Raw genomic sequence first — 57671 nt, forward strand, 5'->3', positions numbered from 1 at the left:
ATGCTCGGCGCACAATAAAAGATGCCCAATCAACTGATTGGGCATCTTTGTATCAATTACTTAAGCTTAAAGACGCTCTTCTAGCCAAGTACGCACAGATTTAAGCGCTTCTGGCAGTGCTGCAACGTCTGTACCGCCCGCTTGAGCCATATCTGGACGACCGCCGCCTTTACCGCCAACTTGCTCAGCAACCATCTTGACGAGATCACCCGCTTTTACTTTGCCGATTAGGTCTTTGGTTACACCAGCAATCAAGCCAACTTTACCGTCTGCTACGTTCGCGATCAGGATGATGCCGCTACCTACTTGGTTTTTAGCGTTATCAACCATAGTACGTAGGTTCTTGTTGTCTGCGCCTTCAATTGCAGCAACCAAAAATTTAGTACCAGAGATGTCTTCTACTTTGCCCATGATGTTTGCGCTTTCTGCAGCAGCCATCTTTTCTTTAAGCAGTTGGATTTCTTTCTCTAGCGATTTCGCTTTCTTAGCTGATTCAGCAAGTTTCTCTTCGTAAGCGTTAGCCTGAGCTTCTACTGCATCTAGTGCAGCTTCACCTGTTACCGCTTCAATACGACGAATACCCGCAGCAATACCACCTTCAGAAGTGATCTTGAATAGGCCGATATCACCCGTGTTGCTTGCGTGGATACCACCACAAAGTTCAGTAGAGAAATCGCCCATAGATAGAACGCGAACTTCATCATCGTACTTCTCGCCAAACAGTGCCATTGCACCTTTTTCTTTCGCTGACTCGATGTCCATGATGTTCGTTTCAATCACATGGTTCTTACGAACTTGTGCGTTAACTAGACGCTCTACTTCTTTAATCTGTGCTGGTGTTACCGCTTCAAGGTTAGAGAAGTCAAAACGTAGGTTGTCTGGCTTAACTAAAGAACCTTTCTGAGCAACGTGCTCACCTAGCACTTCGCGCAATGCAGAGTGAAGTAAGTGAGTGGCAGAGTGGTTTAGTGAGATAGCAGCTCGACGCTCAGCGTCAACCGTTGCTTCTACTTTATCGCCCTTAGCAAATACACCTTCAACTAGCTCACCGTGGTGCGCAAATGCGTTACCTAGCTTCTGAGTGTCTTGTACTTTGAAAAGACCCGACGCTGTTTTTAGTGTACCAGCATCACCACATTGACCGCCTGACTCAGCGTAGAATGGTGTCTCTTCAAGGATGATGATTGCTTTGTCGCCAGCCGATAGTGAAGATACTTCTTCGCCGTCAACGAATAGCGCAGAGATTTCACCAGCACCTTCAGTTGCTGTGTAACCACAGAACTCAGTGTTGGTGTCTACTTTGATTGTCGCGTTGTAATCCGTGCCGAATTGGCCTGCTTCACGTGCACGCTTACGCTGTGCTTCCATCGCCTTCTCAAAGCCTTCTTCATCGATAGTAAAATCGCGTTCGCGAGCTACATCGTTAGTAAGGTCAGCTGGGAAGCCGTATGTATCGTAAAGTTTGAAAACTGTTTCGCCGTCAAGCTCTTTGCCTTCAAGTGCATCTAGTGCGTCATTAAGAATAACCATGCCGCGCTCTAGCGTACGACCAAAGTTCTCTTCCTCAATGCGAAGTACTTTTTCAACCAGCTCTTGCTGTTTCTTAAGTTCATCTGCCGCAGAGCCCATCACTTCAGCCAGTACGCCCACAAGTTTGTGGAAGAACACGCCTTGTGCGCCAAGCTTGTTACCGTGACGAACTGCACGACGGATGATACGACGTAGAACGTAGCCACGACCTTCGTTTGAAGGCATAACACCGTCAGCAATTAGGAATGAACAAGAACGGATGTGGTCAGCAATAACGCGTAGCGATTGGTTAGATAGATCGTCATGACCAACAACTTCCGCAGTCGCTTTGATTAGCTTTTGGAATACATCAATTTCGTAGTTAGAGTGAACGCCCTGCATGATTGCAGAAATACGCTCAATACCCATACCTGTATCTACAGCAGGCTTAGGTAGCGGTTCCATTGTGCCGTCAGCGTGACGGTTGAACTGCATGAATACGTTGTTCCAGATCTCGATGAAACGGTCACCATCTTCTTCAGGTGTACCAGGACGGCCGCCCCAGATGTGCTCACCGTGATCGTAGAAGATTTCAGTACATGGACCACAAGGACCTGTGTCACCCATCGTCCAGAAGTTATCAGACTCGAACTGTTTACCGCCTTCTTTGTCGCCAATGCGAACGATACGGTCAGCAGGAACACCTACTTTCTTGTTCCAGATATCGAATGCTTCATCATCTGTCTCGTATACCGTTACCAGTAGACGATCTTTTGGCAGTTGAAGAGTTTCAGTCAGGAATTCCCAAGCAAATCCAATCGCTTCTTCTTTGAAGTAGTCGCCAAAGCTGAAGTTGCCTAGCATTTCGAAGAACGTGTGGTGACGAGCCGTGAAACCTACGTTTTCAAGGTCATTGTGTTTACCACCCGCACGTACACAACGCTGAGCCGTAGTTGCTCGAGTGTAGGCACGCTTTTCGGCGCCTAAGAAGCAATCTTTGAATTGGTTCATACCTGCGTTAGTGAATAGCAGGGTTGGATCGTTATGTGGAACTAACGATGAACTGTCTACGATTTGGTGTTCTTTGCTCTCAAAGAACTTAAGGAACGCGTTGCGAACCTCATCAGTGCTCATGTACATGCAGCTCTTCCTGAAAATAGTCGAGTTAGAATTTTGCCGTATTGTAGATCATGGTTAAGGCTTCGACTAGTTTTCTTGTAGAAAAGACACCCTTGGGCAGGATTTTAGTGGGAATTCGATAAAATGAAGAATATTCCACTATATCTTGCCGTGGAAAAGCAGAACTAAATTGACAACCTAGTACCGAAGAAACTCAGTCAACGAGAGAGATTTGACCAAAGACATGCTCGACGGAGCAGATCCAATAAAAAAGCCCCGCATAAAATATGCGAGGCTTTAAATTCTTTCAAAGCGGATGCTTCTTTCAAACATCCACTCTATAAAACGTGAGCTTATAGCTCTTCGTTTTCTTCTTCTTTCTCTACGTCTTTCTCTTCAAGAACAGCAGGAGTCAGTAGTAACTCACGAAGTTTAGTATCGATCTCTAGAGCAACTTCTGGGTTTTCACGTAGGTATTTACCAGCGTTAGCTTTACCTTGGCCGATCTTATCGCCTTTGTAGCTGTACCAAGCGCCTGCTTTTTCTACTAGCTTATTCTTAACACCTAAGTCGATAAGCTCACCTTCGCGGTTGAAGCCTTTACCGTAAAGGATTTGAGTCTCAGCTTGTTTGAATGGTGCAGCAATCTTGTTCTTAACGACCTTGATACGAGTTTCGTTACCAACAACTTCATCACCATCTTTAATCGCACCAGTACGGCGAATATCAAGACGAACAGATGCGTAGAACTTAAGTGCGTTACCACCTGTTGTTGTTTCTGGGTTACCGAACATCACACCAATTTTCATACGAATTTGGTTAATGAAGATAGCCATACAGTTAGACTGCTTAAGGTTACCCGTCAGCTTACGCATTGCTTGAGAAAGCATACGAGCCTGAAGACCCATGTGGCTGTCGCCCATTTCGCCTTCGATTTCTGCTTTTGGTGTTAGGGCTGCTACTGAGTCAATAACAAGAACGTCGATTGCACCTGAACGAGCCAGTGCATCACAGATTTCCAGCGCTTGCTCACCAGTATCTGGTTGAGAAACAAGAAGTGCATCGATATCAACACCAAGCTTTTGAGCGTAGATAGGGTCTAGTGCGTGCTCCGCATCAACGAATGCACACGTCTTTCCCACTTTCTGTGCTGCAGCAATAAGCTCAAGCGTTAGCGTTGTTTTACCTGATGATTCTGGACCGTAAACTTCTACGATACGTCCCATCGGTAGGCCACCAGCACCTAGTGCGATATCTAGAGATAGAGAACCTGTAGAAATAGTTTCTACGTCCATTGTGCGGTTATCACCAAGACGCATGATAGAACCTTTACCAAATTGCTTTTCAATCTGACCAAGGGCTGCGGCTAACGCTTTTTGTTTATTCTCGTCCATTTCTATCTCCACATAATCGGTTGTCTCAACAAGCGATCTAGAATCTATTTCTAACCCACATAGGGGTGACTAATTGGCTTTCATTATACTGTTGATTCATACAGTGTCTATACCTGTGTGAAAATAATTTGTACAAATGTTACTTACCTTCCATTGATAGGTAATCATAAATAACTTGCAGGGCATGGTGCGTGGCTTGTTGGCGTACTTGTGATCTGTCGCCTGTAAATACATGCGTTTCTACTTTATCCCAGCCATTTAGCGCTTTCCACGCGAAGCATACTGTACCAACAGGCTTATCTTCGGTCGCGCCACCTGGGCCAGCGATGCCACTGATTGATACAGAGATCGTCCCGTTTGAATGTTGCAATGCCCCGCTCGCCATTTCTATTACGACAGGCTCACTCACGGCGCCGAACTCCATTAAGGTTTTAAGCTGTACACCGATCATCTCTTGTTTGGCTTCATTGCTGTACGTAACAAAAGCGCGATCAAACCATCCAGAGCTGCCCGCAATATCGGTGACTGCACTCGCGACACCTCCGCCAGTGCAAGATTCAGCCGTCACTAACACGTGTTTGTGTTTAGCGAGTAAATGTCCAAGCTGCTCACTAAGGTCTTGAGTCATCTGCATCATCTGCTTCCCTTTATTTACTGTCATATCATTTGGATTCGCATCTTTTCGCATCAGCCGCTTTTCGCACGAAACGCTTTCACGTATCCTAAGCCGCAATAGAAATAAACGAAAGAAGTTAACTGTGAAAGCCGATCAAAAACATACTCCCATGATGCAGCAGTATCTAAAACTGAAAGCAGAAAACCCAGAAATTCTGCTGTTCTACCGCATGGGCGATTTCTACGAGCTTTTCTACGATGACGCTAAAAAAGCCTCTCAACTCCTCGATATTTCACTGACTAAGCGTGGCTCATCAAATGGTGAACCGATTCCGATGGCAGGTGTTCCATACCATGCGGTTGAAGGATACCTTGCAAAGTTAGTGCAACTTGGTGAGTCCGTAGCAATTTGTGAACAGATTGGTAATCCAGCACTTTCAAAAGGCCCTGTTGAGCGCGCAGTAGTGCGTATCGTGACACCGGGTACCGTAACCGACGAAGCCTTGCTTTCTGAACGCGTTGATAACCTAATTGCAGCCATTTATCACCACAACGGTAAATTCGGTTATGCGACACTTGATATTACCTCTGGCCGATTCCAACTTTGCGAGCCAGAAACAGAAGAAGCGATGGCCGCTGAGCTACAAAGAACCTCTCCGCGTGAGCTGCTGTTCCCTGAAGATTTCGAACCCGTCGATTTAATGGCAAGCCGTAATGGCAACCGCCGCCGCCCTGTATGGGAATTTGAATTAGACACCGCTAAGCAGCAATTGAATAAGCAGTTTGGTACTCGCGATCTGGTTGGCTTTGGCGTAGAAAGCGCGAAACTGGGTCTATGTGCGGCTGGTTGTTTGATCCAATACGTGAAAGATACCCAACGTACTGCCCTCCCTCATATCCGTTCACTCACGATGGATAAACAAGATCACTCGGTGATCCTTGATGCTGCAACTCGTCGTAATTTGGAGATCACGCAAAATCTTGGGGGTGGTACTGATAACACCCTTGCCGAAGTACTTGATCACACTGCGACAGCAATGGGTAGCCGTATGCTTAAGCGTTGGTTACATCAACCAATGCGCAATATATCTGCACTCGATCAGCGCTTAGATGCAATTGGTGAAATGAAAGATTTGGCTCTATTCACAGAACTACAGCCAACCTTAAAACAGATTGGTGATATCGAACGTATTCTCGCTCGATTAGCACTTCGCTCTGCTCGCCCTCGCGATATGGCGCGTCTTCGCCAAGCAATGGAATATTTGCCAGAGCTTGCTGAAACACTGACGCAACTGAAGCACCCATACCTAACTCAACTTGCTCAATATGCTTCTCCTGTGGATGAGGTTTCTGAGCTGCTTGAACGTGCAATCAAAGAGAACCCACCGGTGGTTATCCGTGACGGTGGTGTGATTGCAGAAGGCTACAATACCGAGTTAGACGAATGGCGCGACCTTGCAGCAGGCGCAACTGAATTTCTTGATAAGCTTGAGCAAGAAGAGCGTGAACGTCATGGCATCGACACGCTAAAAGTTGGCTACAACAACGTACATGGTTTCTTCATTCAAGTAAGCCGTGGGCAAAGCCATCTTGTGCCGCCACACTATGTTCGTCGTCAAACGCTGAAAAATGCTGAGCGTTACATCATTCCTGAGCTAAAAGAGCACGAAGACAAAGTACTTAACTCTAAGTCGAAAGCACTCGCTATCGAGAAACAGCTGTGGGAAGAGTTGTTTGACTTACTACTGCCGTATCTAGAGCGCCTACAAAATATCGCCTCTTCAGTATCTCAGCTTGATGTTCTACAGAACTTGGCTGAGCGTGCAGATACCCTTGATTACTGTCGTCCAACCATGACAGAGTCTGCTGGCGTACAAATTCAGGCCGGTCGTCACCCTGTTGTTGAACAAGTGATGGACGAACCTTTCATTGCTAACCCTATCGACCTGAATGATCAACGTAAGATGCTGATCATCACGGGTCCCAACATGGGTGGTAAATCGACCTACATGCGCCAAACTGCACTTATCGCATTGATGGCCCATATCGGTTGTTATGTGCCAGCTGAAAGCGCGACGATTGGCTCTATCGACCGTATCTTTACTCGTATTGGTGCATCGGATGATCTGGCTTCTGGTCGTTCAACCTTCATGGTTGAAATGACAGAGACCGCTAATATTCTGCACAATGCAACACCAAACAGCCTTGTGCTAATGGACGAAATTGGCCGTGGTACCAGTACTTACGATGGTTTGTCATTGGCGTGGGCAAGCGCGGAATGGCTAGCGAATCAGATCAATGCGATGACGCTGTTTGCAACACACTACTTCGAGCTAACCGAGCTACCGAACCAGCTTCCAACGCTGGCTAACGTCCACTTAGACGCAGTAGAACACGGCGATAGCATTGCCTTTATGCATGCGGTTCAAGAAGGCGCTGCGAGTAAGTCTTACGGCCTAGCGGTTGCAGGGTTGGCGGGTGTACCAAAAGCCGTGATCAAAAACGCTCGCGCGAAGCTAACACAGCTCGAGGCATTGAGTATTGAGTCTCCGACATCGAAGCCAAGTGGTGTTGATATCGCGAACCAACTGAGCCTGATCCCTGAACCGAGTGAAGTGGAGCAAGCACTAGCGAATGTTGATCCTGATGATCTAACACCTCGCCAAGCATTAGAAGAACTTTACCGCTTGAAGAAGCTGCTTTAGTTTCTTACCAAGTAGCTTGTTATGGCCGTACTGCTATTTTGATTAGACGGCATGAAATACCAAAGCCACAAACAAAAAAACGCTGACTTAAAGTCAGCGTTTTTATTTGTCTTCTATTTAGAGAAGCATCATCCGTTCAATTAGTCGTTTTCTACGTTGAACAGGTTTTCCATATTCAGACCTTGCTTGATAAGAATCTCACGTAGACGGCGAAGACCTTCAACTTGGATTTGACGAACACGTTCACGAGTCAGGCTGATTTCGCGGCCCACTTCTTCTAATGTTGACGGTTCATAACCCAGTAGTCCAAAGCGACGCGCAAGCACCTCTTTCTGCTTAGGATTCAGCTCATCAAGCCAGAAAATCAACGAGTTCTTGATATCGCTATCTTGAGTTGAAACCTCAGGATCTGAATTATTGATGTCTGGAATAATATCCAACAGCGCTTTCTCACCGTCACCACCAATTGGCGTATCAACAGAGCTCACTCTTTCGTTTAGACGAAGCATCTTGCTCACATCACCAACCGGCTTATCTAGCTTAGAAGCAATTTCTTCTGCCGTTGGTTCATGGTCAAGCTTTTGTGATAGCTCTCTTGCAGTACGTAGGTAGATGTTCAGCTCTTTCACAACATGGATTGGCAAACGGATAGTGCGAGTCTGATTCATTAACGCACGTTCAATGGTTTGACGAATCCACCATGTCGCGTAAGTTGAGAAGCGGAAGCCACGCTCTGGATCAAACTTCTCTACGGCGCGAATCAAACCTAGGTTGCCTTCTTCGATTAGATCGAGAAGTGCAAGGCCGCGGTTGCTATAACGACGTGAAATTTTTACCACTAAACGCAGGTTACTTTCGATCATGCGTTTACGTGCTGCTTCATCACCGCGTAGAGCTCGACGTGCATATAGCACTTCTTCTTCAGCGGTTAGTAGTGGTGAGAAACCAATTTCGCCTAAGTAGAGTTGAGTGGCATCTAAACTTTTAGACGTAACTTCAACTTCTTCTTTCGCTTCGGTTTTCTTAGTGACTGTTCGTTTTGCTTTTCCAAGAGCTTCCGGTTCCGTGGTTGCTTGGTCAAGATCGAACTCTTCTTTGGTTACTGCATTGCTTATACTCATAACGCCTCCCCCTGGCGAAATTAGCATGACATTACAACTTCATATGTCGCTAAATGACTATGTCACTCCATACAATACGTAATTTTTGCATATTGTATTTAAGGTAAATATCGTTTTGGATTAACGGACTTACCTTGGTAACGAATCTCAAAGTGCAGCCTAACACTGCTGGCTCCAGAGCTTCCCATTGTTGCAATCTTCTGCCCTGGTTTCACACTTTGCCCTTCAGATACTAATAGTCGGTCGTTGTGCGCGTATGCACTTAAGTAATTATCATTGTGCTTCACAATCACTAGATTGCCGTAGCCTCGTAGTGCATTACCCGAATAAACAACCGTTCCCCCTGCAGTAGATACTATTGGCTGACCTCGCTGTCCTGCTATGTCTATGCCTTTATTTCCTTGTTCGCCTACAGAGAAACTCTTGATTACTCTCCCTTTAGTTGGCCATAACCATTTGGATACTTTATCACTTGTTGGTTTGGTGGGCGGTGTAACATTCTGTTTACCTTTAGAACCAACATACTCCTTTGATTTGGATTGTTCAACCTTCTTTGGTGGATCTTTTTTCACCACTTTGGTGGTAGTTTGAGCTGGAGCCGGTTTAGAGTTTTTGCTCGGTTGCGATGTGGTTTTAGGTTTACTTGCCGCAGATGACGTTGTCGATGCCGCGACAGGCGCAGCAACTGCTGCTGCCGCTACCGTTGATTTACCATACGCTGGCGCGTTGTAGCTAGGACGCCATAACTTAAGCTTCTGCCCTGGGTGGATAGTGTAAGGAGCAGACAACTTGTTATAACCGATGAGGTCTTTAACGTCTTTATTGGTGACATAAGCAATGAAGTAAAGGGTATCGCCTTTTTTAACTTCATAGTAACTGCCACGATAACTACCACGATCAATCGATGAGTAATTCTTGTTTAGGTTTGAAACGGGCGCAGGCGAATTCGCTGCACACCCAACAAGGGCACAGCTAAGCAGTAAAGTACTTCCTTTTAACAACTTCGAACGCATCGACTCTCTATCCACCTACACCATTAGTCTTTTATTAAGCTAGCTCACCAGGAACAAGAGGTACAAATCTCACCATCTCGATAACACTCGATAAAAACTCATCGCCGTGTCGAACGATCTTCAATAGTTGCTGTTCGTCATCACCGACAGGAATCAGTAAACGACCGCTATCTTTCAGCTGTTGCAGAAGCGCTTGAGGAATCGACTCTGCAGCGGCGGTGACAATAATCGCATCAAAAGGGGCTTTTGAAGACCAACCTTGCCAACCATCACCGTGCTTAGTTGAGATATTGTAGAAATCGAGTTGCTTCAACCTACGCTTGGCATCCCATTGTAGCGACTTTATTCTTTCAACCGAATACACATGATCAACAAGTTGAGCCAATACCGCAGTTTGGTAACCAGAACCCGTTCCGATCTCCAAGACACGGCTATCTTGTTGTAATTCAAGTAGTTCTGTCATTTTAGCAACAATGTATGGCTGTGAGATTGTCTGACCCTGACCGATAGGCAGCGCATTATTATCATAGGCTTGGTGATACATCGCCTGTGATAAAAAGCTCTCTCTCGGCAGTTGGTAAATCGCATCAAGAACCTTTTGATCCTGAATACCATTTTCAATCAGGAAAGTAATTAAACGCTCAGCTTGCGGATTACTCACTTACTTCTCCCCTAACCATGTTGCCATCGCACCCAACGACTCATGCGCCGTCAGATCAACCTGCAACGGTGTTACCGACACAAAGCCATGCTCAATCGCGTAAAAATCGGTACCTTCACCGGCATCTTGCTCTTTACCCGGAGGGCCAAGCCAATAGATATCGTGACCACGCGGGTCTTTTTGCTTGATCATATCTTCAGCGTGATGACGAGCACCTAAGCGCGTCACCTGAGTACCAGACAATTGTTCTAAGGCTAAATCAGGAACGTTTACGTTCAACAAGCGGTTGGTCGGGATTGGGTTTGCTAAATGTTGTTCGACAATACGACGAGCAATCGCTGCCGCTGTCTTAAAATGTTTTTTTCCCACCAGAGAAAACGCTACCGATTGAACGCCTAGAAAATGCCCTTCCATTGCTGCAGCCACCGTGCCGGAATAAAGCACGTCATCACCCAGGTTAGCACCGTGATTAATGCCCGTTAATACCAGATCAGGCATGTCATTCTTTAGCAGTTCGTTTAACGCAAAATGCACACAGTCGGTCGGTGTTCCTTGTACCGAATAGGTATTTTCAGTAATCTCTTGAACACGCAGAGGCTGTTCTAAAGTTAATGAATTTGACGCACCCGAGCGATTACGGTCAGGGGCAACAATGATAACGTCAGCAAGATCACGTAGCTCATTTGCCAGCTCATGAATACCTTGAGCGTGCACACCATCATCATTGCTGAGTAAAATCTTCATCTTGTATCCTTTCTTTTGTTCCCATGCTAAGCCAAGTCACTTAAATTCCAATATCAAGTGACTCAGCTCCAAGCAGAATCGTTATTGCTCGTAGGTTCTCTCTACGTGTACTTCTTCAACCAACTCTCGAACGATAGCGGTTGCGAAACAACCTGCGTCTAGAGAGAACTTAAGAGTGACATTATCTTCGTTCACTTCCCAAGTTAAATCGGTTGGTTTTAACGATGCTTCACGGCGATCATGACGCATACGGTTACCACGAATCAGAGCCATTAGATCCGGTTCAGAATCAAGATGTTTTTGCTCTAACGCTTGAGACTCATCAATCGTTGGTAAGGCATTATCGCCAGCCAAAGCAACAGTTATCAAAGCAGAACCGTTCGCAATGTCTTGGTTTACAGCTTCAATGTTGTCTGCTGTTACTGCCAGTTGAGCGCCGTCTTTCATGACAATATCGCCAACCAATGCCGATGCAAACGCATCTTGCTCAATACGGTCCGACAGGATCAGGTTGTAAATCCACGAGCGAGCCGCAGAAAGGTACAAGCTGCGCTTATTCTGGTTACGAGTACGAACGTTATCACGGCCCCAACGACGAGCTTCAGATAAGTTGTTACCTTCATTACCAAAACGCTGAGCACCGAAGTAATTTGGCACACCGACTTGAGCGACTTTTTCCAAACGTTTTACGACATCATCACAGTCTGTTACTTCAGACAAAGTCAGCTCGAATTGGTTGCCAACTAAATCACCCGGACGTAACTTTTTGTTGTGTCTTGCTGTCGCCAAGATCTCAATGCTTGGGTACTGTGCTAAGAACCCTGAAAAGTCAGGCTCACCTTTTGGTAGGTGTACACTCAACCACTGCTCTGTCACAGCGTGGCGGTCTTTCAAACCCGCCCAGCTCACGTCTTTCGACTTAACACCGCAAGCTTTAGCCAGCTCATTGGCCACGAAGCTCGTGTTCTCACCCGTTTTACGGATGCGAACCATGAGATGCTCGCCTTCGCCGGTAAATTCAAAACCCAAGTCTTCATTAACGACAAAGTGTTCGGCTTTTGCTTTTAGTTTTGCTTTCGCAGTTGGTTTACCGTTTAGATAAGCCAATGAAGATAAAATATCTGACATGCTGTTCTTTTCGTGTTGGTGCTTACGCACTTTTGGTAATTAGGACCACCGCTTCACATGCGATGCCCTCTTTGCGACCTGTAAAACCTAAACGCTCTGTGGTCGTCGCTTTTACATTCACATTACTGATGCTGGTTTCTAAGTCTTGTGCAATAGCTTGGCACATAGAGTCTATATGAGGCGCCATTTTTGGTGCTTGCGCCATGATAGTAATATCGGCATTACCAATCACGTAGCCTTGCTCTTTTACTCGACGATAAACATCTTTCAATAGCTCACGGCTATCCGCACCTTTCCATTCGTCATCAGTGTCTGGGAAATGACGTCCAATATCACCCGCAGCAATCGCACCTAATAGAGCGTCACATAACGCATGTAGGGCAACATCACCGTCTGAGTGTGCAATAAGACCTTGTTCATAAGGGACGCTCACGCCACCAATAATTACCGGGCCTTCACCACCAAACTTATGTACATCAAAGCCATGGCCAATACGAATCATCATTATTCCTTATTCTGACTTAAATAGAACTCAGCGAGCGCTAAATCTTCTGGCTGAGTAATCTTAAAATTATCTGAACGCCCAGCGATTAATGCGGGCGATAAACCTTTCCACTCAAAGGCTGAAGCTTCATCGGTAATTGAAACACCTTGTTGAAGCGCCTCACTTAATGTATTCCAGAGAGGTTCTGCTCTAAACATTTGCGGCGTCAGTGCGTGCCATAGATCAGCTCGTTCAACGGTATGCTCAATCTGCCCTTGGGCACCTCGCTTCATCGTGTCACGAACGGGCGCGGCCAAAATAGCCCCGACATCGTGGTTCATCGCGCCTGAAATTAGCTTGTCGATATCACTTAGCTGAACACACGGCCTTGCCGCATCGTGAACCATTACCCAATCACTAAGCTGCTGCTCAGCGATATAGTTTAGCGCAGAGAGTACAGAGTCCGCTCGCTCGCTTCCGCCTGACACTCTGATCACTTGCGGGTTCAGGTTGAGTGCTAGATCAGGGTAGTATGGGTCATCATCGCTGATCGCAACGACAATTTGAGCGACTTGTGGGTGAGACAGTAATTTCTCAATGGTGTGCTCTAAAATTGTTTTGCCGTGAATCTTGAGATATTGCTTAGGGCGGTCTGCCTTCATTCGGCTACCGACGCCCGCCGCAGGTACAACGGCAATCACGCTTTGAAGTTGAGTCGACATTAATGGGATTCCTCACCAATGATGCGATAAAACGTTTCACCTTCTTTGACCATTCCAAGTTCATGACGTGCGCGTTCTTCTATCGCGTCTAAGCCTTGGCGTAGATCGTCAATTTCAGCAAACATTTCTGCATTTCGAATATGCAGCTTTTCATTTACTTGCTGTTGAACTTGGATTTCGTTGTTCACACCGTAGTAATCAGAGATACCATTTTTACCGAGCCACAGTGTGTGTTGTAGCCAGCCAAACACTATGAGCAGTACTAAAGCAAAAATTCGCATAACACCTTTCGCCGGTTGAAAAAGAAGGAACTAGAATAAGGCACATATATACCATAATGAGCTTATTGGTGCGAGATATGTGGTGTCAGGGAATCAATAAGTCGGGGAGTCATTGTCAGGAAAACAATGAGATTCCCTACTCCTTCCTTCGTCAGTCTAGGGAATGACGAACTTTATATGTGACAAGGAGGAGCTTTAGAGCCTAGAGCTTCTTTCATTCAGTTTTCTACAGACAAAAAAATGCCCCGCATAAGCGAGGCATTCAAAAGTATTAGTGCATAATTCTAACTAGTTGGTGCTGTAGCAAGGCAACAAAGAAGATTCAGCTATGGAGCATAGTTTCCTATGTGACTTAGTGAATCTTCTGCAGTTAACGCAGCTACAGTGCCAAATAGGACGAATTATTGACCTTTAACTTCTTTAAGACCGTTGTAAGGAGCTTTAGAACCTAGAGCTTCTTCGATACGGATAAGTTGGTTGTACTTAGCAACACGGTCAGAACGGCTCATAGAACCAGTTTTGATTTGACCTGCAGCTGTACCTACCGCTAGATCAGCGATAGTTGCATCTTCAGTTTCGCCAGAACGGTGAGAGATTACTGCAGTGTAGCCAGCGTCTTTAGCCATCTTGATAGCAGCTAGAGTCTCTGTTAGAGAACCGATTTGGTTGAACTTGATAAGGATAGAGTTAGCTACGCCTTTCTCGATACCTTCAGCAAGAATCTTAGTGTTTGTAACGAACAGATCGTCACCAACGATTTGAAGCTTGTCGCCTAGAAGTTCAGTTTGGTGCTTGAAGCCATCCCAATCTGACTCGTCAAGACCGTCTTCGATAGAAACGATTGGGAAGTTGTTCGCTAGCTCAGCTAGGTAGTGGTTGAACTCTTCAGAAGTGAAAGTTTTACCTTCGCCCTTCATGTTGTAGATGCCAGCTTCTTTGTCGAAGAACTCAGATGCTGCACAGTCCATAGCAAGAGTAACGTCTTTACCTAGTTCGTAACCAGCAGCTGCAACAGCTTCTGCGATAACTTCTAGAGCTTCAGCGTTAGACTTAAGGTTAGGAGCGAAACCACCTTCATCACCAACTGCAGTGCTGTAGCCTTTAGACTTAAGAACTTTAGCTAGGTTGTGGAATACTTCAGCGCCGATACGTAGACCTTCTTTAAGAGTTTTAGCGCCAACTGGTTGGATCATGAACTCTTGGATGTCAACGTTGTTATCTGCGTGCTCACCACCGTTGATGATGTTCATCATTGGTAGAGGCATAGAGAACTGACCAGCAGTACCGTTTAGCTCAGCGATGTGCTCGTATAGAGGCATGCCTTTCGCAGCAGCAGCAGCTTTTGCGTTAGCTAGAGATACAGCTAGGATAGCGTTCGCGCCGAACTTAGACTTGTTATCAGTACCGTCTAGGTCAAGCATGATTTGGTCAACGTCAGCTTGTGCTTTAGCGTCAGTACCAACTAGAGCTTCAGCGATTGGGCCGTTTACAGCTTCAATAGCTTTAAGAACACCTTTACCTAGGAAACGTGATTTGTCGCCGTCACGTAGCTCAAGAGCTTCGCGAGAACCAGTAGATGCGCCAGATGGAGCAGCAGCCATACCTACGAAACCGCCTTCTAGGTGTACTTCAGCTTCTACAGTTGGGTTACCACGTGAATCGATGATTTCACGACCTAGAACTTTAACGATCTTAGACATTGAATGTTTCCTTCTCGTTGAATATATAAATGTCAAATTTAAAGGTAGCAGCACAACTTACGCAGCTACCTGTATTCCTTTTTACTTCTCTAACTCGCCGCGCTGGAACTCACCAGCCGCTTTAACGAAACCTGCAAACAATGGGTGACCATCGCGAGGTGTTGAAGTGAACTCTGGGTGGAATTGAGCAGCAACGAACCATGGGTGGTTCGGGTTCTCAATAACTTCAACCAGTTTCTTGTCCGCAGATAGACCCGATACTTTTAGGCCCGCTTTTTCGATTTGTGGACGAAGATTGTTGTTCACTTCGTAACGGTGACGGTGACGTTCATGGATCGTCGCGCTACCGTATAATTCGTAAGCTTTCGTCCCTTTCGCTAGGTGACAAAGCTGTGAACCAAGACGCATTGTGCCGCCAAGGTCAGATGTTTCTGTACGCTCTTCAACTTTACCTTCGCCATCAGTCCACTCAGTGATAAGACCAACAACTGGGTACTTAGTTTCAGTACAGAATTCAGAAGAGTGTGCCCCTTCCATTTTCGCAACGTTACGAGCGTACTCGATAAGTGCTACTTGCATACCTAGACAGATACCTAAGTACGGTACTTTGTTTTCACGAGCGTATTGAGCAGCAAGAATCTTACCTTCAACACCACGGTCACCAAAGCCACCAGGAACTAGGATTGCATCTAGGCCTTCTAAAACTTCTAAGCCACGAGACTCAACGTCTTGTGAATCTACGTATTTAATATTAACGCTTAGGCGATTTTTCAAGCCCGCGTGTTTTAGCGCTTCATTTACTGATTTGTATGCGTCTGGTAGTTCAATGTACTTACCAACCATACCAATCGTCACTTCACCCGTTGGGTTAGCTTCTTCGTAAATTACTTGTTCCCATTCAGACAGGTCTGCTTCTGGAGCTGTGATGCCGAAACGCTTACATACAAGTTCATCAGTACCTTGAGCTTTAATAAGCTGAGGGATCTTGTAGATAGAGTCAACATCGCGCATAGAAATAACTGCATTTTCTTGCACATTACAGAACAGAGCAATTTTCTTACGCTCGTTCGAAGGAATGTTGCGGTCTGAACGACAAACTAGGATGTCTGGCTGAATACCAATAGACAGTAGCTCTTTTACAGAGTGTTGCGTTGGCTTAGTTTTCACTTCGCCCGCAGCTGCTAGGTATGGCACTAGAGTAAGGTGCATGAACATTGCGCGTTCACGGCCTAGTTCTACTGCTAGCTGACGAATCGCTTCCATGAATGGTAGAGATTCGATATCACCAACCGTACCACCAACTTCAACGATCGCGATATCGTGGCCAGCTGCGCCAGCAATTACACGCTCTTTGATAGAGTTAGTGATGTGTGGGATAACCTGAATTGTTGCACCTAGGTAATCACCGCGACGCTCTTTTGCTAGTACGTCTGAGTAAACACGACCTGCAGTGAAGTTGTTACGCTTAGTCATCTTGGTGCGAATGAATCGCTCATAGTGACCAAGGTCAAGGTCTGTTTCAGCGCCATCTTCCGTAACGAACACTTCACCGTGCTGAGTCGGGCTCATAGTGCCTGGATCAACGTTGATGTAAGGGTCAAGCTTCATCATGGTCACTTTAAGACCACGAGCTTCTAAAATAGCTGCAAGAGATGCTGCAGCAATACCTTTACCTAGAGAGGATACAACCCCGCCAGTAACAAAAATGTAATTTGTCGTCATGTTTAACCTGAAATTGGTTGAATGAGGGAAATGGACTACTTCTGGACGGGATGAAAATATACCAGAAGCCCCTTATCGCCACAACGTGAAATCTATCACACTGCTATTTTTTATTTTTTGCTTCAAATCAATTCATGATAAAAGCTTTGGTTATCTTTTCTCCGCCACTTTGACTTCATCCCACATGGAATCAAGCTGTTGTAGTGAAAAGTCAGTCAAATTTTTATCTTGCTGACGAACTTTTTGTTCCACCCCTTTAAAGCGACGCGAAAACTTGAGATTGGCTTTATTGAGTGCCGATTCTGGGTTTTTACCTAAATGTCGTACCAAATTGACCGTCGCAAACAGCAAGTCTCCCAACTCTTCTTCAACCAAATCTTCATTTGGCGTCACTTGAAGTGCCTCTTCCAGCACCTCATCGACTTCCTCTAAAACCTTATTAGCCACTGGGCCAATAGAGTCCCAATCAAAGCCATATTTCGCTACCTGTTTTTGAATCTTTGTAGCACGTGAAAGCGCAGGTAGAGAGTTTGGTATTGAGTCTAGAATACTTTCTTGAGTTTTGCCTGCCTGAGCTTTTTCTTTGGCTTTTTCAGCTTCCCAGTTGGCATTAATTTCTTCATCGCTCGCAAACTCGGTATCAGAAAACACATGCGGATGGCGGCGTGTTAGCTTTTCGTTAATGCCATCAACCACATCAGAGAACTCAAACAACCCCTGTTCTTTCGCTAACTGGCTATAGAAGATCACCTGAAACAACAAGTCACCCAACTCTTCTTGTAGGTTCGGCCAATCTTTGTTGTGAATCGCGTCCACCACCTCGTAGGTTTCTTCGATAGTATGCGGCACAATTGTTTCAAAATTTTGTTTCAAATCCCAAGGACAGCCACCTTCTGGATCGCGCAGCTTAGTCATAATCTGTTCAAGTTGTTCAATCGGGTGATTCATCGTTTTCTTCCTATTCACTGTCTTTGATTTTTAAATTTATAACGTCTTCTAAAACTAAAAAAGGCGAGCAGCCAAAACCACTCACCTTTCTATTCTTTCCGTCATCCCCAAGAGCGAAGAATGAGCGAGTTGGGGATCTCAAATCGCTTTACGAGATTCCCTATCACGTTCGTCCCTCACTGTAGGGAATGACGTGGATAGTATTTTGGCCTACCCCAACCTTTTGACTGACATAACATCTTTGATTTGTTCTACTCGGCTGGTAACGCGACTCAGAATTTCAATATTGGTCACTTCCAAATCGAAATCCATTACCGATAGCTGACGCTTGTAGTCGATGCGGCTCTTCATTGTGGTCACGCTGATCTTTTCATTCGAGAACAGTGAGGTGATATCTTTCAACAAGCCATTACGTTCTAGCGCTTCAACACGCAGCGTTAGGATGTATGAACCGACAAAGCCATTACCCCAAACGGTATCAATGATACGTTCTGGCGCATGCACGCTTAGCTCGCCTAGCTGTTCACAGTCAGCGCGGTGCACTGAGATACCACGACCTTGAGTGATGTAACCTTTAATCACATCACCTGGGATTGGCTGACAGCAACGCGCTAGGTGCGTCATTAGGTTATCAACGCCCTCAACCACTACCGCATCTTTCTTCGGACGACTCTGTTGTGCCGGCTTGTTTTCCGACTCAAGCAGTTTCTCTAGCGCTTTCTTGTCTTCTTCTTCCGCCGTTGGCTTATTCACTAGCGCATTGATGTGATTAACCACTTGGTTAATACGCAAGTCGCCACTACCAATACCTGCATAGAGTTCGTCTGGCGTATTCACGTTAAAGCGTTTTAGTGCGTATTGATCAGCATCTTTTAGGGTTGCGCCTACTTTCGCTAGCTCAACTTCCAGGATATCACGACCCGCTTCTAGGTTTTTCTCACGGCTTTGTGCGCGGAACCAAGCGTTGATTTTCGCTCGAGCTCGACCAGAATGAACAAAACCTGTGGTTGGATTTAACCAGTCACGAGATGGGTTCGGCTCTTTCTGCGTGATGATCTCAACTTGATCGCCCATCGATAGTTTATGAGTGAACGGTACGATACGCCCCGCTACTTTGGCACCGATACAGCGGTGTCCGACCATCGAGTGGATGTGGTAGGCGAAATCCAACGGGGTTGCGCCCATTGGTAAGTCGACCACGTCACCACGTGGAGTAAATGCGTATACACGGTCATCGAAGACTTGGCTACGTACCTCATCCAGCATCTCGCCAGAGTCCGACATCTCTTCTTGCCAGTCGATAAGTTTACGCAACCAAGTGATTTTCTCATCGTAGCCACTACGGCCGCTTGAAGCTCCTTCTTTGTACTTCCAGTGCGCCGCCACACCAAGCTCAGAGTCTTCGTGCATTTGCTTAGTACGGATCTGAATCTCAATGGTCTTGCCTTCAGGGCCAAGTACTACGGTATGAATCGACTGGTAACCATTTGGCTTAGGGTTCGCCACATAGTCATCAAATTCGCTCGGGAGGTGCTTGTATTTAGTGTGTACCACCCCAAGGCCGGCGTAACAGTCTTGCAGCTGGTCAGCGATAATACGTACTGCTCGTACGTCAAAAAGCTCATCGAAGGCTAAGCCTTTCTTCTGCATTTTGCGCCAGATACTGTAGATGTGTTTTGGTCGGCCACTCACTTCAGCATTGATGTTTGAACGCTGCATTTCTGCGGTTAAATCATCAACGAAATCTGTGATGTATTGTTCACGAACGATACGACGCTCAGACAGCTGTTTTGCAATCTGCTTGTAGGTATCTGGTTGTTGGTAGCGGAATGCGTAATCTTCGATTTCCCACTTAAGTTGGCCGATACCTAAACGGTTTGCCAGTGGGGCATAGATGTTAGAACACTCTTTTGCGGCCGCGCGACGCACAGCATCAGGCGCTTTTTTTACCTCGATAAGGTTACAGATTCGTTCAGCGAGTTTGATGACTACGCAGCGGAAATCATCGACCATAGCCAGTAGCATGCGTCGAACGTTATCAACTTGACCCGAGGCAGCACTGCCTTCAAGGGTCACGTTTAACTGGCCTAAGGCCGCCATTTCTTCAACGCCATCGATCAACTTTACGGTTTCTTTACCGTAGCTTTCTTCAAACGCTTCGCGCTCAAAAACGCCGCTTGAGACGACGGGGAAAAGTTGTGCAGCAATTAAAGTGGCACGGTCCATGGACAAGGTGACCAAGATTTCGATCATCTCACGGCCACGCCAAAGCAAGAGCGATGCTTGCTCGTGATCTTTTAAAAGTTCTTCACAGTGACGATAAACTTTAATCAGTTTATTCGAGGTTTTTGCGTCTTGATTCAATGACGCAATCCAACTTTCTAGCTCAAACTGTTCGCTTGGGTTTAAATGTGCGCTTCGTACCGCAACCATCATGCCTTCCTAGTTATTATGTTTTATACCCAATTCAATATGACTAACTGGTTCCAAGTTAGTTCGACCATATTGATATCAGCGCAGGCTTCCCTGCGCCTTTGTGATTCATTTGAAGCCTTGTTTAAGGGCCTCTAAGCCTTGATAAAGAGAGCCATCGATTCTAGATGACTGGTGTGTGGGAACATGTCCAACATACCCAGTTTGGCTAATTGATAGCCTTGTTTTTCTAAGCTCTCAGAATCTCTAGCTAGAGTAGCAGGATTACACGAAACATAAACCACACGCTTCGCTCCTAACGCTGAAATTTGATCAACGATCCCACTCGCTCCCGCACGTGCCGGGTCAAGCAATACTTTATCGAATTTCTCTTTTGCCCAAGGCTGTGAAGATAAGTCTTCTTCAAGGTTAGCTTGGTAAAATTCCGTATTGCTTAACTGGTTTAACGCTGCATTAGATGCGGCTTGCTGAACCATTTCATCAACGCCTTCTACACCAACCACAAACGCCGATTGTTGCGCGATAGGCAGACTAAAGTTACCGAGACCACAAAACAGGTCTAGCACTCGCTCATCCGCTTGAGGTTCTAGCCACTCAATCGCTTGAGCCACCATCTGCTGATTCACTTTCTGGTTTACTTGGATAAAGTGGTTTGGCTCAAACGGTAACGTCACGCCAGTTTCGCTGTAGCTAGGCGCATCACCAACCAGACGGGCCAACTTATCGGTTTCAGGCATCGAGTACAGCGTAGCGCCTTCTTCTTTTGCTAACGCAATCAGCGCTTGCTCATCTTTTTCAACTAAAGGCTTAAGGTGACGTAGAACCATAACAGGGCCAGTATCGCCCAACACCAATTCAACGTGTCCTAAAGACGTAAGGCTGTTGAAAGTGTTCAGTAAATTTTTCAGTTTTGGCAGCAACACATTAAGGCGAGGATCAAGCACGGCACAGTCGGTGATGTTTTCAATCTGCTTACTCTGCTTCTTACGGAAACCGAATTGAAGCTGTTGTGTCTTCTTATCAACAAATAGGCTGATACGTGCGCGACGTCGATAACCGGTTTCATCACCGACAATAGGTTGTGCAACTTCAGTGTTCGCCGTTTGGTATTGGCTCATCAGGTGCGTCAGAGATTGCGATTTATGCTCAACCTGAGAAGAGTAACCTAGGTGTTGAAGGTGACAGCCACCACACTGATTAAAGTGCTTACAAAACGGCTTTAAACGCTGCTCGCTCGGCTTCAATAACTTGATGAGTTTAGCTCGCGAAAACTTACTTTTGCTCTCAGTAAGTTGAATAACCACCTGCTCACCGGGCAATGCGCCATCAATGAAAACCGGTTTATTCTTTTGATAAGCGATGCCAGCGCCATTGTGATCCATTCGTTCAACCAAAACCGATTGATGCTTGGTCTCGAGTTGAGTTTTCTTTTTTGGTTGGAAAAAACGTGCCATTGCTTGTGCCTAATGTATCTTTTAATAAGTAATTGGTATCCAGGACTCACTATTATGTCTTGGAATCATTGTCGAACGTCACGGCTTTGATTAAGCTTACCGTTCACTTAACCGCCATTGTGTGCGTTATTTTCCCATATCCAGACCTCGATGTAATTAAAGAACATGACCAGATATGGCTTAAGAGCCCGTGTAATTACCTTAACTCTAGCTCCAACCCTGATTATTGGGTTGCTATTGAGTGCATTTTTCTCATTTAACCGCTATCAAGACCTTGAAGGTCAAGTGGTTAACACTGGTACTAGCATCATTGAGCCACTTGCGATTACGAGTGAATCAGGCATGAAGCTCGAAAGTCGAGAGTCTGTTCGTCAGCTTATTAGCTATGCGCATCGAAAGAATTCTAAGCTAGTGCGCAGTATCGCGGTGTTTGATGAGCGTCATGAGTTGTTTGTAACCTCAAACTTCCACCCCGATTTTGAAAGCCTGACCTACCCCAAAGATAAACCGATCCCGCATTTAAGCTCATCGAACCTTCTCGATAATACGCTGATTCTGCGGACACCTATCATCGCCGAAGGCCAGTACATCAATTCAGCCAACGGTCAGTCTCAAGCTAATCAAGCGATCGGCTACATTGCGATTGAATTAGATCTTTCATCACTTCGATTGCAGCAATATCAAGAAGTGTTCTCTGCATTCTTAGTGTTGATTCTCGGGCTTGGTTTATCGGGCGTGTTTGCGTTCCGCTTAATGCACGATGTCACTCAACCGATCACACACATGAAAAACATGGTCGACCGAATTCGTCGAGGTCACCTAGATGTGCGTATCGAAGGTAAGATGCATGGTGAGCTAGACTCGCTGAAAAACGGTATCAATGCGATGGCGGTATCGCTATCAGAGTATCACGTCGAGATGCAGCACAGTATCGACCAGGCCACATCAGATTTGCGTGAAACTCTTGAACAACTAGAGATTCAAAACGTTGAGTTAGACATCGCGAAGAAACGCGCTCAAGAAGCGGCTCGTGTTAAGTCTGAGTTCTTAGCGAATATGTCTCACGAATTGAGAACGCCGCTGAACGGTGTGATTGGCTTTACTCGTCAAATGCTCAAGACTCACCTATCGAACAGTCAAACCGATTACCTGCAAACCATTGAACGCTCGGCAAACAACCTGCTTAGCATCATCAACGATATCTTGGACTTCTCGAAACTTGAAGCCGGTAAATTAGCCCTAGAGAACATCCCATTTGAATTCCAAGCCAGCCTTGAAGAGGTAGTAAACCTTCAAGCAACCAACGCTCATGAGAAAGGCCTAGAACTGACACTGAAGATCGACCCTAAAGTACCGCCAGGTGTGGTGGGCGATCCACTGCGTATTCAGCAGATCCTAACCAACCTTGTTGGTAACTCAATCAAGTTTACCGAACGCGGCAACATTGATATCAGCGTTGAGCTTCGCTCACAAAGTGAAGACAACATCGAGCTGCAATTCATGGTTCGCGATACGGGTATTGGTATTTCTGAGCGTCAACAAGCTCAGCTTTTCCAAGCTTTCAGCCAAGCCGATGCAAGTATCTCTCGTCGTTACGGCGGTACAGGCTTAGGTCTGGTTATCACCCAAAAACTGGTCAGCCAAATGGGCGGAGAGATCAGCCTAACCAGTCGTCTTCACCAAGGCTCTACCTTCTGGTTCACCTTGAGACTATCAACGACTGATATGCCGATGACAGAGCTGATTGAGACGCAGTGTCTGCAAGACAAACAACTGCTGCTTATCGAGCCAAACATGCAAGCGGCATCGATTACTCAGCAAATCCTAACCCAAGAAGGCTTAGTGGTAACGTATCGTTCGGTGATGCCAGATGAGACGACCTCGTATGACTACGTTCTGCTTAACCTAGCCGCCAACCAAGAGTATCAATTTGATACTGTGAGTGGTTGGGCGATCGGTGCGAAGAAGATTGCTCAAAACGTGATTATTGGTACACCAAGTACCGAGCTAGCGTTGGGTGAGCAACTAATGAAAGAGGTCGATGTTCAGTGCATCACCAAGCCTCTTTCTCGTAAGAAGTTGCTGCAAACTCTGGTATCGAATCAGGCACCTACCTTGATTGCACCAGCGATTGAAACGCATTCTGAAGAGAAGTTACCGCTTACTGTGATGGCAGTAGACGACAACCCAGCCAACCTTAAGTTGATTACCGCGCTGCTTAAAGAGCGTGTAGAAACCGTCATCAGTTGTACCAGTGGTCAGCAGGCGATAGACAAAGCGACAGAGACGCCATTTGATATCATCTTCATGGATATTCAAATGCCACAGATGGACGGTGTAACCGCTTGTCAGAACATCAAAAAACTGGCGAACAATGCGAATACACCTGTAATTGCCGTGACCGCACATGCAATGATTGGCGAACGAGATCGACTGCTTGAAGCGGGCATGGATGACTACCTAACCAAACCTATTGAAGAGCATGTTTTACAGCAGGTTCTGATTCATTGGAGCTCGACCTCTGAGGTTGAGCTCATCGAAAAAATAGATCCAGACCACCCAGCGGTCTCTGCTGAAGTCGACAACGGTCCGGTGTCAGAAACTGAAGCCAGCGTGCACACAAACATCATCATTGATTGGCAAGCTGCGATGAAACAAGCCGCCAATAAAGAAGACCTCGCACGCGATATGCTGCAAATGCTCGTCGACTTTATTCCAGAGGTGTATGAGGCAGCAGACAAAGCGATAGAAGACAGTGACTATCCAGTTGAAGAGCTGATACACATCATTCACAAGATGCATGGCAGCAGCTCGTACAGCGGCGTACCAAGGCTAAAATCGGTATGTGCGACAATAGAGAAAGAGCTGCGTTCAGGTACTTCTGTTGAAGACATTGAACCTGAGCTTTTCGAGCTTCAGGATGAATTAGATAAGGTTCAAGCAACCGCGATTCACTACTTGAAACAGGCGAAGGCCTAGCGGGTACTTGTTACTCACTAGTATTCTTTAGAGGGTTTACCCGCCAATAAAAAAGCAGAGCTCATGAGCTCTGCTTTTTTCTGTCTAGAGCCAAGAGCACTAGATATAAAGTCGCGATAATCTGTTTACGATTCGAGTAACACCGTTGCCACAGCGTAGTGACGCTCATCCGAGATAGTCAGATGAATCGATGTTGTGCCATTCGCCTCTGCGATTTCACGCGCTTTCTTGTGTAAGCTCAATACTGGCTTACCATGCTCATCGTTTGAAATCTCAAAGTCGTGGAAGGTAACACCCAGCGCAATCCCCGTACCTAACGCCTTAGATGCAGCTTCTTTAGCAGCAAAACGTTTTGCAAGGTAACGGCCTTTTTGCTTCAACTGTTGGAATACTTCAAACTCAGAATCCGTCAAAATACGCTGAGCAAAAGCGTCGCCACTTCGCGACAGCGCCTTCTCGACACGTTCGATTTCTGCGATATCTGTACCTAATCCAACAACTGCCATGTTTCCTCTACTACTTAACTTCTGTCTAATGATTAACTGTACATCGCTTAGTGCCGACGACTTGCCGAACTAAGCGTTGTTACGTGCTGTTTCCATGATTGCTTTCATGTCTGCAACGGCTTTGTTTAAGCCATCAAACACTGCACGTCCCATGATCGAGTGACCGATGTTCAGCTCGTAGATCTCTGGAAGTGCCGCAATCGGTGCTACGTTGTGGTAAGTCAGACCATGACCCGCATTAACTGTGATACCAAGATCGTCCGCGTAGCTTGCGCCTGCAGCAATCTTTTTCAGCTCGTCTTGTTGGTCTTCTTCTGTTTTAGCATCCGCATAATGGCCAGTGTGCAGTTCAATGAACGGTGCGCCACACTCTTTTGCTGCGTCGATTTGCTCACGGTCAGCATCGATAAACAGAGACACCTTAATGCCAGCAGCAGACAGTTTTTCCGTCGCAGCTTTGATCTTTTCAAGTTGACCAACCACGTCCAAGCCACCTTCAGTGGTTAGCTCTTCACGTTTTTCAGGAACCAGACAAACAAACTCAGGATTAGTATCGAGTGCAATTTGAACCATCTCGTCCGTTACGGCCATCTCCAAGTTCATGCGAGTTTGAAGTGTTTCAGCCAGAATACGCACATCGCGATCAACGATGTGACGACGGTCTTCACGCAGGTGAATAGTAATGCCATCTGCACCAGCACGTTCAGCGATTTCAGCTGCGTGTACTGGATCTGGGTATTTAGTACCACGTGCATTACGTAGTGTTGCAATATGGTCGATATTAACGCCTAAAAGGATTGAGCTCATTTTCCAATACTCCGTGCTCTGGAGAGGGCTATTGTTGGCATAAATAGCTCTCTACTTTTTAATGGTTTGCCGCCAAGATACGGCTTTAAGGCTATGCGTGTAAAGCGTTTTGCCGCTTTTAACTGCTCTTTAGTGATAAACCTACGTTCGCTGATTGCAATAAGTTCATCGCCCATAAAAGTCAGGTTATCTCGACGTACTGAAGCGATGAAACCTTTCTGCTCTCGATAGCGATAAGTCATGCTCGGATCAATCGCTTCGCCAGTGCCCGCGCAGTGTAAAAAGTCGACGCCGTAACCCATAGCAGATAATAGAGCCAGCTCAAAGCGACGCAGTGCTGGCTCAGGATTATCATTATGCGCCAGCTCTGTTAAAGCATGAAGATAGTCGTGAAAAAGTGCAGGCATCGGTACTTCCGCCATCAATACCCGACCGATAAGCTCGTTCACGTACATGCCTGAATACAGATTAATACCGGCGAGAGGGAGCCCCAAGCTGATGGGTTCAGCTTGGCGTAAGGTTTTCATCGAACCATTACCAGACCACTTAAGCAATAGCGGCGTAAAAGGTTGTAATGCACCTTTCAAATTGGAACGCTTGCTGCGAGCGCCTTTAGACATCAACGTCACCCGACCGAACTCTTCGCTGAAGACGTCCAAGATCAGGCTCGACTCACTGTATGGTCGACGGTGCAACACAAAGCATCGCTGTAACCCTTCGCTCAATCACTTACCCTTATTACAGATACAAAAAGAGAGAGTTCGCACTCTCTCTTGGATTTATCTTCAGTTCAACTTTCTTAATCTCAGAAAGTGACGTTCAATATATTATAGATCGTCGATGTAGCCTAACGAGCGAAGTGCACGCTCATCATCAGCCCAGCCAGATTTAACCTTGACCCAAGTCTCTAGGTAAACCTTACGGCCGAATAGCTCTTCCATATCGATACGCGCTTCACGACCAATCGTTTTGATCTTCTCGCCCGCTTTACCAATCACCATTTTCTTCTGGCCTGTACGCTCAACAAGAATCAGTGCATTGATGTGGAAGCCATCGTTATCTGGGTTGTAATCGAAACGTTCGATTTCAACCGTTACCGAGTAAGGTAGCTCGTCACCCGTAAAGCGCATCAGCTTTTCACGGATAATTTCAGAGGCCATAAAACGTTGCGAGCGATCAGTCACGTATTCTTCAGGGAAGTGGTGTGTCGCTTTAGGTAAATGTTCACGTACGTGCTTACGCAGTACATCCATATTTTTACCTTGCTTCGCTGAGATTGGCACTACATCAATGAAGTCCATCTTCTTAGAGACTTCCATCATGTGCTGCATCACGTTAGTACGGTCTTGAACGTTATCTACTTTGTTGATGCAAAGTACAACTGGGAAGTCAGTCTTCTTCAGTTTGTTCAGAACCATCTCATCGTCGTCAGTCCAGTGAGTACCATCGACAAGGAAGAATACTAGGTTTACATCACTCAATGAGCTGTTCGCCGCACGGTTCATCAAGCGGTTGATGGCACGCTTTTCTTCAATATGAAGTCCAGGAGTATCAACAAAGATCGCTTGGTAATCACCCTCAGTTTCAACGCCCATAATACGGTGACGTGTCGTCTGTGGTTTACGTGATGTAATAGAAATCTTCTGACCCAGAATATGGTTCAGAAGCGTCGACTTACCTACATTTGGGCGACCGACAATAGCGATGAAGCCACAGTGTTGGTTTTCCGGTAGGCCTGTTTTTTTGCTATCAGATGAAAAGAATGCATCGATATCGAAATCTTGGTTGTTATCAGACATTGCTTAGTTGCTCTAATGCTGTTTCAGCAGCCGCTTGTTCTGCCTTGCGGCGGCTAGTGCCTTTACCGATAACAGGTTTATCCACACCTGCCACTTCACACTCAACCGTAAACTCTTGGTTGTGTGCTTCACCTTTAATATTAGTCACTGTGTAGACAGGTAGAGGATTTCTTCGACCTTGCAAAAACTCTTGTAGGCGAGTTTTCGGATCTTTTTGAGATACTCCAGGCTGAATAGCATCTAGGCGAGATTGGTACCAGCTTAAAATAATGCCGCGAACCGTCTCGGTATCACTATCTAAATAGACAGCGCCGATGACCGCTTCAACCGCATCCGCTAGAATAGAATCACGACGGAAACCGCCACTCTTCAACTCACCTGGACCTAATTTTAAGTAATCTCCTAGTTCGAATTCACGACCTAGTTCTGCCAATGTATGACCACGTACTAATGTTGCGCGCATGCGGCTCATATCACCTTCGTTTACCTTAGGAAAACGGTGGTAAAGATCATCAGCGATAACAAAACTTAAAATTGAATCGCCCAGAAACTCAAGACGTTCGTTATGTTTACCTGCGGCGCTGCGGTGAGTCAGCGCCAAGTGGATAAGATCGGCATCATTAAACTGATAGCCAATCTTTCTCTCTAGTTTATCAATTGGAGAATTCATGCTCTCTCGATGTGTTATGTGATCGATTAATGAATCCCACCGATGCGATTAAAACGCACACCAGTAGGAATCCATGTTGGAAGTACACTGTCTGAACCGCGTTCGAATTCGAAGCTGATCCAAATAGCAACGGCCTTACCAACAAGGTTTGCTTCAGGGACAAAGCCCCAGTAACGGCTATCGGCACTGTTGTCACGGTTATCACCCATCACAAAGTACTGGCCTTCTGGAACGACCCATTCGTTAACACCATTGCGAGGCTGATATGCTTGCACACGATCGCGGCGCAATGGGTTAACTAAAATCTGGTGTTCTACGTCTCCAAGCTGTTCGTTCAGCTGAATCAGAGGCACACCATCTTGAATAAATTGGCTCTCTTCAACATTACTTAGTTTCACTGGTTCACAGCTACTTGTACCCTTCGCCTGAATGCAGATCTCTTTACGACTGCTGTAGCGAATCGTGTCACCTGGCATACCAACAACACGCTTAATGTAGTCGATGTTTGGCTGAGGTGGGTACTTAAATACGATTGAGTCACCGCGTTCTGGCTTGCCTGTTTCTACCAATTGAGTGCGCCATACTGGGTCTTTTAGACCGTACGCGTACTTCTCTACCAAGATGAAATCACCAACCAAAAGGGTTGGCATCATCGAGCCAGAAGGGATTTGAAACGGTTCATAGATGAATGAACGCAAGATCAAAACAAATGCAATTACCGGGAAAATGGACACACTGTTCTCAACCCACCAAGGTTGAGCCGTAACTTTTGCGCTAGTTTCAGCGTCTAGGCCATTCGATTGTGCTTCAACGTCAGCAAGCTTTTGCTGGCGCTTCTTCGCCCACACAAACTTTTCCAACGCCCATACAATGCCGGTCACTAGAGTTACGATCACTAAGATAAGCGAAAATGTATTAGCCATTGATATCCCTTAAATTTCATTTCTTTAAAAATAACGAAAGTGAAAGAGCATAACTCTTTCACTCTGCTTAATATTTCTAATTTGTATCAATCATGCTGACTAAATGCTGGGAAGATTACGCAGGAAAAATCGTTTAGTTCGAGGCGCAAAGTGCAGTGACTAGTGGGCCTAATTGCAATCTTTGCAACAAAGAAATAAACGATTTTAACCAGTAATATTCAGCAGATAGTTAGTGCGATTGATACCTAGTCTTTTCCAACGTGAAGGATTGCAAGGAAAGCTTCTTGAGGCAGTTCAACGTTACCGATCTGCTTCATACGCTTCTTACCTTCTTTTTGTTTCTTAAGAAGTTTCTTCTTACGACTGATATCACCACCGTAACATTTTGCGATTACGTTCTTACGCAGTTGTTTCACTGTAGAACGAGCAATGATGTGGTTACCAATCGCTGCTTGAATCGCGATATCGAACATCTGACGAGGGATGAATTCTTTCATCTTCTCTACCAGTAGACGACCACGAGACTGAGCAATATCTTTGTGCGTAATGATAGCTAGTGCATCAACTGTTTCGCCATTCAGCAGTACGTCTACACGTACCATGTTTGATGGCTCGTAACGTTGGAAGTTGTAATCCAATGATGCATAGCCGCGAGACGTTGACTTCAGACGGTCGAAGAAGTCTAGAACTACTTCTGCCATAGGAAGATCGTACGTCACAGCAACTTGGTTACCGTGGTAGACCATGTCTACTTGTACGCCACGCTTCTCAACACACAGTGTGATTACGTTACCTAGGTAATCCGAAGGTACCAGAATATTACAGCGTGCAATTGGCTCACGAATTTCTTCTAGGTCATTAACCGCTGGCAGTTTAGCCGGGCTATCAACGTAAAGAACCGTTTTATCTGTTTTTACAACTTCATACACTACTGTTGGAGCAGTTGTGATTAGGTCTAGGTCGTATTCACGCTCTAGACGCTCTTGGATGATCTCCATGTGAAGCATTCCTAAGAAGCCACAACGGAAACCAAAACCAAGTGCTGCTGAACTTTCTGGTTCAAAGAACAGTGATGCATCGTTCAGGCTTAATTTGCCTAACGCGTCACGGAAGTTTTCGTAGTCATCAGATGATACAGGGAATAGACCAGCGTATACCTGAGGCTTCACTTTTTGGAAACCAGGTAGACGTTCAGTGCTGCCGCCTTTTGCAAGCGTCAACGTATCACCAACTGGTGCACCTAGGATGTCTTTAATACCACAAACAACCCAACCTACTTCGCCAGTATTTAGCTCTGTAGTATCGATTTGCTTAGGCGTGAAGATACCTAGACGGTCAACACCCCATACTTGGTCTGTCGACATTACTTTGATCTTATCGTTCTTCTTCAGCTTACCGTTTTTGATACGAACCAAAGAAACTACGCCAAGGTAGTTATCGAACCAAGAGTCAATGATCAACGCTTGTAGAGGCGCTTCAGGATCACCTTCCGGTGGCGGGATTGCCGTCACGATGTTTTCTAGAACATCATCAACACCCAAACCTGTTTTCGCAGAACAGCGAGTCGCTTCCATCGCATCGATGCCAACGATCTCTTCGATTTCTTCAGCAACACGTTCTGGTTCAGCAGCTGGTAGGTCAATCTTGTTCAAGATTGGCACTACTTCCAGTTCCATTTCGATTGCTGTGTAACAGTTTGCTAGAGTTTGTGCTTCAACACCTTGGCCAGCATCCACTACAAGTAGTGCGCCTTCACAAGCCGCTAGAGAACGAGATACTTCGTAAGAGAAGTCTACGTGTCCAGGAGTGTCGATAAAGTTAAGTTGGTAAGTTTCACCATCTTTAGCTTTGTAATCTAAAGTCACACTCTGCGCTTTAATTGTAATACCACGCTCGCGTTCTATATCCATAGAATCGAGGACCTGAGCTGCCATCTCACGTTCACTTAATCCTCCACAAACTTGGATTAAGCGGTCAGAAAGGGTCGACTTACCGTGGTCGATGTGGGCGATAATCGAAAAATTACGAATGTGCTTCATAGGCTTGGTGTGACTAAACTCTTTGAATAGGGATAATAAGAAAGCCGCGACGCGTCCAATCTACAGTCAGCATTGGTGGCGGCATTTCAATCAAGTTGGCAGATTCTACCCAATTTAAGGGCAAGAAGCATCATAAATTAGACGAGAGACTCACCTAGGATTCGAATCAAGACGACTTCTTGCTTGGATTTGTCTTCCATGGGTTTGGCTAACCGCTTCGCTAAGGCAATCCCACCAGCAGTAAACAGTGCTGCACTTAAGATAACAATGCCCTCGCCCCCCTGGAGTAAGGGTTGTAACAAGAGTTGCCCAAAACCAGCACCAATCATCAACATGAAAAGTGGGATGAGATAAACAATCGCCGCCGACTGAAGTAGGCTTTTTTCTGGAAAGCCAATTTCTACGATTTGTCCAGCTTTGACTAAGCTTTTGGTTTTAAGCTGCCAAAACAAAGATTTATTGCCAACAGCCTTGGTCACAATACCCGTACCGCAGTTTTTTTGAGAAGAACAGCTGCTACAACTGGTTTGTTGTTCGCAGCTCAATTGAACAAAGTATTGCTTACCTTTTTGTTCAACCGAGCTAACGGTCGCCAGCGCGGTCATCATTGCGCTTGTACCGATTTATTAAATGTAACTGACTGAGCAATACGTTTTGCAGTTGCCGGCGGAATGTCACCAACCACAGAGATCTCTTTATCGCCAATCACTAAGCTGTGCAAGGTTCTACGCCCTTGACGCACCAGCTGCCCTTTCAATGAATGCTCATCTTTTTCCGCGATATAAACCGAAAAGTTAAACAGTCCATCACTGAAAAGCTGACTTTCAACCATTTTATCGGTCGCAGCCATTTGATAGCGGCTAAGCTCTTTTGATTTAAACCCTTCAGGAATCCACGACGCTTGCCAGTTAGTTTCACTCACTAAGCCTTCCGGTAATGATAAAACTTTCGGCAATTGAGCTTGGCTCAAGCCACCCATAGCCTCAGCAATCTTATCGTTCACCACGTAAGAGATAGTGCGGTACTGTTCAAGCACTTCGCCATCACGATCCAAAAGGTCGGCACGCAAAGGAAGATTCGTTTTTTCGTCTACCCAAACCACGTAAGAGTAGCGAAGGCCATCTTTCGGCACGACACGCAGCACTTGAGTGGTGCTACCTGCTTCTCGAGAGCGACCAACTTTCACAAAGTCGTAGTACTGATTCAGAGATTCGATATCTCGATTAATCATCGGAATAACAGGCGCAACCATGCTGCCTGACTGAATCGTAAATGGCTCTGTACCCGGCTCGATGTAGCTAACTTCGTTGCCACGTCGAATGACTTCACGAACAGGGCCGCTTAGATAAACAAGGTGTGCAAGTTGTTGGTCGTCGTTAACCGCATGGCGATAAACAAGAGGCTCAATACTGCTCTTCTTTATCAAAATGTAGGAGAGTTCGTAATTTAGATGCTGACTGGCCTCGTTCATTTGATGCAACAAGGCCTTTGCAGTGGTTTCCTCTGCAAAGGCTGTTGGAGACATCAAGCTGAACAGTGTCAGTGCACTGACCAGGATTTTCTTCATTCAATGTCCGATTCTAGATGTGCATCTTGCATTGGCGATGCATCACTGTTTAATCTTAGCTGCAGCTCATAATCTTCTAACAATGCATGAACGCGTTTGCGCTGCTCTTGCAAGTTAGCTTCAGATGCTGGTTTCTCAACAGAGTCACGCGTTAAACTTACTGGTTCCGCAGAACCGGCAAATGGAATCGTCTGGAGTACAGGCAACTGCTCTGGTGCTGCAGGGTCGCTACCACCATATTGTTGAACACCTAATACAACGGCTAATGAAACACACGCTGCCACGGCAACTTGTCCAAACTGTTGTAACCACGCCGGAAGCTGACGCTTCGCTTGCTGAGGTTTAGGTTGCTCTTCAATTGGAGCAACAGTAGGTTCAACATTCACTTGGTGCAGGTTCGACATTGAACCATGTGCAGGCTCGTTCTCAAGCGCTGCCGCTACACTATTAGCAATGTTCCACTCTGGAGTTTCTGGCGAATCCCCACGCATAACATCACCAATTAAATGGTAACTCTGCCAAGTATCCATGCTTTCTTGATCAGATCCTAGATCTACAATGAGAGCTTTATCGATCGTTTCACCATCCATGAGTGCCGAAAGCTTTTCTTTATCAGCCATTATTTTCACCATAATTATTACAAGTTCTAGCGTTGCAAAAGAGGTTTGATTTTCTTTTCCACCGCTTCACGAGCTCGGAAAATACGCGAACGTACGGTTCCTACAGGGCAATCCATTACTTCTGCAATCTCTTCGTAGCTCAAACCTTCGAGCTCTCGCAACGTCATTGCAGTTTTTAAGTCTTCTGGTAGCGCTTCAATCGCTCCAAAAACAACTTGTTTCAATTCTTTAGACAGCGTTAAGTTCTCAGGGTTCGATATTTCTTTTAACGCGCTGCCTGTTTCGTAATATTCTGCATCTTCTGCATCTACATCGGTTGCTGGCGGCCTACGGCTTTGGGCAACGATATGATTTTTAGCGGTGTTCACGGCAATTCGGTATAACCATGTATAGAAGGCACTCTCGCCACGAAAGTTAGGTATCGCGCGGTAAGCTTTAATAAAAGCTTCTTGTGCTACATCAGGTACATCACCGGAATTATTCACGTATCGAGAGATAAGATTACAAACTTTGTTTTGATACTTAACCACTAGTAAGTTAAATGCCTGCTTATCTCCACTCTGAACTCGCTCAATCAACACTTGATCGGTTAGCTGCTCGTTCATTCGAGCGGGTACTCCTATTGTTATAACCCTCACCTTCACAGATATGGGTACTAATTATGCGAAATGTAGTATTGACACCACCGTCTACAAGAGCACTATTGTGACTAAGCCAAATACCGAAAGTTCCAACTTTCTTAAAATTATTTGCCATTATTGTTTCACAATGTGATGTAATAAAAATAGCTATCCCTATCAATTTGGGGAAACTTGAGCAAAAGCAATGGTATTGAGCAATTAAATATTTCTAGATAGCTGTCTATATATTGATTTTGCATAGCGTTTAAGGATGACTCTGGAGAGATTATAACAGTCTTAGCCAAACTCCTAAAACAAGACAAAGTCAATTGAGAGTGGACAACTCGACTATAGCCCGGGATTTAATAAGTTTTATGAACGCAAACCGTGAACATCAGTGTGATGTATTAGTGGTAGGAAGTGGTGCGGCAGGCTTGTCATTAGCCTTACGCGTAGCAGAACATGCAAAAGTAATTGTATTAAGCAAAGGACCACGCAGCGAAGGATCGACGTATTACGCACAAGGTGGTATCGCCGCGGTGTTCGATGAGTCGGACAGTATTGAGTCTCATGTAGAGGATACTCAAATCGCTGGGGCTGGGTTATGCGAAGAAGATACAGTTCAATTCATTGCTGAAAATGCGAAAGAGTGTGTGCAATGGCTGATTGATGGTGGTGTTCCATTTGATAAAGATGAGAACAGCACAGAAGGCCAACCAAAATATCACCTCACTCGTGAGGGTGGCCACAGTCACCGCAGAATTCTGCACGCTGCCGATGCAACTGGCATGGCGATGCAAACCTCACTACAAGATAACGTCAACAACCACCCAAATATCGAGATCTTCGAGCGCCACAATGCGCTGGATTTGATCACGGAAGATAAGATTGGTGGTTCAAAAGACAAGGTGATCGGTGCCTACATTTGGAACCGTAACCAAGAACATGTTGAAACCGTGCGCGCTAAGTTTGTTGTATTAGCAACAGGCGGCGCTTCAAAGGTTTACCAATACACCTCTAACCCAGATGTTTCTTCAGGTGATGGTATTGCTATCGCTTGGCGTGCGGGTTGTCGTGTGGCAAACCTTGAGTTCAACCAGTTCCACCCAACTTGTTTATTCCACCCAGAAGCGCGTAACTTCCTACTAACGGAAGCACTGCGTGGTGAAGGTGCTTACTTGCGTCGTCCAGATGGTTCTCGCTTTATGAAGGACTTCGATGAGCGCGGTGAACTGGCGCCACGTGATGTGGTTGCTCGTGCAATTGACTTCGAAATGAAGCGCTTGGGTGCCGACTGTATGTATGTTGATATCAGCCACAAGCCTGAAGAATTCATCACAGCGCACTTCCCGATGATCCATACTCGCTTGATGGACTTGGGCATCGATATGACCAAAGAGCCGATCCCTATCGTACCAGCCGCTCACTACACGTGTGGTGGTGTCATGGTTAATAAGCAGGGTCAAACCGACCTAACGAACTTGTATGCGATTGGCGAAGTGAGCTACACCGGCTTACACGGTGCAAACCGTATGGCTTCTAACTCACTGCTTGAGTGTGTGGTTTACGCATGGGCAGCAGCAAAAGATATCGTTGAGAACATCGACCAATCTCAACTGTGTGCAGAACTGCCAGCATGGGATGAAAGCCAAGTCACCAACAGTGATGAAGAAGTTATCATTCAACACAACTGGCACGAACTGCGCCTGTTCATGTGGGATTACATGGGCATTGTTCGAACGGATAAACGACTAGAGCGTGCATTACGCCGTATTCAGATGCTGCAACAAGAAACTCATGAGTACTACAGCTACTTCAAGGTTTCGAATAACTTATTAGAACTGCGTAATTTGCTACAAGTGGCAGAGCTAATGGTTCGTTGTGCAATGCAGCGCAAAGAGAGCCGCGGCCTACACTACACGTTGGATTACCCTGAACTTGCAGAAGACAGTGGCCCAACGATTCTGACGCCAGAGAAACGCCAATCATAATAATTGGTTAAACGTGCTTAGCGAATTAGCCGTCAGCGGAAAATGATTAAACGAAAGGGAGCCGAGTGCTCCCTTTTCTTTTGTCTAACGCTTTCTTTTATCTAATACTTTCTTTCATCGAATAGTTTGGCTTCTCTAGCGCGCTCGTTGTAAGTTCGCCAGAAAATGGCGATATTCTCGCTCGCAACAGCTGTCCCGCCAAAGCAGTACCGAGTGCCCACATTCAAACTGCAATTTAACGAAGAACTGCGCCCAGATCTTATCAACGGACTTGAGTCGGTAAGTTCGGTCATTGAGTCGAATATCACCATCCTCTCTGTAATCAAAACGCCCATAGACACTATTTAGAATCACATGATTGTTTCTGAACAAGCGGATCATTAAAGCTAAGCAATAAAGGCTGGCGGCAAGTGGAATAGAAGACAGGACGATGAAAAACAAAAGGCACCCCAAAATAGTGCCTTTTGCAAATAATGCGGAATACGAAGGGTTAAGCTGAAGCTTAACGAACCTTGCTGAGGTTGTGTGCGACAATTTTATCAACCATTGATGCATGGCCTAGGTTTTCACTGCGTCCGTGGCCCATTACCCAAGTAAACAAATCTGGATCATCACACTCTAATAGAGAAACAAACTCGCGCTGTTCCTGCTCTTGCAATGAATCAAAACACTCTTCGAAAAATGGCATGATGACTACATCAAGTTCTAACATGCCGCGACGGCAACCCCATTTAATTCGTGCTTTCTGCTCTGCAGTGTACATTGGCTATCCTCACCTATAATTTTTCTTTCTCGGAGTGTAACAAGTCATACGCCTTGCAACTACTATGTGAGTCACAGTCCCTATCTAAGCTCACAAAAAAACCTAGGCTGACAAAGAAACAGAACCGGATTAACATAGAGCCAAATAAAATTCTTAGGAAAGATAAAATGGATTGGAAAAACATATTTCAGCCACTCGCTCATACGCAAAATGAATCGCTTCCAGAACTGATGATGACACACGTATCAGACTGGAGTGCAATTACCATGATAGGCGATGACAAAAAGTCGTACCTACAGGGTCAAGTAACGTGCGATGTCGTCACTCTTCCTAATGATGAATCCACATTAGGCGCGCACTGTGATGCAAAAGGAAAGGTATGGAGTATCTTTCGTTTGTTCCACCACAACGGTGGCTACGCACTCATGCAACCTAAATCAGCGATTGAAGTCGAGCTCGTTGAAATCAAGAAGTACGCGGTGTTCTCTAAGGTCGATATCGAGCAAACGTCTGACGTTGTTATCGGTGTGATGGGTTCGTCAGCTAATCAATACATTGATTCTATTTCAGAAAGCCAAGGTAATGTGCGTGCTATCTCTGGTGGTACAGCGGTTCAAGTTGCAGATAACCGCTGGGCTCTACTTGTGACAGAAGAAGCCGCTGAAGCCTTGGTATCAAACAGCGCTGCGGAGAAAGTATCAGAAACACTTTGGCAATATCATGAAATTCTTGATGCTCAGCCTAACCTATCGAAAGCAGAGCAAAACGAGCACATCCCTCAAGCGCTTAACCTGCAAGCGATTGGCGGTATCAGCTTTTCAAAAGGCTGTTACACAGGTCAAGAAACGGTTGCTCGTGCTAAGTACCGTGGCATGAACAAGCGTGAGATGCGCATTGTGTCGGGCACAACTGCGGACGTGCTGTCGTTAGAAAACCCTATTGAACTGGAACGTAGTGTGGGTGAGAACTGGCGTGGCGCAGGCCGACTATTAAACGTCTATCAATTTGCTGATAACCGAGCGATTGGTTTGATGGTACTGCCAAACAACCTTGATGACGATGTTCAGCTGCGACTGACCGCGCAGCCTGATCAAACATGGAATATCCTGCCACTGCCGTACAGCCTTGACGACGAGTAACCACGTGGAAACGCAGATTACACAATGGCTGGATCAACAGCAGGTGAATTATCGCCTGCTGATGCAAAGCAAGCCAACCACCAGCATTGAAGAAACTGCACAAGAGCGAGGCATCGACGCCTCTCAAATGGTGAAGTGCATCCTGCTCAAGGATATGGGCAACCAGTATGCGTTAGCCTGTACTGCTGGCGATCGCTCTGTCGACCCCAAGAAAGTACGCTCGGTACTGAATTGCCGTCGAATGACCTGCGTGTCGCTCGCTGATGTTGAAGCGATCACCGGTTTTAAAGTGGGTTGTGTTGGTCCGCTCGCTCTCAAGAGACACATGCCGATCATTTTTGATCCTTCCATTCAAAACAACTCGACCGTAACCATTAGCTCCGGCGACCGAATGGCTGGCGTTGCGCTGGATCTCAATGATCTTATGGCGCTATGTGCACCGACCGTCGCGGACATCAGTCGATGATCGTTTAGATCATGCTTCGCAAACTTCATTTTAATATTTCATTGAGTACATTTTTAGTGTGAACCTCGTCATAAGAAGAACACACCATCAATAAATAGTTACTCAAAATAAAAGCATAAGTAGTCACAAAGTTAAATTTGCGTTATTGTAAATTTACTGACTAGCTATTAAGCAAATCAGTGCAAGTGAATCCACTGAGTAACATCAGTATCCACTTTTGTGTAATGCATCTGTGACTATTCGCCCGTTTTAGACGGGCTTTTTTTTGTCCGAAATTTACAATTTGATTACACAAACAAAAAAATCCCGCCTATTCTTATACTTGTAACATTATCACTGCTTAATACTGAACAGAAAAGTTCACGGCAGTTCACTACTCAGTATTATTTTGGGGAGGAGCTCACGTAAAAATAGATATTTACTGAAGAAAGTGCTTAGAACAGCACAAATATCTAATTAACGTCAACGCTACTGCATATAACTCCATGCTTATCACAATTATTATCTCGGAGTTTTTCTATAATATGCAGGCTAGGTAAATATAAGGATAATTAAGAATGAGACTGTTTAAGCGCTATACACCGAGTATGATTGCTAAACATGTAAGTCGACTTTTCAAAGGACGAATCTACATTTACGGCGTAGGAAAATTTGAGTTTGATAACGGTAAGCTAGTGCTACCAGACCGAGCAGAAAAACGTCACTTTCAAACAGTGAAAGAAATAAATAGTGAAATCATGAAACTGCGCTGCGCGTACGCATGACCTGATTATCTACAGAATTAAAAACAAAAAGGGTTGGCATTATGCAAACCCTTTTTTCGTACCAATGATGATTCGATATACCACCAGAACACTATGTCATTATCGATAAGTCACTGGACGCTTAGCTAAGTCAGGAAGATTGCCAGACAAACCCAGTGCGCGCTTCATGATCTCATCTTTCGCACCCGGTAATTGGCCCGCAAGCTTCATACCAATGCCACGAATCAGCTTCTTAGCTGGGTTATCGCCTTCAAACAGATCTTTAAAGCCCTGCATTGAAGCAATCATTTTCGCCGCCTCTGCTTTTCTCCAGCGCTCGTAGCCGCGAAGATTACGCTTGGTGCCAATATCCTCACCCGCAGACCATAGCTTTAACAGCTCTTGCGCTAAACTTGCTGCGTCTAATAAGCCAAGGTTCACACCCTGCCCTGCTAATGGGTGAATGGTATGAGCAGCATCACCAACCAAAGCCACACGCTCTACCGCAAAGTCACGCGCATAACGCATGCGCAGTGGGAAGGCAAAACGGTCACCCACCACTTCACATAAGCCCAGCTTTGCATCGAACTCAGCTGTTAACTGCTTGTTGAATTCAGCATCCGACATTGATACGAGGTTCTCGGCACGATTTGGTTCCGTAGACCAAACAATCGAGCTCATGTTGCTTGGTTGCATTGGTAGGAATGCCAATGGGCCTTGAGGCGTGAAGATTTGACGAGCAACGCTGTGGTGCGGCTCTGTGGTTTTGATGTTCGCGACAATCGCACTGTGTCCGTAATCCCAATGTGTTAATGGGATATCTTGCTGCTTACGAACCCAAGAGTTTGCGCCGTCTGCTCCAACAACTAACTTAGCTGTCAGTGCTTGACCATTGTCCAATGTTAACCAAGCTTCACTTTCACCAATCGCCATCGTTTTACACGTTGCGGGCATATACAGGCTGACGTTGTCTTGTTTCTTAACCCGATCAAGCAGCGCTAATTGAATCACACGGTTTTCAACGATATGACCAAGATTAGGCTGAGCCAAGCGTGTCGAGTCAAACTCAATACGAGCGAAACTGTCTTGTTCCCACACTTCCATCGCTTGATACGGTGCAGCGCGTCTTTGTTCGATACCTTGCCATGCACCTAGGTTACGAAGAATCACTTCACTAGAACGACTCAACGCGGATACACGCACATCAGGCAGCTCACTCAGCCCTTCACTAGGCGCTCTGCCTTCAATGACAGCGATTCTTAGGTCACTGTCTTTTAGGGCAGCAGCAAGCGCTAGGCCAACCATGCCACCACCAACAATCGCGATATCAACACTTTGCATCATTATTTATTACCTTATCTTTCTACTAGGCCAAGCGTATGACGCAAAAGTGGACCTTTAAGTGGTGGAAGGTTATCTATTACGGCTAACCCAAGATTACGCCCAATGCGAGCGGTCATATAATCGTTTGAGAACAGGTGAACTAGGCTTGAAGTCAACGTGATCGTTGCGTCTCGGTCTTGTTCTCTACGCTTTCTAAAGTTAACAAGACCACGGTAACGACCTACATCATCTAACTGGGTACACAACTCTTCTGCCAAGGAAGCCACATCTCGGATGCCTAGGTTAAAGCCTTGCCCCGCAATTGGGTGAAGCGTTTGAGCAGCATTACCAACAATGGCAAATCGATGAGAGATATTTTGCTGTCGGTGACGAAGAATCAGAGGGTAACTCGCGCGCTTGCCGACCTTCTCTAATCGGCCAAGTCGCCAGCCAAAGTCATTCTGCAATTGCTCAAGAAATTCATTGTCGTTTAGCGTCATCACTTTTTGTGCTTGCTCTGGTGTTAAACACCAAACCAGCGATAAACGGTTGTCACTCATCGGTAATAGAGCAACTGGCCCATGATGGGTAAAACGCTCAAATGCGCGACCTTGGTGAGGTTCACTCGCCACAATATTGGCAATCACAGCGACTTGCTCAAAGTCGTGCTCACTCAATGAGATATTGAGCTGTTGGCAACAGGTTGAGATTGCACCGTCAGCAGCAACCAGTAACTTAGTGGTTACTGTTTGCCCACTTGTCAGTTCAATCGTCGTCAACGCTTCTTCACGTTCAACTTTACTAACAGACTCAGGACAAAGCATGGTAATTGCCGCTTCTGATTCAAGTTTCTGCTGATAGATTCGACCCACATCTGCTAACTCGACCACGTAGCCAAGCGCATCTACAGCAAGCTCTTCACTGTAGATGTCTGTCATTCCGGCATGCCCGCGATCCGAAACATGGATATCTTTAATCGGGGTCGCGACCGGAGCGATAGATTGCCATAAGCGCAAAGAATCCAGGATCTGCACCGTGCCATAGGACAAAGCAATCGAACGAGAATCAAACCCAGGGTGAGCTTGATGATCAACCTGATAAGGCTCCACTACCGCAATCGACAGTGAACCTTGGCTTAGGTGATTCAAAGCAAGGGCTAAGGTTGCCCCTGCCATTGCGCCACCAGCAATTACAACATCATACTGAGCCATCATAACCTCAAACCGGCCAACGAATTAATGAATGGTAGGCGCCGCATCTTCAGATGGGCGAGCACCAAATTCAGCATGAATCGTTAGTGCACACGCTTTTACGTGCTCAATAACGTGCTCTAGAAGCTGCGCTTGCTCTTCCAGATCATCTTCTTCGTCAATGCCTAGCTTGGCCATCTCTTCTAGATCAGCTAATGCTTCTTTTGTACTGTCAGACGCTTTATTCAATTGAGCGCCAACCAAGCCTAGACCAGAAATGAAATGGTTAATCCAATCAGACACACCATCAGCCAAGTCAAATAGGCTTGCGCTTGCGTCTTCGTCAGGCAGCAACATAGACAATTCCATACCCGAACCTGTGATTTCACTGGTCGTTACTTTCAGTGTCGCTTCCGCTAGCGTTAATGCGCGATCTGGCCAACCCATGCCTTCATTGGTGTAATCGAAGATCAGTGGTTGCCAGCTTTTATCTGCAAGGCTTAAGCCTCCGCTTAACATACCCGTTAATAAACCGTGCATCTCAGCAGGGGTTACGGCTAGACTTGCCGATTGAAGTTCAGTCGCAACCGTTAGGTAGTCAGGTAAAGTAGTTTCGCTCATCAGATAGCTCGCTCAGTTATTCTTTATATCGATAGTATAATCGTACCACTTCACCCCAATTCTGGTAAGCATCGATCCCCAGCAATTGAAGGATGACTGACTACCAATTGTTCAATTTGCTGAATTACTGTGTGCTCAAGCTCTCATTTACAAACAGTCACTCTGAAAAGCTTGAATCTTAATAGCGGTTTACCTATAGTTTCTCCCTCAGAGGAGATTGCTTCCTCATCGGTACTTGCACTTTTTCTTTCTCAAAAAATGGCGAAGGGCAACAGCCTTAAAATAGCGCGTTAAAGAGTTCATCCATCATGAGTAATCAAGCGGTAGACGTTGAAATATTAGGAAAACTGACTCGAGTGAATTGTCCACCAGGGCAAGAAGAGTCATTGATTGCAGCGGCGGCCGATCTTGATAATCGATTGAAAGAGATGGCTGAACGTACTAAGGTAACCAATGAAGTGAAGCTGCTGACTATCGCAGCTCTGAATATTTGCTACGAATTACAAACCAAGAAGTTTGAAGCAAATGATGAACAAAACGCACTGACCGAGCGAATGGAACAGCTCACGACATCACTTTCAGATGTCCTCAGTAAAGTTAAGCACGGACAGCAATAGCGTACACAAAATTTACCCTGGAGTGTTTGTCAGAGGATTCACGTCCCCGAGCCGATAAGCAATCCCTAAGGGTTAGTACTTGAGTGCTATTGAGCATGCTCGGCCCGACCGAGAAGCCTACGGTAATCATTGCTGATCCGCCTTGAACTCGCTGGTTCAAGGGCCATCTATTCTCAACGGCACTTTGGGGTATCCCTTCTTATGAAGACGCTCACACGCAGCGAATTTCGCAAACAGATCCGTATCAAACGCAATGCCTTATCTGGCGACCAACAAACTCAATCCGGTATCGACTTAGTTAAGCAGTGCATGCAGCTTGATGAAATTCAGTCTGCTCAGCATATTGCCCTCTATATCTCTATCGATGGCGAACTCGATACTCAGCCTTTAATCGAATGGTTATGGGCGCAAGGTAAGCAAACTTATTTACCAGTATTGCACCCCTTCTCTGCCGGGCACCTGCTGTTTTTACACTACTCGCCAACCACACCGACGGTCTTGAATAAGTACGGTATTGTCGAACCTCAGCTCAATCAAATGCTGGTTAAACCTTGTCAGCAACTCGACCTTATTCTTACGCCCCTTGTCGGCTTTGACTCCCATGGCCATCGTTTAGGTATGGGCGGCGGATATTACGATCGCACCTTGGCAAAGTGGTTCGAGACGGGCGAAGGTGCAGCTCCTATTGGTTTGGCTCATGATTGCCAACATGTTGATACGCTACCGATTGAAGAATGGGACATTCCGTTACCTAAAATCGTGACTCCGAGTAAAACTTGGCAATGGGAAAACAACCATTAAAGCGCTATAATCGCGCCGCAAACGTTAACCTCGATATAGAAACGTTAACTCAATATCTAAACGTTAACTTCATCATTACGCAAACGATCAATTCAAAGCGCAAGACCTTATTCAGGAGAATGGCATGACTCAAGATGAAATGAAAAAAGCAGCTGGCTGGGCAGCACTTCAATATGTTGAAGAAGGCAGCATTGTAGGTGTAGGTACTGGCTCTACAGTAAATCACTTCATCGACGCACTAGGCACAATGAAAGACAAAATCAAAGGTGCGGTTTCAAGCTCTGTTGCTTCAACGCAGCGACTAGAAGAGCTAGAGATCAAAGTGTATGAGTGTAACGATGTCGCTAAGCTAGACATCTATGTTGATGGCGCAGATGAAATCAACCCAACTCGCGATATGATCAAAGGCGGCGGCGCTGCTTTGACTCGTGAAAAAATCGTAGCGGCTATCTCTGATAAGTTTGTGTGTATTGTTGACGGTACTAAAGCAGTTGATGTGTTGGGTAAATTCCCACTGCCTGTTGAAGTAATCCCAATGGCACGTTCATACGTGGCACGTGAGTTGGTTAAGCTTGGTGGTGACCCAGTTTACCGCGAAGGCTGCACAACCGATAACGGCAACGTGATCCTAGATGTGTACGGCATGGCGATCGAAAACCCGAAACAACTAGAAGATATCATCAATGGTATAGCTGGTGTGGTGACGGTTGGTCTGTTCGCTCACCGTGGTGCTGATGTGGTTATCACCGGCACGCCTGAAGGTGCAAAAATCGAAGAATAAATAATAGAAGATTGAGTTTTTCTGTTACTTCATTACATACGGTGCCCTAGGGCGCCGTTTTTTTTGCTTTATTGCTGTAAAATTATGTCTTATTCCGTAATTTTCTTACCCAAAACATTTTTTTTTTGTTACTTTATTGTTCAGAAGACGCACAGGGAAAACGTTTGTCTCCTAACAAAGTGGTGAATTTGTTCCCCTTTCAGCCATTTTGTAGCACGTGCGCCGCATTTGCCCAACCTTTCCATTTTAAGGACGAGAACAATGGCCAAAGTTTCACTGGAAAAAGAAAAAATTAAAATTCTACTTCTAGAAGGTCTTCACCCTTCTTCTGTAGAAGTACTGCAAGCCGCTGGTTACACAAACATTGAGTACCACAAAGGCTCGCTACCGGAAGATGAACTTCTTGAAGCAGTAAAAGATGCTCATTTCATTGGTATTCGTTCTCGCACTAATATCTCCCAAGAAGTTATTGATGCAGCTGAAAAGCTGGTTGCCGTCGGTTGTTTCTGTATTGGTACTAACCAAGTCAACCTTCAAGCAGCAGCAAAACGCGGTATCCCTGTGTTCAACGCACCGTTCTCAAACACTCGAAGCGTTGCTGAGCTCGTTCTTGGTCAGGTTCTATTGCTACTACGTGGCATTCCAGAAAAGAACGCGCTTGCACACCGTGGCATCTGGAAAAAGAGTGCCGACAACTCTTACGAAGCCCGTGGTAAGCGTTTAGGTATTATTGGCTACGGTCACATCGGTACTCAACTGGGTATTATTGCTGAAAACCTTGGCATGCGTGTTTACTTCTACGACATTGAAAACAAACTGTCTCTGGGTAACGCAACGCAAGTTCATACCATGACGGAATTACTGAACAAGTGTGACGTAATCTCTTTGCATGTACCTGAAACCAACGAAACAAAAGACATGATGGGTAAAGAAGAGTTCGAGCGCATGAAGCCTGGTTCTATCTTTATCAACGCAGCTCGTGGCACGGTAGTCGATATTCCTGCTCTGTGTGGCGCTCTGGAGTCTGGACACCTTGCAGGTGCGGCTATTGATGTTTTCCCAACAGAACCAAAAACCAATGCAGACCCGTTTGAGTCTCCATTAATGCAGTTCGATAACGTGATCCTAACGCCTCACGTGGGTGGTTCAACTCAAGAAGCACAAGAGAACATTGGTGTTGAAGTTGCTGGTAAGCTAGCGAAATACTCTGATAACGGCTCTACGCTATCAAGTGTTAACTTCCCTGAGGTATCACTACCACTGCATACTGGAACGTCTCGTTTATTACACATTCACGAAAACCGCCCAGGCATCCTAACTCAGATCAACACCATCTTCGCTGAGGAAGGGATCAACATCGCGGGTCAATACCTACAGACTGCGGCTGATATGGGTTATGTCGTTATCGATGTAGAAGCCGATCGCTCTGAAGAAGCACTGCTTAAACTGAAAGAGATCGAAGGCACAATCCGTGCTCGTCTTCTTCACTAATCATCGCACTCAAAATGCATAAAAAAGGCTCTCATCATGAGAGCCTTTTTAGCATTTGGCCTATCGTAGGTAATTAGGTCGTCATGATCCAAAACCTTCTATAGCACTGTCATTACTCTTCGATCTGGTAGATCACATTCACGCGATCACGAATGGTGATCGTTGAGTCTTCATAAGAGTTCGATTCTGTTCTTGCATCCATCGCCATTGAACGCATGAGTACTGGCTGAGAAGATTGGGCGTTGTAATCCACGCGCCATACATCACCTAACTCGCGCTCAAAACCACTCGCCAATGATTTAGCTTTTGATGTCGCATCTTTAATGGCTTCTAAGCGCGCTTGCTCTTGATACTTAGCTTGGTCGCGAACTTGCAGTTGGATGTTGTCGATCTGATTAATGCCTTCTCCAATCGCAATATCCATGTACTCATTAAGATTAGCTAGCTCAGTCACTTGAACGGTCACATTACGTGAGGCGCGGTAGCCAACCAGTTCCGGTTTGCCATCTTTCGGGTAATGATATTGAGGAGATAAATACAGGTTAGAGCTGTGTACACTCGCCTCATCAACACCAGCTTGATGCAGCTTGTTTAGAAAGCCTGTCACGACTTTATCAACGGTATTTTTAGCCTGTTCAGCAGTCATCGTCGATTCCACGACTCTCACAGAGAATGTCGCCATATCAGGTGTAGCGATCACTTCACCATAGCCTGTCGTTGAAATATGAGGAAAGGATGGAGAGTCAGCCAATGATGGAAAACTCACAGCACTCAACGCCACAGTAAGAGTAAGAGACGTTGCTAACATCTTTGGTACAAGCTTCATTAGGTATGACCTATGCTAAACAAATGTCCTTTCATCATAGAGCAATTTATCGTTTAGCCAATCCAGAGCACACACTTCTAACAGAACTTTGACGCTAAAAAAACCAACAGTTTACTGAGGTAAGTGATTGTGAGCAAAACTCAATATTGCTTGGGATACCTCTTTTAATACTCCGCTCTCAAGCTGCCAATGGTGCCAATAGATGCGATAAGAGAGCAGAAAGCCAGGGGTAATATCAATCAGAGCACCAGACTCGAGCTCATCGATAATCTGTAATCGGGGGATCAAGCAATAGGCTACACCCGATAATGCCAAGCGCACAAATGCTTCTGAACTGCCGACTGTATGATTGATCACACTGTCTCTCGGGACGTTAAAATGATCATGCAGAAACTTCTTATGCAGATCATCGTATTGATCATAGGAAACCGCAGGTGCTTTGCTTAAGGTGGCGTAGTTTACGCCCTCTGCAAAGTAACGCTGATGAAAGTCAGGGCTAGCCACGCACACATAATCCATCCTACCGAGATAGTCAGCACTGCAGCCAGGAATCGCTTGAGACTCCAAACTGATTGCACCGGCCACCTCGCCACTTTTAATCTTTTCAATGGTTCTCGACTCACCATGAATCGCGAGGTTCAACTCGACTTGGCGAGACTTAATCACATCCGACAAAGCTGGTAGCAACCATGTCGCCAAACTATCAGCGTTGGTGGCTATGGATATCGATAGTGGTTGATTACCCTCTTCATTCATCAACTCAGGCACAAGCTCGTGCTCTAACAAACGAACACGGCGATATAAGCCCAGTAGTTTTTTACCCGCAGGCGTTGGCCTAGGCGGGCTTTCTCTCACCAAGGCTGGCTGAGCCAACCACTTTTCCAGCTGTTTGATGCGTTGAGATACCGCCGACTGGGAGATATATAACTGCTCAGCAGCCCTTTCGAAGCTACGTTGTTTTACTACAGCATCCAGTGCTTCAATCCATTTATAATCCAATCCGCGCATCAATTTGCTTCCTTTTTAAGCTAACTCATCACCACATTAGCAACTCTAATAATGGATTAAAATCATTAATTATACTTATTTAAAGGGTCAGAGTATCTTCGCCATATAGCACGTAAATATCGTTAAATAAGTGGAGGTTAAAATGAGTTTTTGGGTTTTATTACAAGGTTTTGGTCTAGGGGCAAGTATGATTATCCCTATTGGCGCTCAGAATGCGTACGTCCTAAATCAAGGGATAAAACGCAATCATCATTTAACGACAGCAACGATTTGTAGCCTGCTCGATACTCTGTTTATCTCATTAGGCATTTTTGGCGGCGGAGCGATCTTGTCGCAAAATGAATTACTGCTTACCTCAGTGACACTAGGTGGCATCGCTTTTCTGACCGTGTATGGTTTGCTCTCACTACGCAGTGCATTCAAAGTGCGCACCAGTGATGAGTCGAAAGGTGAGATATTAGCGCGTGGCAAGCGCACCGTTATTTTAGGGGCATTGGCAGTAACAGTATTAAACCCACATCTCTATTTGGATACCGTGGTAATTCTTGGATCCATTGGTGGGCAATTTGAAGGCAACGACAGAATTGCATTTGCTATGGGGACTATATTGGCTTCGTTCGTCTGGTTCTATTCTTTGTCATTAGGCGCTGCAAAACTAGGCCCGACGCTATCTAAACCTAAGGTTAAGAAAGGCATTGATATCGCAGTCGCAACCATGATGTTCGCCATAGCAACGGTGCTTACCGATGGACTTATTGAGCAATACTGGTAAATCTATTTAGCTTCATGAAACCAACAAAAAAGGCGGATAACCTAAGTTATCCGCCTTTCCTTATAAAAGCTTATAGTTATAAAAACTAACTAGGAATTAAGCTTCTACTTTATTCATATGTACATCCATTTGCGGGAATGGAATTTCGATACCCTCGTTATCCAAGCCTTCTTTGATTGCTTGCATCAGGTCGAAATAAACATTCCAGTAGTCAGCAGTGCTAACCCATGGACGAACAACGAAGTTAACTGAAGAATCAGCAAGCGTATGAACACCAACTTGAACGCCAGGTTCTTTCAGTACACGCTCATCAGATTCACAGATCTTAGTCAGTAGCGCTTTTGTCTTCTGAAGATCAGCGTTGTAAGAAACACCAATCATTAGATCAATACGGCGCGTCGCATGACGAGAATAGTTTGTGATTGGGCTGCCGATAACGCTACCGTTAGGTACTACAACCATTTTGTTGTCTGGCGTTGTTAGAACCGTTTGGAAGATTTGAATAGAATCAACTGAACCTGCCACACCACCAATTTCCACATAGTCACCAGACTTAAATGGACGGAATGCAACGATAAGTACACCAGCAGCAAAGTTAGATAGTGAGCCTTGTAGTGCAAGACCAACGGCTAAACCAGCCGCACCAATAACAGCAACTACAGATGCCGTTTGAACACCTAAACGACCAAGTGCAGCAATTAAAACAATCACAAACAACAAGTAACGAACTAAACCATGGACGAACTCCACAACTGCTCGGTCCATTTTCTTCTTCTGAAGAACCTTAGACACGCTATTCGCTACTGCTTTAACAATAAGGTTACCAATAAATAGAATTATCAGTGCTGAAATGATATTTACGCCATATTGGATAAATAAATCTGAATTATTTGTTAACCACTGCTCTGCTTGAGACAAACCATCCACAAGTGGAGTCTCAATCGCTGTCGAACTATCAGCCATAATGTGCATCCTCTATATAATATGCTATGGGCTAAACTGCCTTAAGCCTCATTTACTCTGCAATATAATAAACAGTGTAATTACCGTTAAGTCATTGTGTTAAAAGTAAATTAAAGCCAAGTCCTTTTTATAAACTGAACCAAGTTCAGTTTTTCGGCACGATATCCTATCTTTGACAGATTGCAAAGTCATATTTATGTAAGCTTTTGAATTATTAAAACTTACCGATAAACACAAATACCGATAACTAAAAGACTACGAAATTTATTCACCGCACGCTAGGTTTTTCACATATTTAGTACAAGTTTTTATCAGATATAAAAAAACCCGCTCAATGAGCGGGTTTTTAAAACTTAAAGAGTACTTAATTCAAAGAATTATAGTACGTCTACAGCGTTAAGGTCAGCAAATGCTTTCTCTAGACGAGCAACCATTGAAGCTTGACCAGCACGTAGCCATACGCGTGGATCGTAGTACTTCTTGTTTGGAGCAGCTTCGCCAGTTGGGTTGCCGATTTGACCTTGTAGGAAATCGAAGTTGTCAGCAGAGTACTGACGGATACCGTCCCAAGTTGCCCACTGTGTATCAGTATCGATGTTCATTTTGATAACACCGTAGCCGATAGACTCTTGGATTTCTGCTTCAGAAGAACCAGAACCACCGTGGAATACGAAGTTTAGAGCGTTAGGTGCGATACCGAACTTCTCTGCACAGTATGCTTGAGAGTCACGTAGGATAGTTGGAGTAAGTACAACGTTACCAGCTTGGTAAACACCGTGTACGTTACCGAAAGATGCAGCGATAGTGAAACGTGGGCTAACAGCCATTAGTTTCTCGTAAGCGTATGCTACGTCTTCTGGAGAAGTGTAAAGCTCAGATGCGTCCATATCAGAGTTATCAACGCCGTCTTCTTCACCACCAGTACAACCAAGTTCGATCTCGATTGTCATGTTCATTTTAGCCATGCGCTCTAGGTACTTAGCACATGTTTCGATGTTCTCTTCTAGAGACTCTTCAGAAAGGTCTAGCATGTGAGAAGAGAATAGAGGCTTACCAGTTTGTGCGAAGAACTCTTCACCAGCGTCTAGTAGACCGTCGATCCATGGAAGAAGTTTCTTAGCAGCGTGGTCAGTGTGCAGGATAACTGGAACACCGTAAGCTTCAGCTACAGCGTGTACGTATTTTGCACCAGCTACAGCGCCAAGAACTTGTGCGCCTTGACCTTCAAGTTTAACGCCTTTACCTGCGAAGAATGCAGCGCCGCCGTTAGAGAACTGAACAACTACTGGAGCTTTAACTTTAGCAGCTGCTTCTAGTACTGCGTTTACAGAGTCAGTACCAACAACGTTTACAGCAGGAAGAGCAAATTTGTTTTCTTTTGCTACTTCAAATACTTTCTGTACGTCATCGCCAGAAATCACACCAGGTTTTACAAAATCGAAGATCTTAGACATGGAAATAGTCCTATTTATTCTATCGTTTTAAGATTAAAAAACTTAAGTTTAAAAACTTGCAATCGTTTGCTCACAACTTATGCCATTCTAGCAAAAAAGTGTGATATGCAGCAAACGTTAAAAGGCGAGATTCACATCTCGCCTTTCTAAATCAATTATGCTTTAGCACGCTCTTCAAGCATTGCTACTGCAGGAAGTACTTTACCTTCAACGAATTCAAGGAAAGCGCCACCGCCAGTAGAGATGTAAGAAACGTCAGCTTTGATACCGAACTTATCGATAGCTGCTAGCGTGTCACCACCACCTGCTACAGAGAAACCTGCAGACTCAGCGATTGCTTTAGAGATACCAGCTGTACCCGCTTCGAAGTTCTTGAATTCGAATACGCCTACAGGGCCGTTCCAAAGGATTGTTTTCGCGTTGCCGATGATTTCAGCTAGTGCCGCAGTTGAATCTGGACCAAGGTCGAAGATCATGTCGTCGTCTTGAACTTCAGAAACGTGCTTGATTTCAGCTTCTGCGTTTTCGTCGAATGCTTTAGCACATGCAACGTCAGTTGCTACTGGGATAGCACACTCTTTCATTAGCTTTTGAGCCGTTTCAACTAGGTCAGCTTCGTATAGAGACTTACCTACGTTGTGGCCTTCAGCAGCGATGAATGTGTTCGCGATACCACCACCAACAACAAGCTGGTCAGCAATTTTAGAAAGAGATTCTAGAACGGTTAGTTTAGTAGAAACTTTAGAACCACCAACGATAGCCACTAGTGGGCGAGCTGGGTTGTCCATTGCTTTACCAAGCGCTTCAAGCTCAGCAGCTAGAAGAGGGCCAGCACATGCTACAGGAGCGTAAGTACCAACGCCGTGTGTAGAAGCTTGAGCACGGTGAGCTGTACCGAATGCATCCATTACAAAGATGTCACATAGTGCAGCGTATTGCTTAGAAAGTGCTTCTTCGTTCTTCTTCTCGCCTTTGTTGAAACGAACGTTTTCAAGAACAACAAGTTCACCAGCGTTTAGCTCTAGGCCGTTTACGTAATCTTTAGCTAGTTTAACTTCGCAGTCTAGTGCGTCGTTTAGGTAGTTAACTACAGGAGCTAGAGAGAACTCTTCGTTGTATTCGCCTTCAGTAGGACGACCAAGGTGAGAAGTAACCATTACCTTTGCGCCAGCTTCTAGGCAAAGTTTGATAGTTGGTAGAGATGCAAGGATACGTGCATCTGAAGTTACTTTACCGTCTTTTACTGGTACGTTTAGGTCAGCACGGATAAATACGCGTTTACCTGCAAGTTCCAGGTCAGTCATCTTGATCACAGACATGATTTGTCCTCTCAAATTTAAATAAATATAAAGTTTTGGAAACTCAGCAACCCTGCTAAGCCTATAAATTATTCAACTGGTAATTCTTTCACTACTAATAATATGTGGACTCTTAGTATTTATTTCAAGCTAAAAAATAAATAATCCGCACATTTGCTTCTAGGTCTTACTTCTTGCCTTCAGAAGCTTGCATTGCAAGAACCGTATCCAGCATTCGGTTCGCAAAGCCCCATTCATTATCACACCACACTAGCATTTTAACTAAGTGGCCGTTGCTCACTCGCGTTTGTGAACCATCAACGATTGCGCTATGGGGATCGTGATTAAAGTCGATGGAAACGAGCGGCGCTTCAGTATAGTCAACTATATTGTGTAATGTACACTGGGATGCATTAACAATGGTTTGATTTACGTCATTAACTTTCACATTTGCATTAATTGTGACACTTAAATCCATCGCTGTTACGTTTACCGTCGGCACACGCACAGATATAGCTTCAAATTTGTTGGAAAATTTCGGGAAGATTCTTTCAATACCTTTATGCAACTTGGTATCGACAGGAATGATCGATTGGCTTGCTGCTCGAGTACGACGCAAATCGCTGTGGTACGCATCGATAACTTGTTGATCATTCATTGAAGAGTGAATAGTCGTAATCGTACCGGACTCGATACCAAAGGCGTCATCAAGAACCTTAATGATAGGGACAATACAGTTGGTGGTGCACGAACCATTGGAAACGATTTGGTGGTCCGCTTCGATGGTATCGTGGTTCACACCATAGATAATGGTGTTATCGAGGTCATTGGCACCGGGGTGAGAAAACAGTACCTTTTTCGCCCCTGCAGCAATGTGCGCGAGGCCGTCATCTCGGCAACCATAAACACCGGTACAATCGAGAACGATATCCACCTCAAGGTCACGCCAAGGCAACAGCTCAATATCAGCAAGATGTAAGATACGAATGGTATCAAACTCACCCTTGTCTTCAGCACCAATGCCATGATGGACATAAATGTGCTCTTGATCGTTAGAGATTTTCTTACCGAAGCGGCCGTGACTGGTGTCGTACTGCAATAGGTGAGCCATAGCGTCAGGCTGAGCAAGCTCATTGACCGCTACTACTTTGATTTGTTGGCTTTTGCCACTTTCATAGACAGCGCGCAATACATTACGCCCTATTCGTCCAAATCCATTTATCGCGACTTTTAGCATAGTTCCGTACATCTAACCAAAATTTCGTGCAACAGATGATAACTGAATCCTACCCAAAAGGCATTACTTGAATAACTCAGCTTGTTCATGACAGATTGATCTGTTGCTTATAGAGATGAGTCTAGGAGAAACAAATCCCAGAGACAAAAAACCGAGCTCAGCGCTCGGTTTTTTTATTCATTTCATTGTTAGCACTAAGCTAGCAATCAATGATTAAGCAAGAAGCTCTTTCGCGGTGTTTACTACGTTTTCAGTAGTGAAACCGAACATCTTGAATAGCTCGCCTGCTGGTGCAGATTCGCCGAACGTTGTCATACCGATGATCTTGCCACCGAAACCAACGTACTTGTACCAGAAGTCAGCGATGCCAGCTTCTACTGCGATACGAGCAGTAACGTCAGATGGAAGTACAGACTCACGGTATTCAGCATCTTGCTTGTCGAACGCGTCAGTTGCAGGCATAGATACTACGCGTACTGCTTTACCTTCAGCGGTTAACTGTGCAGCAGCTTCAACAGCAAGCTCAACTTCAGAACCTGTTGCAATGATGATTAGCTCAGGCTTGCCTTCACAATCTTTCAGGATGTAACCACCCTTAGCGATGTTAGCTACTTGCTCAGCATTACGATCTTGTTGTGCAAGGTTTTGACGAGAGAAGATTAAAGATGAAGGACCATCTTTACGCTCAATAGCCAGTTTCCAAGCAACAGCAGACTCAACTTGGTCACATGGGCGCCATGTGCTCATGTTTGGCGTTAGACGTAGAGAAGCGATCTGTTCAACCGGTTGGTGAGTAGGACCATCTTCGCCTAAGCCGATAGAGTCGTGCGTGTAAACTTGGATGTTCTGAACTTTCATCAGAGCAGCCATACGCATTGCGTTACGCGCGTATTCCATGAACATTAGGAACGTTGCGCCGTATGGTACGAAACCACCGTGCAGAGCGATGCCGTTCATGATAGCCGTCATACCGAATTCACGTACACCGTAGTGGATGTAGTTACCAGAGAAGTCAGTTGCTTCAAGAGACTTAGAACCAGACCACATAGTTAGGTTGGAAGGCGCTAGGTCAGCAGAGCCGCCCATGAATTCTGGAAGCATTTGACCAAACGCTTCTAGAGCATTTTGAGATGCTTTACGTGAAGCAATGTTTGCAGGGTTAGCTTGAAGATCAGCAATGATTGCGTTTGCTTTCTCTTCCCATTGTGCTGGAAGTTCACCGTTAGTACGACGTTTGAATTCTGCTGCTAGCTCTGGGTAAGCCGCTGCGTATGCGTCAAACTTAGCATTCCACGCCGCTTCTTTTGCTGCGCCCGCTTCTTTCGCATTCCACTCAGCTGCGATATCTGCTGGGATTTCGAAAGGACCGTGTTCCCAACCAAGTGCTGCTTTAGTTGCTGTAATTTCATCAGCACCTAGTGGAGCGCCATGGCAGTCGTGCGTACCAGCTTTGTTTGGAGAACCAAAACCGATGATAGTTTTAGTACAGATAAGCGTTGGACGAGGGTCTGCTTTAGCTGCTTCGATAGCTGCATTGATTGCTTCCGGATCGTGACCGTCTACTGCTGGGATTACGTGCCAGCCGTATGCTTCAAAACGCTTAGGAGTATCGTCAGAGAACCAACCTTCCACTTCACCATCGATAGAGATACCGTTGTCATCCCAGAAAGCAACTAGCTTACCAAGACCTAGCGTACCAGCTAGTGAACATGCTTCGTGAGAGATACCTTCCATCAGACAGCCATCACCCATGAATGCATAAGTGTAGTGGTCTACGATGTCGTGGCCTTCTTTGTTGAACTGTGCAGCCAGTGCTTTCTCTGCCATTGCCATACCAACAGCGTTAGTGATGCCTTGACCTAGAGGACCCGTCGTTGTCTCGATACCAGGAGCGTAACCGTACTCTGGGTGACCAGGAGTCTTAGAGTGCAGTTGACGGAAGTTTTTCAGATCTTCAATTGAAAGCTCGTAGCCTGCAAGGTGAAGCAGAGAGTAAATCAACATTGAACCATGGCCGTTAGACAGGATAAAACGGTCGCGGTCAGCCCACTCTGGGTTTGCTGGGTTGTGGTTCAAGTGGCCACGCCAAAGAACTTCAGCGATGTCAGCCATACCCATAGGTGCGCCTGGGTGGCCTGAATTTGCTTGTTGAACACCGTCCATGCTAAGTGCGCGGATTGCATTGGCTAGATCTTTACGAGAAGGCATGTCTGCTCCTGGATACATAAGCGATTTAAAAAAGAGATAGTGCTAATGTTTTCATTTTAATTAGCGCGGGTATTCTCTCAAACGACTATTGCGACTGCAAACGTTTTACTGGCATTTTAACGGTCATTTTTCGCAATTTTCGAACATTTACATCACTTGGCAGTGGCTTATCTCAATCGATACGCAAACGATTAGTTATGACATATCATAAAAAAGAGCTTGTAATTCGACCGCTGGAATTTAGAATAGCCGTCTAGATGTAGAAACACCTACAAAATATACTGTATTTAATGGCGCGCTTCCTAGCTTGCGACGCCATAAACTATTTACACCAAAAACTAAAAGTGGAGCTCTCATGGCTAAGCACCTATTCACTTCTGAATCTGTTTCAGAAGGCCATCCAGATAAAATTGCAGACCAAATCTCTGATGCTGTTCTTGATGCCATCTTGGAACAAGATCCAAAAGCACGTGTTGCTTGTGAGACTTACGTTAAAACCGGCATGGTTATGGTTGGCGGTGAAGTAACAACGTCTGCATGGGTTGATATCGAAGAAATCACTCGTGAAACAGTACGTGAAATTGGTTACGTTCATTCTGATATGGGCTTTGACGCTGACTCTTGTGCTGTTCTAAACACAATTGGTAAGCAGTCTCCAGACATCAACCAAGGTGTTGATAAAGAAGACCCTAAAGAGCAAGGCGCAGGCGACCAAGGCATCATGTTTGGTTACGCGACTAACGAAACACCAATCCTAATGCCGGCTCCAATTACTTACTCTCACCTTCTTGTTAAGAAGCAAGCTGAAGTACGTAAGAGCGGTAAACTTGACTTCCTTCGCCCTGATGCGAAATCTCAAGTTACGTTCCAATACGACCAAGGTAAAATCGTTGGTATCGACGCTGTTGTTCTTTCGACTCAACACTGCGATTCAGTAACAACACCGGATCTACGTGAAGCAGTAATGGAAGAGATCATCAAACCAGTACTTCCTGCTGAGTGGATCAACAAAGACACTAACTTCTTCATCAACCCAACAGGCCGTTTCGTAATCGGTGGCCCAATGGGTGACTGTGGTCTAACAGGTCGTAAGATCATCGTTGATACCTACGGCGGCGCAGCTCGTCACGGTGGCGGTGCATTCTCTGGTAAAGATCCATCAAAAGTTGACCGTTCTGCAGCTTACGCGGCTCGTTACGTTGCGAAAAACATCGTTGCTGCTGGCATGGCTGACCGTTGTGAGATTCAACTGTCTTACGCTATCGGTGTTGCTGATCCAACATCTATCATGGTTGAAACGTTTGGTACTGAAAAAGTAGCTCACGAAATTATCATTGAAGCAGTTCGTCAAAACTTCGACCTACGTCCATACGGTCTTCAAGAGATGTTGAACCTTCTTCAGCCTATCTACAAGCAGACTGCTGCATACGGCCACTTCGGTCGTGAAGAGTTCCCTTGGGAAGCGACTGACAAAGCAGCAATCCTTGCGGACTTCGCTGGCCTAAAATAATTTAGCCACTGCGATTTGTCTCTTTAAAGCCCTTACTTCTTAGTAAGGGCTTTATTTTTATGTACTTACCTTACTTTCACTCGCCATTCTCTTCTCTAATGCCCTTCTTTACCGTTAACCACTTAGTATAAAAAACCGCTGATAATTTGTGTTTTCTAACACTACTGACAATAGTTAAGGTAACTC

Annotated in this window: 51 protein-coding genes and 1 other RNA gene; 13 read left to right on the forward strand and 39 right to left on the reverse strand. The window is 45.4% G+C overall.

Features of this window, described 5'->3' with window-relative positions:
• Positions 1–66 precede the first annotated feature (66 nt).
• The 3 genes from alaS to pncC form a co-directional block, all read right to left on the reverse strand.
• Positions 67–2649 (reverse strand): alanine--tRNA ligase, encoded by a 2583-nt coding sequence (gene alaS / locus AB4371_RS04810; protein ID WP_372149159.1) that lies wholly within the window; start codon positions 2647–2649, stop codon positions 67–69.
• 332 nt (positions 2650–2981) lie between these two features.
• Positions 2982–4022: a recombinase RecA gene (gene recA, locus AB4371_RS04815; protein ID WP_017056586.1), complete on the reverse strand. Its 1041-nt coding sequence runs from the start codon at positions 4020–4022 to the stop codon at positions 2982–2984.
• Between the two features lie 139 nt (positions 4023–4161).
• A complete protein-coding gene (pncC, locus tag AB4371_RS04820; protein WP_029235458.1) occupies positions 4162–4656 on the reverse strand; it encodes a nicotinamide-nucleotide amidase in 495 nt (164 codons plus the stop codon).
• Between the two features lie 124 nt (positions 4657–4780).
• Here pncC and mutS point away from each other — a divergent pair, with 124 nt between their 5' ends.
• Positions 4781–7342, forward strand: a complete 2562-nt coding sequence (mutS, locus tag AB4371_RS04825) for a DNA mismatch repair protein MutS (RefSeq protein ID WP_372128351.1) — start codon at positions 4781–4783, stop codon at positions 7340–7342.
• 140 nt (positions 7343–7482) lie between these two features.
• Here the strand turns inward: mutS and rpoS are convergent, their stop codons facing one another.
• The 13 genes from rpoS to rlmD form a co-directional block, all read right to left on the reverse strand.
• The gene (gene rpoS, locus AB4371_RS04830) at positions 7483–8463 is read right to left on the reverse strand and encodes an RNA polymerase sigma factor RpoS (RefSeq protein WP_017059027.1); all 981 of its coding nucleotides are present in this window, start codon (positions 8461–8463) and stop codon (positions 7483–7485) included.
• 98 nt (positions 8464–8561) lie between these two features.
• Complete coding sequence (gene nlpD, locus AB4371_RS04835; protein ID WP_372128350.1) at positions 8562–9476, reverse strand: murein hydrolase activator NlpD; 915 nt, start codon at positions 9474–9476, stop codon at positions 8562–8564.
• Between the two features lie 34 nt (positions 9477–9510).
• A complete protein-coding gene (locus tag AB4371_RS04840; protein ID WP_372128349.1) occupies positions 9511–10137 on the reverse strand; it encodes a protein-L-isoaspartate(D-aspartate) O-methyltransferase in 627 nt (208 codons plus the stop codon).
• Positions 10138–10881: a 5'/3'-nucleotidase SurE gene (gene surE / locus AB4371_RS04845; protein WP_017059030.1), complete on the reverse strand. Its 744-nt coding sequence runs from the start codon at positions 10879–10881 to the stop codon at positions 10138–10140. It abuts the gene before it with no gap.
• Positions 10882–10962: 81 nt separating this feature from the next.
• Positions 10963–12009 (reverse strand): tRNA pseudouridine(13) synthase TruD, encoded by a 1047-nt coding sequence (gene truD / locus AB4371_RS04850; RefSeq protein ID WP_102394113.1) that lies wholly within the window; start codon positions 12007–12009, stop codon positions 10963–10965.
• Between the two features lie 22 nt (positions 12010–12031).
• A complete protein-coding gene (ispF, locus tag AB4371_RS04855; RefSeq protein ID WP_017067356.1) occupies positions 12032–12511 on the reverse strand; it encodes a 2-C-methyl-D-erythritol 2,4-cyclodiphosphate synthase in 480 nt (159 codons plus the stop codon).
• A gap of 2 nt (positions 12512–12513) precedes the next feature.
• The gene (gene ispD / locus AB4371_RS04860) at positions 12514–13215 is read right to left on the reverse strand and encodes a 2-C-methyl-D-erythritol 4-phosphate cytidylyltransferase (protein ID WP_372149162.1); all 702 of its coding nucleotides are present in this window, start codon (positions 13213–13215) and stop codon (positions 12514–12516) included.
• Positions 13215–13496 (reverse strand): cell division protein FtsB, encoded by a 282-nt coding sequence (ftsB, locus tag AB4371_RS04865; protein WP_010435786.1) that lies wholly within the window; start codon positions 13494–13496, stop codon positions 13215–13217. The genes ispD and ftsB overlap by 1 nt, the downstream gene beginning before the upstream one ends.
• A 401-nt stretch (positions 13497–13897) precedes the next feature.
• Positions 13898–15196: a phosphopyruvate hydratase gene (gene eno, locus AB4371_RS04870; RefSeq protein WP_017059033.1), complete on the reverse strand. Its 1299-nt coding sequence runs from the start codon at positions 15194–15196 to the stop codon at positions 13898–13900.
• A gap of 81 nt (positions 15197–15277) precedes the next feature.
• Positions 15278–16918 (reverse strand): CTP synthase, encoded by a 1641-nt coding sequence (locus AB4371_RS04875; RefSeq protein ID WP_372149164.1) that lies wholly within the window; start codon positions 16916–16918, stop codon positions 15278–15280.
• 150 nt (positions 16919–17068) lie between these two features.
• A complete protein-coding gene (gene mazG, locus AB4371_RS04880; protein WP_136973764.1) occupies positions 17069–17866 on the reverse strand; it encodes a nucleoside triphosphate pyrophosphohydrolase in 798 nt (265 codons plus the stop codon).
• 210 nt (positions 17867–18076) lie between these two features.
• Positions 18077–20299 carry a GTP diphosphokinase gene (gene relA / locus AB4371_RS04885; protein ID WP_017059036.1) on the reverse strand — a complete coding sequence of 741 codons (2223 nt, stop codon included), beginning with the start codon at positions 20297–20299 and terminating at the stop codon, positions 18077–18079.
• Positions 20300–20433: 134 nt separating this feature from the next.
• Positions 20434–21753 carry a 23S rRNA (uracil(1939)-C(5))-methyltransferase RlmD gene (gene rlmD / locus AB4371_RS04890; RefSeq protein WP_136978438.1) on the reverse strand — a complete coding sequence of 440 codons (1320 nt, stop codon included), beginning with the start codon at positions 21751–21753 and terminating at the stop codon, positions 20434–20436.
• A 165-nt stretch (positions 21754–21918) separates the two neighbouring features.
• On the opposite strand from rlmD, the gene barA reads away from it, so the two are divergent.
• Positions 21919–24732, forward strand: coding sequence for a two-component sensor histidine kinase BarA (barA, locus tag AB4371_RS04895; protein WP_017059038.1), 2814 nt, complete (start codon positions 21919–21921; stop codon positions 24730–24732).
• Between the two features lie 125 nt (positions 24733–24857).
• On the opposite strand, the gene acpS is transcribed toward barA, so the two are convergent.
• The 11 genes from acpS to rpoE form a co-directional block, all read right to left on the reverse strand.
• Positions 24858–25238, reverse strand: coding sequence for a holo-ACP synthase (gene acpS / locus AB4371_RS04900; protein WP_017059039.1), 381 nt, complete (start codon positions 25236–25238; stop codon positions 24858–24860).
• 69 nt (positions 25239–25307) lie between these two features.
• Positions 25308–26045 carry a pyridoxine 5'-phosphate synthase gene (gene pdxJ, locus AB4371_RS04905; protein ID WP_372149167.1) on the reverse strand — a complete coding sequence of 246 codons (738 nt, stop codon included), beginning with the start codon at positions 26043–26045 and terminating at the stop codon, positions 25308–25310.
• Complete coding sequence (gene recO / locus AB4371_RS04910) at positions 26042–26770, reverse strand: DNA repair protein RecO (RefSeq protein ID WP_019826299.1); 729 nt, start codon at positions 26768–26770, stop codon at positions 26042–26044. The genes pdxJ and recO overlap by 4 nt, the downstream gene beginning before the upstream one ends.
• A gap of 102 nt (positions 26771–26872) precedes the next feature.
• Positions 26873–27844 (reverse strand): GTPase Era, encoded by a 972-nt coding sequence (gene era, locus AB4371_RS04915; protein ID WP_372149170.1) that lies wholly within the window; start codon positions 27842–27844, stop codon positions 26873–26875.
• On the reverse strand, positions 27837–28514 hold the full coding sequence (gene rnc, locus AB4371_RS04920) for a ribonuclease III (protein WP_017066012.1): 678 nt from the start codon (positions 28512–28514) through the stop codon (positions 27837–27839). The genes era and rnc overlap by 8 nt, the downstream gene beginning before the upstream one ends.
• Before the next feature lie 26 nt (positions 28515–28540).
• A complete protein-coding gene (lepB, locus tag AB4371_RS04925) occupies positions 28541–29437 on the reverse strand; it encodes a signal peptidase I (protein WP_017066013.1) in 897 nt (298 codons plus the stop codon).
• A 245-nt stretch (positions 29438–29682) separates the two neighbouring features.
• The gene (gene lepA / locus AB4371_RS04930; RefSeq protein WP_017059045.1) at positions 29683–31476 is read right to left on the reverse strand and encodes a translation elongation factor 4; all 1794 of its coding nucleotides are present in this window, start codon (positions 31474–31476) and stop codon (positions 29683–29685) included.
• A 137-nt stretch (positions 31477–31613) separates the two neighbouring features.
• Positions 31614–32084 carry a SoxR reducing system RseC family protein gene (locus tag AB4371_RS04935; protein WP_017059046.1) on the reverse strand — a complete coding sequence of 157 codons (471 nt, stop codon included), beginning with the start codon at positions 32082–32084 and terminating at the stop codon, positions 31614–31616.
• Positions 32081–33043 (reverse strand): sigma-E factor regulatory protein RseB, encoded by a 963-nt coding sequence (gene rseB / locus AB4371_RS04940; protein ID WP_017059047.1) that lies wholly within the window; start codon positions 33041–33043, stop codon positions 32081–32083. The genes AB4371_RS04935 and rseB overlap by 4 nt, the downstream gene beginning before the upstream one ends.
• Complete coding sequence (locus tag AB4371_RS04945; RefSeq protein WP_372149172.1) at positions 33040–33663, reverse strand: RseA family anti-sigma factor; 624 nt, start codon at positions 33661–33663, stop codon at positions 33040–33042. The genes rseB and AB4371_RS04945 overlap by 4 nt, the downstream gene beginning before the upstream one ends.
• Before the next feature lie 26 nt (positions 33664–33689).
• Positions 33690–34268 (reverse strand): RNA polymerase sigma factor RpoE, encoded by a 579-nt coding sequence (gene rpoE / locus AB4371_RS04950; RefSeq protein WP_008223963.1) that lies wholly within the window; start codon positions 34266–34268, stop codon positions 33690–33692.
• Positions 34269–34657: 389 nt separating this feature from the next.
• On the opposite strand from rpoE, the gene nadB reads away from it, so the two are divergent.
• Positions 34658–36274 (forward strand): L-aspartate oxidase, encoded by a 1617-nt coding sequence (gene nadB, locus AB4371_RS04955; protein ID WP_017059049.1) that lies wholly within the window; start codon positions 34658–34660, stop codon positions 36272–36274.
• A 135-nt stretch (positions 36275–36409) separates the two neighbouring features.
• Here the strand turns inward: nadB and AB4371_RS04960 are convergent, their stop codons facing one another.
• Both AB4371_RS04960 and AB4371_RS04965 read right to left on the reverse strand, forming a co-directional pair.
• The gene (locus AB4371_RS04960; protein WP_372083303.1) at positions 36410–36829 is read right to left on the reverse strand and encodes a protein YgfX; all 420 of its coding nucleotides are present in this window, start codon (positions 36827–36829) and stop codon (positions 36410–36412) included.
• A complete protein-coding gene (locus AB4371_RS04965) occupies positions 36777–37037 on the reverse strand; it encodes a succinate dehydrogenase assembly factor 2 (protein WP_004735374.1) in 261 nt (86 codons plus the stop codon). Before AB4371_RS04965 ends, AB4371_RS04960 begins: the two co-directional genes overlap by 53 nt.
• A 167-nt stretch (positions 37038–37204) precedes the next feature.
• On the opposite strand from AB4371_RS04965, the gene ygfZ reads away from it, so the two are divergent.
• The 3 genes from ygfZ (at position 37205) to AB4371_RS04980 (ending at position 39406) form a co-directional block, all read left to right on the forward strand.
• Positions 37205–38176 (forward strand): tRNA-modifying protein YgfZ, encoded by a 972-nt coding sequence (gene ygfZ / locus AB4371_RS04970; RefSeq protein WP_102398276.1) that lies wholly within the window; start codon positions 37205–37207, stop codon positions 38174–38176.
• 4 nt (positions 38177–38180) lie between these two features.
• A complete protein-coding gene (locus AB4371_RS04975; RefSeq protein ID WP_029235114.1) occupies positions 38181–38642 on the forward strand; it encodes an aminoacyl-tRNA deacylase in 462 nt (153 codons plus the stop codon).
• Positions 38643–39199: 557 nt separating this feature from the next.
• Positions 39200–39406 carry a DUF1107 domain-containing protein gene (locus tag AB4371_RS04980; RefSeq protein ID WP_009847660.1) on the forward strand — a complete coding sequence of 69 codons (207 nt, stop codon included), beginning with the start codon at positions 39200–39202 and terminating at the stop codon, positions 39404–39406.
• 99 nt (positions 39407–39505) lie between these two features.
• Here AB4371_RS04980 and AB4371_RS04985 read toward each other — a convergent pair whose 3' ends face one another.
• The 3 genes from AB4371_RS04985 to AB4371_RS04995 are packed head-to-tail and all read right to left on the reverse strand — an operon-like array spanning position 39506 to position 42519.
• Positions 39506–40729, reverse strand: coding sequence for an FAD-dependent 2-octaprenylphenol hydroxylase (locus AB4371_RS04985; RefSeq protein WP_102398275.1), 1224 nt, complete (start codon positions 40727–40729; stop codon positions 39506–39508).
• 11 nt (positions 40730–40740) lie between these two features.
• A complete protein-coding gene (gene ubiH, locus AB4371_RS04990) occupies positions 40741–41919 on the reverse strand; it encodes a 2-octaprenyl-6-methoxyphenyl hydroxylase (RefSeq protein ID WP_017059054.1) in 1179 nt (392 codons plus the stop codon).
• 24 nt (positions 41920–41943) lie between these two features.
• Complete coding sequence (locus AB4371_RS04995; RefSeq protein WP_017070457.1) at positions 41944–42519, reverse strand: YecA family protein; 576 nt, start codon at positions 42517–42519, stop codon at positions 41944–41946.
• A 308-nt stretch (positions 42520–42827) separates the two neighbouring features.
• Between AB4371_RS04995 and zapA the strand changes: the two genes are divergently transcribed.
• From zapA to serA, 5 genes are all read left to right on the forward strand, one after another.
• Complete coding sequence (gene zapA / locus AB4371_RS05000; protein ID WP_004735366.1) at positions 42828–43136, forward strand: cell division protein ZapA; 309 nt, start codon at positions 42828–42830, stop codon at positions 43134–43136.
• 11 nt (positions 43137–43147) lie between these two features.
• Positions 43148–43331, forward strand: a non-coding RNA gene (gene ssrS / locus AB4371_RS05005) — 6S RNA.
• 6 nt (positions 43332–43337) lie between these two features.
• Positions 43338–43937, forward strand: a complete 600-nt coding sequence (locus AB4371_RS05010) for a 5-formyltetrahydrofolate cyclo-ligase (protein ID WP_017059056.1) — start codon at positions 43338–43340, stop codon at positions 43935–43937.
• Positions 43938–44061: 124 nt separating this feature from the next.
• Complete coding sequence (gene rpiA, locus AB4371_RS05015) at positions 44062–44718, forward strand: ribose-5-phosphate isomerase RpiA (RefSeq protein WP_017059057.1); 657 nt, start codon at positions 44062–44064, stop codon at positions 44716–44718.
• Positions 44719–44979: 261 nt separating this feature from the next.
• Positions 44980–46209: a phosphoglycerate dehydrogenase gene (gene serA, locus AB4371_RS05020; protein WP_017059058.1), complete on the forward strand. Its 1230-nt coding sequence runs from the start codon at positions 44980–44982 to the stop codon at positions 46207–46209.
• 112 nt (positions 46210–46321) lie between these two features.
• Here the strand turns inward: serA and AB4371_RS05025 are convergent, their stop codons facing one another.
• On the reverse strand, positions 46322–47035 hold the full coding sequence (locus tag AB4371_RS05025; RefSeq protein WP_102394119.1) for an oxidative stress defense protein: 714 nt from the start codon (positions 47033–47035) through the stop codon (positions 46322–46324).
• A 111-nt stretch (positions 47036–47146) separates the two neighbouring features.
• Entirely contained in the window at positions 47147–48043 is an 897-nt protein-coding gene (locus AB4371_RS05030; protein WP_017068706.1) for a LysR family transcriptional regulator ArgP, read from the reverse strand.
• Between the two features lie 142 nt (positions 48044–48185).
• Here AB4371_RS05030 and AB4371_RS05035 point away from each other — a divergent pair, with 142 nt between their 5' ends.
• The gene (locus AB4371_RS05035) at positions 48186–48815 is read left to right on the forward strand and encodes a LysE/ArgO family amino acid transporter (protein WP_017059061.1); all 630 of its coding nucleotides are present in this window, start codon (positions 48186–48188) and stop codon (positions 48813–48815) included.
• Positions 48816–48911: 96 nt separating this feature from the next.
• On the opposite strand, the gene mscS is transcribed toward AB4371_RS05035, so the two are convergent.
• The 5 genes from mscS to tkt all read right to left on the reverse strand — a co-directional run bounded on the left by mscS (position 48912) and on the right by tkt (position 55975).
• The gene (gene mscS, locus AB4371_RS05040; protein WP_017063201.1) at positions 48912–49778 is read right to left on the reverse strand and encodes a small-conductance mechanosensitive channel MscS; all 867 of its coding nucleotides are present in this window, start codon (positions 49776–49778) and stop codon (positions 48912–48914) included.
• A 377-nt stretch (positions 49779–50155) separates the two neighbouring features.
• Positions 50156–51232 (reverse strand): class II fructose-bisphosphate aldolase, encoded by a 1077-nt coding sequence (gene fbaA, locus AB4371_RS05045; protein ID WP_010435694.1) that lies wholly within the window; start codon positions 51230–51232, stop codon positions 50156–50158.
• Between the two features lie 155 nt (positions 51233–51387).
• Positions 51388–52551: a phosphoglycerate kinase gene (locus AB4371_RS05050; RefSeq protein WP_017059064.1), complete on the reverse strand. Its 1164-nt coding sequence runs from the start codon at positions 52549–52551 to the stop codon at positions 51388–51390.
• 166 nt (positions 52552–52717) lie between these two features.
• A complete protein-coding gene (gene epd / locus AB4371_RS05055; RefSeq protein WP_032545627.1) occupies positions 52718–53767 on the reverse strand; it encodes an erythrose-4-phosphate dehydrogenase in 1050 nt (349 codons plus the stop codon).
• 213 nt (positions 53768–53980) lie between these two features.
• Complete coding sequence (gene tkt, locus AB4371_RS05060) at positions 53981–55975, reverse strand: transketolase (RefSeq protein ID WP_102394120.1); 1995 nt, start codon at positions 55973–55975, stop codon at positions 53981–53983.
• A 355-nt stretch (positions 55976–56330) separates the two neighbouring features.
• Here tkt and metK point away from each other — a divergent pair, with 355 nt between their 5' ends.
• Positions 56331–57485: a methionine adenosyltransferase gene (metK, locus tag AB4371_RS05065; RefSeq protein WP_017062234.1), complete on the forward strand. Its 1155-nt coding sequence runs from the start codon at positions 56331–56333 to the stop codon at positions 57483–57485.
• Positions 57486–57671: the final 186 nt, after the last annotated feature.

The organism is Vibrio sp. 10N.261.51.A3 (assembly GCF_041471965.1).
Lineage (GTDB): Bacteria > Pseudomonadota > Gammaproteobacteria > Enterobacterales > Vibrionaceae > Vibrio > Vibrio crassostreae_C.

What these genes read in the sequence shown, in the direction of transcription:
- ispD (WP_372149162.1), bottom strand. Translation starts at nt 13,215, where the DNA reads ATGTCGACTCAACTTCAAAGCGTGATTGCCGTTGTACCTGCGGCGGGC.
- AB4371_RS04980 (WP_009847660.1), top strand. Translation starts at nt 39,200, where the DNA reads ATGAGACTGTTTAAGCGCTATACACCGAGTATGATTGCTAAACATGTA.
- ygfZ (WP_102398276.1), top strand. Translation starts at nt 37,205, where the DNA reads ATGGATTGGAAAAACATATTTCAGCCACTCGCTCATACGCAAAATGAA.
- lepB (WP_017066013.1), bottom strand. Translation starts at nt 29,437, where the DNA reads ATGGCTAATACATTTTCGCTTATCTTAGTGATCGTAACTCTAGTGACC.
- eno (WP_017059033.1), bottom strand. Translation starts at nt 15,196, where the DNA reads ATGTCTAAGATCGTTAAAGTTCTAGGTCGTGAAATCATCGATTCACGT.
- AB4371_RS04995 (WP_017070457.1), bottom strand. Translation starts at nt 42,519, where the DNA reads ATGAGCGAAACTACTTTACCTGACTACCTAACGGTTGCGACTGAACTT.
- lepA (WP_017059045.1), bottom strand. Translation starts at nt 31,476, where the DNA reads ATGAAGCACATTCGTAATTTTTCGATTATCGCCCACATCGACCACGGT.
- AB4371_RS04935 (WP_017059046.1), bottom strand. Translation starts at nt 32,084, where the DNA reads ATGATGACCGCGCTGGCGACCGTTAGCTCGGTTGAACAAAAAGGTAAG.
- rlmD (WP_136978438.1), bottom strand. Translation starts at nt 21,753, where the DNA reads ATGGCACGTTTTTTCCAACCAAAAAAGAAAACTCAACTCGAGACCAAG.
- acpS (WP_017059039.1), bottom strand. Translation starts at nt 25,238, where the DNA reads ATGGCAGTTGTTGGATTAGGTACAGATATCGCAGAAATCGAACGTGTC.
- pncC (WP_029235458.1), bottom strand. Translation starts at nt 4,656, where the DNA reads ATGCAGATGACTCAAGACCTTAGTGAGCAGCTTGGACATTTACTCGCT.
- mazG (WP_136973764.1), bottom strand. Translation starts at nt 17,866, where the DNA reads ATGAATCACCCGATTGAACAACTTGAACAGATTATGACTAAGCTGCGC.
- rpoE (WP_008223963.1), bottom strand. Translation starts at nt 34,268, where the DNA reads ATGAACGAGCAGCTAACCGATCAAGTGTTGATTGAGCGAGTTCAGAGT.
- AB4371_RS05010 (WP_017059056.1), top strand. Translation starts at nt 43,338, where the DNA reads ATGAAGACGCTCACACGCAGCGAATTTCGCAAACAGATCCGTATCAAA.
- serA (WP_017059058.1), top strand. Translation starts at nt 44,980, where the DNA reads ATGGCCAAAGTTTCACTGGAAAAAGAAAAAATTAAAATTCTACTTCTA.
- relA (WP_017059036.1), bottom strand. Translation starts at nt 20,299, where the DNA reads ATGGTTGCGGTACGAAGCGCACATTTAAACCCAAGCGAACAGTTTGAG.
- AB4371_RS05050 (WP_017059064.1), bottom strand. Translation starts at nt 52,551, where the DNA reads ATGTCTGTGATCAAGATGACTGACCTGGAACTTGCAGGTAAACGCGTA.
- ubiH (WP_017059054.1), bottom strand. Translation starts at nt 41,919, where the DNA reads ATGGCTCAGTATGATGTTGTAATTGCTGGTGGCGCAATGGCAGGGGCA.
- ftsB (WP_010435786.1), bottom strand. Translation starts at nt 13,496, where the DNA reads ATGCGAATTTTTGCTTTAGTACTGCTCATAGTGTTTGGCTGGCTACAA.
- AB4371_RS04875 (WP_372149164.1), bottom strand. Translation starts at nt 16,918, where the DNA reads ATGACGACAAATTACATTTTTGTTACTGGCGGGGTTGTATCCTCTCTA.
- nadB (WP_017059049.1), top strand. Translation starts at nt 34,658, where the DNA reads ATGAACGCAAACCGTGAACATCAGTGTGATGTATTAGTGGTAGGAAGT.
- rpiA (WP_017059057.1), top strand. Translation starts at nt 44,062, where the DNA reads ATGACTCAAGATGAAATGAAAAAAGCAGCTGGCTGGGCAGCACTTCAA.
- pdxJ (WP_372149167.1), bottom strand. Translation starts at nt 26,045, where the DNA reads ATGAGCTCAATCCTTTTAGGCGTTAATATCGACCATATTGCAACACTA.
- AB4371_RS04960 (WP_372083303.1), bottom strand. Translation starts at nt 36,829, where the DNA reads ATGCATCAATGGTTGATAAAATTGTCGCACACAACCTCAGCAAGGTTC.
- era (WP_372149170.1), bottom strand. Translation starts at nt 27,844, where the DNA reads ATGTCTGATAACAACCAAGATTTCGATATCGATGCATTCTTTTCATCT.
- zapA (WP_004735366.1), top strand. Translation starts at nt 42,828, where the DNA reads ATGAGTAATCAAGCGGTAGACGTTGAAATATTAGGAAAACTGACTCGA.
- AB4371_RS05035 (WP_017059061.1), top strand. Translation starts at nt 48,186, where the DNA reads ATGAGTTTTTGGGTTTTATTACAAGGTTTTGGTCTAGGGGCAAGTATG.
- AB4371_RS04945 (WP_372149172.1), bottom strand. Translation starts at nt 33,663, where the DNA reads ATGGCTGATAAAGAAAAGCTTTCGGCACTCATGGATGGTGAAACGATC.
- AB4371_RS04965 (WP_004735374.1), bottom strand. Translation starts at nt 37,037, where the DNA reads ATGTACACTGCAGAGCAGAAAGCACGAATTAAATGGGGTTGCCGTCGC.
- metK (WP_017062234.1), top strand. Translation starts at nt 56,331, where the DNA reads ATGGCTAAGCACCTATTCACTTCTGAATCTGTTTCAGAAGGCCATCCA.
- alaS (WP_372149159.1), bottom strand. Translation starts at nt 2,649, where the DNA reads ATGTACATGAGCACTGATGAGGTTCGCAACGCGTTCCTTAAGTTCTTT.
- AB4371_RS04985 (WP_102398275.1), bottom strand. Translation starts at nt 40,729, where the DNA reads ATGATGCAAAGTGTTGATATCGCGATTGTTGGTGGTGGCATGGTTGGC.
- ispF (WP_017067356.1), bottom strand. Translation starts at nt 12,511, where the DNA reads ATGATTCGTATTGGCCATGGCTTTGATGTACATAAGTTTGGTGGTGAA.
- mscS (WP_017063201.1), bottom strand. Translation starts at nt 49,778, where the DNA reads ATGGCTGATAGTTCGACAGCGATTGAGACTCCACTTGTGGATGGTTTG.
- recA (WP_017056586.1), bottom strand. Translation starts at nt 4,022, where the DNA reads ATGGACGAGAATAAACAAAAAGCGTTAGCCGCAGCCCTTGGTCAGATT.
- surE (WP_017059030.1), bottom strand. Translation starts at nt 10,881, where the DNA reads ATGAAGATTTTACTCAGCAATGATGATGGTGTGCACGCTCAAGGTATT.
- barA (WP_017059038.1), top strand. Translation starts at nt 21,919, where the DNA reads ATGACCAGATATGGCTTAAGAGCCCGTGTAATTACCTTAACTCTAGCT.
- AB4371_RS05030 (WP_017068706.1), bottom strand. Translation starts at nt 48,043, where the DNA reads ATGCGCGGATTGGATTATAAATGGATTGAAGCACTGGATGCTGTAGTA.
- rnc (WP_017066012.1), bottom strand. Translation starts at nt 28,514, where the DNA reads ATGAATTCTCCAATTGATAAACTAGAGAGAAAGATTGGCTATCAGTTT.
- nlpD (WP_372128350.1), bottom strand. Translation starts at nt 9,476, where the DNA reads ATGCGTTCGAAGTTGTTAAAAGGAAGTACTTTACTGCTTAGCTGTGCC.
- AB4371_RS05025 (WP_102394119.1), bottom strand. Translation starts at nt 47,035, where the DNA reads ATGAAGCTTGTACCAAAGATGTTAGCAACGTCTCTTACTCTTACTGTG.
- truD (WP_102394113.1), bottom strand. Translation starts at nt 12,009, where the DNA reads ATGTCAGATATTTTATCTTCATTGGCTTATCTAAACGGTAAACCAACT.
- tkt (WP_102394120.1), bottom strand. Translation starts at nt 55,975, where the DNA reads ATGCCTTCTCGTAAAGATCTAGCCAATGCAATCCGCGCACTTAGCATG.
- epd (WP_032545627.1), bottom strand. Translation starts at nt 53,767, where the DNA reads ATGCTAAAAGTCGCGATAAATGGATTTGGACGAATAGGGCGTAATGTA.
- fbaA (WP_010435694.1), bottom strand. Translation starts at nt 51,232, where the DNA reads ATGTCTAAGATCTTCGATTTTGTAAAACCTGGTGTGATTTCTGGCGAT.
- rseB (WP_017059047.1), bottom strand. Translation starts at nt 33,043, where the DNA reads ATGAAGAAAATCCTGGTCAGTGCACTGACACTGTTCAGCTTGATGTCT.
- rpoS (WP_017059027.1), bottom strand. Translation starts at nt 8,463, where the DNA reads ATGAGTATAAGCAATGCAGTAACCAAAGAAGAGTTCGATCTTGACCAA.